This window comes from Dyadobacter sp. SG02 (assembly GCF_900109045.1).
Taxonomy (GTDB): Bacteria; Bacteroidota; Bacteroidia; order Cytophagales; family Spirosomataceae; genus Dyadobacter.
On record NZ_FNYL01000011.1, the window covers coordinates 57,542 to 115,212 of the forward strand.

Below are 57,671 nucleotides of genomic sequence, written 5' to 3' on the forward strand. Positions count from 1 at the left end.
TGACGCAAAAAAAGACATCACCTACGACGCCATCGTGATCGGCTCCGGAGTTTCCGGCGGCTGGGCGGCGAAAGAACTAACCGAAAAAGGCCTGAAAGTGCTCATGCTCGAAAAGGGCAAGAACCTGGAACACGTCACAGGCTACGAAAATGCATTGAAAGCTCCCTGGGAGACGCAATACAATGGTCGGCTGACGGTCAAACAAAAAGAAACGCACCCGTTCCTCTCGCGCGACTATCCGTACAACGAAATGACGGAGAAGTACTGGATGAACGACATGGACCAGCCCTACGAAGAAAAAAAGCGCTTCGACTGGTTCCGGCCGAATATCGTCGGCGGGAAATCCATTATGTGGGGACGGCAATCGTACCGTTTGAGCGACATCGATTTCGAAGCCAACCTGAAAGACGGTATCGCAGTCGACTGGCCGATCCGCTATAAGGACATTGCACCGTGGTATTCTTATGTTGAAAAACACGTGGGTATTTCGGGCGAGAAACTGGGCCTGCCCCAACTACCCGACAGTGACTTCATCGCCCCGATGGAAATGTACCACGTCGAAAAAGAGGTGCGTAAGCGTTTGGAAAAAGAATTCCCCGGCCGTGTGATGACGATCGGACGTGTTGCCAACCTTTCTCAACCGACCAAAATCCAGCTCGACGGCGGTCGCGGCCCTTGCCAGTACCGCAACCGCTGCTCCTATGGTTGTCCGTATGGTGCTTATTTCAGCACCCAGTCGTCGACATTGCCGCCGGCGATGAAAACCGGCCGCCTCACCCTCCGCCCCGATTCGGTGGTGCGCGAGATTATTTATGACGGCAAAAAACAAGGCGGGCGCGCTACGGGCGTACGCGTGATCGATTCGGTTACTTTGCAGGAGCGCGAATTCCACGCCAATATCATCTTCGTATGTGCGAGCGCACTGGCATCCACCGCATTGCTCCTCAACTCCACCTCCGACCGATTCCCGAACGGAATGGGTAACGACTCCGGAGAACTTGGCCACAACCTGATGGACCACCACTTCCGCACCGGTGCGAGCGGTACCTGGGAAGGCGACCTCGATAAATATTACTTCGGCCGTCGCGCCAATGGCATATATGTGCCGCGCTACCGCAACATCGGCTCCGACAAGCGCGATTATCTGCGCGGATTCGGTTACCAGGGCGGCGGCGGTCGTCAGGGATGGCAGCGCAACGTGGCCGAACTCGCATTCGGTGCCGACTTCAAGGAAGAACTCACGACGCCCGGCAACTGGACAATGGGCTTCGGCGGTTTTGGCGAGACATTGCCTTACCACGAAAACTACATGTACCTGAACAAGGATAAGAAGGACAAATTCGGTATCCCGGCGGTAGTTTTCGACGCGGACCTTCGCGACAATGAGAAGAAAATGCGTAAGGATATGATGAACGACGCCGCCGAAATGCTCGAAAAGTCGGGGGTGAAGAATGTCCGCACTTACGATAACGGCTCCTATCTGGGGATGGCTATCCACGAAATGGGTACCGCCCGCATGGGCCGCGACCCCAAAACGTCGGTGTTGAATGGTAACAACCAGTTGCATTCTGTGAAAAACGTGTTCGTCACTGATGGGGCGGCCATGACTTCCGCGTCGTGCGTGAACCCATCGCTTACCTACATGGCGCTTACGGCCCGGGCGGTGGATTTCGCGGTGAAAGAATCCAAAAAGAAAAATATCTGACAGGATGTTCAGAGGCCAGGTCGCAAAACCTGGCCTCTTTTTTTATGCAAACTTTCAGATAGCATGCACAACAAGATGCTATTTTTTGCAACATTTTGCAATTTTCTGCAAAATTATATTTCTTTGTAGAAAATCTACACCGTTGTTAATGGAAGAGAAACTGAGAATCAGCGCAGCCAGAAGGGCCACTTTATTAATATTTTTAGTCTGTGGCATCGGCTTGTCGAGCTGGGCGCCGATGGTACCATTCGCGAAGATCAAACTGGGCCTGAACGACGCCGACCTCGGTGTGGTACTGCTCGCTTTGGGCGCCGGTGCCATACTCACAATGCCCGTCACCGGCTTGCTGATCAATAAATACGGCAGCCGCACGGTAGCCATCGTGTCCGCGCTGGTCATTGCGTCTCTCCTTCCGCTATTGCTTCTGGCAAGCTCACCTTATCAACTCGCGGCGGCGTTGTTTGTATTTGGTGCGGGAATAGGCTCTATCGACGTCTCCATGAACGCCCAGGCCGTGGTGGTGCAAGAGCGGTTCGGGAGCCACATTATGTCGTCGTTTCACGGAATGTTCAGTCTCGGCGGGTTGATGGGCTCGATAGGATTAGGTTTTCTGATCAAAGCCGGGCTTTCACCTACTTACGCCGCGGTTGCAATCTCCGCATTGCTCGTTTTCATCACCGTAACGCAGTCGCGGCACCTGCTGCCACACTCGGAAGAGGCGAAAATGGATGGTACCAGCTTCGTTTTGCCCAAAGGACCAGTGGTACTGCTCGGTATCATGTGCTTCATACTTTTCCTTGCCGAAGGTTCCCTACTCGATTGGAGCGCCGTTTTCCTGCAATTTTCCCGCGGTTTCGATCCTTCATTCTCCGGCCTCGGCTACGCGGCTTTTTCGGTGGCGATGGCTATTATGCGCCTCACAGGTGACGGCATTATCCACCGCCTGGGACCAGCGAAAGTGGTATTTTACGGCACCTTGCTCGCGGGAGCCGGTTTCATTGTGGCGGTAACTATCCCTTCTGCCATTGCCGCGCTGGCCGGCTTTGTGCTGGTGGGACTGGGCGCTGCCAACGTGGTACCGATATTCTTCACAGCCGCCGGGCGCATTCCGAACATTCCGCCGTCCATCGCATTGTCGGCGGTGACGATTCTCGGGTATTCCGGCCAACTTGCCGGGCCTGCGCTGATCGGCGTGCTTGCTGAAATTACGTCGCTGTCGTGGGCGCTTGGACTGGTAGGTTTGCTCCTGTTTTTCGTCGCATTCGGCTACAAGCACCGCGATTAGAATGCCTCTCCGGTAAACAAATAAAAGCCGGGGCCGTCTTTGGTAAAACCGACGTCCAGCCGCAGGTAAATATCCTTTTTGGGAAACAATAAATACCGCAGCCCGACACCACCGGAAAGCCTCGCACGCGCTGGCGTAAGCGAACCGATCTTAGGCCCTACCACCGCCGCACCCGCAAACGCAACCCCGCCAAACCGCTTGCTGAACCCGAATGGCAACCATCGATGCTCCACCTGCGTGGCCAGCATGTTCTTGTCGCGGTAGCGGCCGTAGTAATAGCCCCGCATGATCATTTCCCCGCCCATCAGCGCCATCTGGTTGAACGGGACATTGCCTGTGAAAAAGTTGCCGTAAACCTGCCAGGCCAGCACATTGCGTCGGGTCAGCGGGTGCGAGCTGCGGATATCCAGGTTAAATCCCTGAAAATTATGGTGGCTCCCCACCGATTGGTTGTATTTCAAAAACGACAGTTCCCCAAAAAAGCCTTTGCGCACATTGAGCACATTATGCCGGTTGTCGTAGACCAATGCTGCGCCTAACCCGATATTGCGCGTACCGTCGCTGCCCAGCGGCTCGTCGTACTGGTGATCTTCGGGCTGCTTGAACTCCGCATTGTAAAGTTGCTGGTAATCGATTTCAGGTCCCAGGAAGAGGTTACGCCTGATTTTTCGCAAAACCCGCTGGCGGAAAAGCAGGTAATTGGCATCGATCAATGCAGGTTCTTTGTCCGGCGTGGTATGGCCTATGCCGTAATACAATAGTGGAAAGCGTTGAAAACGCGTCCGGCCCAAGAAGAACCATTTGTCCTTATCTCCATAAATCGCGTTGTCGAGCCAGATACCGTACTGGCCTTCGAGAGTGATGAATGTAAATGCCGCTACTTCGCTCAGGCGGTTCAGCGTGTCGCCCTTGGCCTGAAAAAGGAGCAGCGAAGATAACCCGACTTCCACACTCGTTTCGGGCGCGTAACCCAATGTAGGGTACACCCGGAAGCTCGACTTCCCCTCTCCCGTCGTGTCGGAGATGGTCTTTTGTATGAATCGTTTGAACCACCGCTCCTGTGCGGATACGCGTGTGGCATGCGCGATCAGGAAAAGGGTTATCAGGAAAAGATATTTTACGTTCAATGCGCTACTGAGTTAGATGAGAGTATGCTTTCAATTCATGAATATAAAAATCAATCCGCGTCCGTCAAGTAGATGCCATGCCGCCGGGCTCTTTTCCACCAAACCATTCATTCTGGCATGAAAACCCGCATTTTACTCCTCTGTTTTCTTTTCAACGCGAGCTGTTTACTCGCGCAAAACAAGGCCGATCTATGGTGGAAAAGGAACAACCTGAGGGTAATCCAGATGAACCTGCCCGCCTACGAGGCCGCGACGATCAATGCGGATTCCATTGTTACCGATCTCGTCGAATGCTCCGCTAACACGCTGCTGATCAATGCGGGAGGCATTATGGCTTTTTATCCGACCACACTCGATTTTCACTACCGCAACCCCTATCTGAAAGACAACAATGTCCTTGCCGACGTCGTCCGTAAATGCCACGAAAAGGGCATTAAGGTAATCGTCCGCTTCGATTTCAGCCGCGTTCATGAAAGTATCTTCAAGGCCCATCCCGACTGGTGCTACATTTCCCCCAAGGGTGAACGCATGATCAATACCGATATGTACGTGGTGTCGATCAACGCGCCTTATGTGCAGGAAAAAGCATTCAAAATCATCGAAGAGGTGATCAATACTTTCCCGATCGACGGCATTTTCCTGAATATGCCCGGTTACCAGGTCAATAACCCCTACGAAAGCAAATACCACGGGATCGATCAGAACGAGTACGACAGAAAGCGTTTTGCGGAGTTCAGTAGCGGTAAGGTGCTGCCGATCGAGGAAAACAAATCAGATCCGCTCTTTCAGCAATATCTGGAATTTAAAAAAGCAACGGTCGAAGATTGGTCTGAACGGCTGCACAAGCTGGTCAAATCCAAAAATGAGCAGATCGCGATCTGTACTTATTCCGACAAGTTTGTGGACATCATCCGCCACGAATCGCAAAGCATGACCACCCTGCCCTACTGGCCCTACACGGCGTCGGACAACGTCGGTAATGCGGTCAATTCGTTCCCGGATCACATTATCAGCAATGCGAGCATTCAACAGATTTCGTTTCAGTCACGGTACAATGCCGTGGAGCCGGAAGAAACACGCATCAGGCTGTACGAGAATATCGCCAACGGTTCGGGGCTGGATATGAGCATGATGGGCGACATGCGCGGGTATGAGGACGAGCGTAGCTATCCTGTTTTCAGGAAGGTTTATGGTTTTCACAAAAAGAATGAAGCCTATTTCGGCAAATACAAATCGGTGGCTAAAATTGCGGTCGTCGCGCCCGGCGCCTGGCCGAACGGCGAGCCAATGCAGGAATACCGAGGCATTCAGCTGATGCTCCGCGAGGCGCATATCCCGTTCGACATTGTGGAAGACGGCCAGATCGCCAACCTGGAACAAAAAATGAAAGGGTACAAGCTGATCATCCTTCCCGAAATCACCTACCTGAAACCGGAAGCCATTCGCATATTGAAAGAAGCCAGCCGGCAAGGCACGAACCTGATCGCTACCAATCGTACATTGTTCGACAGTCCTGAAACATTGCAGGGGCTTTTTGGTGCCAAAATCGAGAAAAAGGACAACGACGGCGCCGGTAACTACCTGGTACCCGACGATCGGAGCATTTTCAAGAGCTTCAAAGGGCAGAGCATGCTCTTCTGGAAGTTCAACCTCGGGCTCTACGATCTTTCAGGTACCGATCAAAAACTGCTGCCCATCTTAGCGAAAGGTCGCCCCGGCCCGCCGGAGATCATCGGCGGCCACGATCGCACGGGTTATTATGCATTGGGTATCAAAAACCATCCGAACAGTAAAGCGGCGATTTTCCCGGTCAACCTGGGCCGGATCTATTACATGCACGGGTACCAGGAACACAAAAACCTCTTGCTGGATATGGTCCGCCACATGCTACCTGAAATCGCACAAAATTTCGAGACAAATGCGCCTGCCAGAGTCGAAACGGTATGGAAGGAATTTACCAAAAATACCCCGGAAAATCGCGCCAAAAACACGCCTGACGGCCATATTCTGCATTTGATCAACCTGACCGGTTTCAGTGGAAATACCTATTTCGAACCATTACCTGTCCACAACTTGCAATTCAAAATCAGGTTGGCGAAAAAACCGCAAAAAGTATTTACATTGACGGATCACAAGCCTTTGAACTTCACCTGGAAAGAGGGTACGATCACAGTCCCGCTCGCCCACCTCGCGGAATTTGAAAGCATTGTGATGGAATACTAAACTAAATCAAACGCTACCCCTTATGAAACCCAGACTCTTGCTGCGCCTCGCTGCGTTGTGTATCCTTATTCACTTAATCGGGCATTTCTTCGGCCATTTCTCGTGGAAAGAAACCCCCGATCCCGTCAAACAGGAGGTAATCCGCCAGATGACGGGCCCGAAGTTCGAATTTATGGGTGTCATGCGGAGCATGGGTGATTACTTTGAAGGTTACGGGCTTATTCTCTTCGTCGTATATGGCATGTCGATAGCGCTGATCATGTCCGCCGCCCGGTACTGCGACAGCGACCATGACATCGCTCGGAAAGTGCTCACACCCATCGGGATCGGCTACGTGGCCATGGGAGCCATTGAATTTGTATATTTCTTCCCGTTTGCCGGCTCGATAAGCCTCGTCGCCGGCCTGCTGGTAGTTCTCGCCATTTTCCTGAACGGCTAGGCATTTACAATTTGGGAGCGTCCGGCTTGCTGGGCGCTTCCGCCGGATTGGCACCGCGGGTTTTCAGTTTGCGACTGTAAGTTTTGTTTTGGGTTTTGATAAAAAGTGTATCTAAATCCTTCCCGCCAAAAGCCAACGCCGAAACACGTCCACTTGAAACCGGCAATATCGCATTCACGCGGCCGGTCTGATCAAGTATTTGTACCCCCATGTGTGTAGCCACGTAAATGCGGCCCTCGCGGTCGCACACGATGGACAATGCTCCTGCATTCTCCTCGGTGTCCGGCGAATGTAGCCAGCCGAATTTTTGCTTGTAAACCAGTTTCCCGCCCGGCTGAATTTGATAGGAATAGAGCCAATGCGAGGTGGGCTCCACAGTGTATGCCAATGTCTGGTCCGGTGATACTGCTATCGCCGCACCTGCCGCACTTTTGCCGACGGCAGCCAGTATCCCTGCTGGTTTGATATTAAACTGAAATGCATTTGTTTCCTTCCATTCCTCGCCCGGAATCAGCAATGCCGACAGAAATGCATTCTGCGATTGCCCTTTCTTCACCGGCTCCGGCCAGCCTTTCCACAAATAGCGCATAGCCTCCGGGAACAGCGCGGTGCCCTGCTTGCCATTGTGGCCGCCTTCCCCCCATTTGTGCATTACTTCATAACCCGCAAATGTGAGCGCACGCAGCATGGTTTGATTGGCCATCCACCAGTCACCCGCATAGATGTTCAGGTCGTTGGCGCCGTCCTGCATGTAAATGCGAATGGGCTTGGGCTCCACCTTTCGTAGTAATGTGGGGTAACGGTCCGCGCCGCGCAGGCCCACGTAGGTACCTATCGCGCTAAAAACGCGTGAAAAAGCATCAGGCCGCTCCCAGGCGGCGGTGAATGCGCACACCGCTCCGCTGCTCGAACCGCCTATGGCCCGGTCGTTGCCGTTTTTGGAAAGGCGAATCGCCCGGCCGTCGCTGGTTTTCTTTTTTTCTACCTCGGGCAGGATTTCTTCGAGGATAAACCGCGCGTAGGCATCGCCGAGGCCGTCGTATTCGAAACTGCGGTTGAACCGGTCGTTAGCCGCATTGGGGTCGGCCGCTTTCACACGCCCGTGCATGACGAAAACGCCGATCGTGACCGGCATTTCCTTTTGGTGAATGAGGTTGTCGAACACCGTCGGGGCCTTCCATTGAATACCGTCCTGGTTCACATACACACACGCGGGCGCCTCGGGCTTATACTGCGCGGGCACATACACCCAGTACTCGCGCCACGTGCCCGGGAAAATTTTGGATTGATCGAAAACAAATTTCAAAACCTCGCCCTTCGGCACGCCCGGATGTTCCTCCGACGCCGGATCGACAGCATAGTTTTCTTCCGGGGTTTGCGCATGAGTATTAATGGTTGTAAAAAAGCAGAACAGGAACAAAAGACGCTTCATGCAGGTGTGTATTTATATTAAAACAATAGATTACAAATAGCTGAGCCACCACGTCCGCTTCCGGGCCCGGTACTCGCCGTACCACTTGCAGGGCCAGTAAAGTGCCACCACGATCAGTATCCAGATCAGGTAGGTTTGTCCAAGCGGATACCCGAATTCGTTGGGCCGGAATTTAAAGAAAAGGCTGTCGTCGGTAGCCTGCTGCCAGGTGTAGCCGGAGAGGAACACGATCACCATGGTCATGATGTGGATGACGTAAAAATGCACGAGGAAAAAGAAAAACGGTACCCTGCCGTAAACGGTACAAATGCGGCTGAATGCATTGTCCGTTCGTTCGGTCAATGCCAGCAGAATGAGTATCGGCCCCTGGGTCATGAAGGTGAAGAACAGCGAAGGGGGATATTTGGTCACATTGAAAAAGGACATGAAAGTTTTGATACCCGTATCCTGCGTCGACCAGGGTGCAGGGTCGCCATAGCCATTGATGAGCCTCAAAACCACAAACAGCACAGTAAGCGCAGCACCGACCAGCAATAGCAACCGCTTACGACGGGCGGGATCCGCATTGCGGTTATAGAGCATGCCCAACCCGTAACCTGACATCATAATGCCCGCCCAGGGGAATATTACATAAAGAAAGACGATCGCTCCACCATCGGGCCGGGGCAGGAATGTGCCCCTACCGGTCCAGAATATGCGCAGCAGGATATCGGCAAGGGAATTTTCCTGTAACTGTACATAATCCAGCAGATTATGCCCGAGTACCAATGCCAAACCGAGTATCAGCACGGTTTTCGGAGAAGCAAACCGCACCGCGACACCCAGCACGATCATCGCCCCGCCCAACGCCCAGAAGACGGCGAAAAACAGTGTTTTGTAATAAATATCAAATGTGAATGCGAACGTCATAAACACCATTTCCACCAAAATAAGCCAGAAACCGCGCTTGATCAGAAACGAAGATTTCTCTGCCGCGGTTTTGTTCACGCCCGATAAATAGGCGGACAAACCGGATAGCATCATGAAACTCGGCGCGCAGTAATGCGTGATCCATCGTGTGAAAAACAATGCAGGCGTGGTGGTAGCAAGGTCGGTAGGATCCCCGGTAGCGCCGGCGATGTGAAAGAAGTCGCGGACATGGTCGAGTGCCATGATAATGATGATCAGTCCGCGTACGGTGTCGATCGACCGGATGCGGCTGTTGAGGGTGCTGGTGGTAGTGGTATACATGACTAATATGAGTTGAAAACAACTGACCTAAGAAGCCACATAAATTACTGATTTACTGCCTATATCCCTTCAACAAACGGCAACAAAAATCCCGTTATTTCCCAACAAAATGCTGAGCAATAACGGGATTTGAAAAGTTGAAACGCGATTATAGCAATGCCGCCCCGAAAACACCCGCGCTGTCGCCCAGTTTGGGCTTCACGATAGGCGTCGTGACAATTCCTTTATTGAAAATATACTTACGGATACGCTCGTAGCCTGCGGTGTAGAGCAAATCGATATTACCCACGCCGCCGCCGATCACGATCAGGTTCGGGTCAATGACATTAATGAGTGTCGAAATCGCCCGTCCGTAATATTCAAGCAGGCGTTCGATAGTTGCTTTCGCGTGTTCGTCGTTTCCGGCGTGGTATCTTTCCAGCACGGTTTTCATCGATACTTTCTCCCCGCTCAGCTTTTCATAATGGCGCTCCAATGCCGGACCGGCGATCACCTGCTCCACACAGCCTGCCTTGCCACAGTAGCACGGGTCGCCGCCTTCTTCTAGGATATTGTGGCCCCATTCGCCGCCGATACCGTGGTGCCCGCCGATGATCTTGTTGTTCACAACCAGCCCGCCGCCTACGCCGGTGCCCATTATCACACCGAAAACGACTTCCGCTCCGTGGTAATCCTTACCCGCGCCCATCAATGCCTCGGCCAATGCAAAACAGTTCGCATCATTCGCCAACTCGCAAGGCACGCCCAGTATTTTTTCCAGATCGGTCTTCAACGGCATTCCGTTGAGGCAGGTCGTATTGGAATTTTTCATTAACTGCGAATCCGGTTCCAATACGCCGGGCGTCGCGAAACCGATCTTCCGCGGCCGCTCGCCTACCTGATCCGCTACCATGTCGATCAGCTTTTTGATCTGCGACAGGATATGATCATAACCATTCACGGATTCCGTCGGCACGCGCATCCGTACCACCACTTCCAGATTCCTTTCGGGATCCAGCACTGCACATTCTATTTTAGTACCTCCTAAGTCGATTCCCCAGAGTTTCATTCTATTATTGCTAAACTAAAGATTGGATCAATAAAAAAAGAAAACGGCAGCCGAAAGCCGACTGCCGAAGTTTTTAAAGCACTTTATAATATTTGTAACCAAACAGGAAGATCACCGCATAACAGATGATGGGAAGGTAGTAGGCATGCGCCACGTTTGTTTCCGCCACCGCGCCCATGGCGAACGGGAAGAACGCGCCGCCCACGACACCCATTGAAATAAATGATGATGCCTGCTGCGTATGTGCGCCCAGGTTTTTCAATCCGAGACTAAAAATGGTTGGGAACATGATGCTGAAAAAGAAGTTCAGCATCAGCAATGCGATAAATGATGGCCAGCCAAGGCTTTGCGCGATAATCAGGCACATTACAATATTACATGCAGCAAAAATCGCTAGCAAAGAATGTGGTGCAATAAAACGCATGAGGAATGTACCCACGAAACGGCCTGTAAGCATCAATACGAAGAAAATGATCATGTAGTTTCCAGCCACAGCGTCGGAGAAACCCATTTTCTCGTGACCGTAGTTAATAAAAAACGCCCACGTACCGGCTTGTGCAGCTACGTTGAAAAATTGCGCCAAAACTGCCCATTTGAAATGTCTGTGCTGGAAAAGGCCTCTCTCCGGATGCGTGTCCACATTGGCAACAGCAGGATCTACGGCTCCGTGGGGATCGATAAGTGCCGGTACTTTAACAAATGAAAACAATACTGCGATCGTAGCAATCACACTTCCTATGACGATGTACAATGTTTTTACCGAAGTAAGGTCCGTACTGCCTTCCACATTATTTCTCAACAAAAAATAAGAACCAACGGCCGGTCCGATAATTGTACCCAATGCATTAAATGCCTGGGCAAAATTGATACGCATGTCACTCGTACGCTGATCTCCCAGCGACGCGACAAACGGGTGGGCAACCGTTTCCAAGGTGGAAAGACCGCAGCCCAGAATGAACAACGCTCCTCCAAAGAATGGAAATGAAGCCGCAGCAGCAGCCGGAACAAACAAAAACGAACCGACAGCAAAGAGCGTCAGTCCGAAAAGAACGCCATTTTTATAGCCAAAACGCTTCATGAATAACCCCGCCGGAATCCCCATCACACCATAAGCCCCGAAGATCGCGAATTGCACAAATGCGGATTGTGTTTTGGTCAGACTTAAAACGTGTTGAAAGTGTTTGTTGAGCACGTCCCCCATTGTGATGGCAATCCCCCAGAACATAAAAAGGGATGTAACGAAGACCAGGGTAACAAGGTATTTTTTGTCGGTGAACTTGGGCGGGGAGGCGTGAACGGAGCCGGCAGACGAATGGTTGCTCATTTAGCTGAATAGTAAAATTAAATATTAGGTTCGGTCTATTTTTGCAAATGTAAATCAGAGAAATTTAAAAACTCTATCCAGTCGAACATTTTAACGTCGTGCCCGCCCGGCCGAATATGAAAGCCGATTTGGCCTGATAAGGGCTGATTCAGTGCCGGAAACGGGCTGTCGGGCAAGCCGTTCGTCCCTAAAAACCGGTACACCGCATCCGCGGCCCGCGCGGTGGCGAACTCGCCCTGGGGATCGGAATTTTTGTCGTCCTCCGCCGTTGCCAGGTACACAGGTCTCGGAGCAATGAGCGAAAGGACGAAATGCTGATCGAACGGCAGCTCGGTATCTTTGCCTTTGTATTTCGCGAAACTTCGCGCAAACCAATGCGGAAAGGCCGTACAAAGCCGGTTGATATCCTCGCCCACGGCGCGCCGGAACTGCTTTCCGCCCCCCGCGCCCGACTCATTGCTCAGTACAGCCGCGAACCGGCGATCCGTTGCGCCGGCCCAGAGCGCAGCCTTGCCCAGCCGGGAAAAACCGAACACCGCCACGCGTTTCGAATCTATATCCTTATCGGTTTCCAGGTAATCCATCCCACGGCTCAATGCCCAGGCCCAGGCGGCAACAGTACCGAAATTATCTTCGCGTTGCTGCAATTCGGGATACAATGGGTGCACGCCGGTTTGAAATGCCTGCGCTTTCCGGTCCGAAGCAACTTCCTCGCGGTAGAGCGTGACGAGCGCGTACCCGCGTGCGAGAATGCTGTCCACAGCCCATTGCGAGGCATTTACACCCCGGCAGGCATCGGTAGCTTTTCCATCCACCGCGCAAGGGAACATCCGGCTGTTTTCGACCCACGCGGTGGTCAGTTTAATACCCGGATCGGCGTGAATGGCCTGGTTACCGATGAAATTCAATCCGATAATGGCCGGTACAGGCTGCCTGCGCTGATTTGGAATATAAATCAGCAAATCAAACTGTGCTTCCTTGCTTTTTTCGGTGATATGGACGGTCACTTGCTTGCGCGTTGCTTTACCGCCCAGCGCATGCTTGTCCAGGTCAAAAACTTCGAAACGCATGTTTTTGGGGCGTTCCGGCATTGTACCGTACATTTCGCGCGTCATGGTTTCGAGGATTTCCTTCCGCCTCCGTTCCCAATCCTTCACGGACTTTACCTTTTTACCACTGTTAAAAGTAAATGGATCGGCCAATGCCTGATTACCCTCCTGGGCGTGTAATATTTTGGGTAAAACAGTCAGGCACAATGCCAGTAATAGAACGGAAACCCTCATTGTAAGCAGGTTATATTTATTTTTTCTTGAAATAGGTATTCATAAAAAGAAGCTGGTGCTGCACTGCATTCTCCCAGTAAGGCCAGTTATGTGCTCCCGGGCGCGAAATGTAGTCGTGCGGGATTTTGCGGTATTCGAGCTCCTTATGCAGGTTTTCATTTACGCCGTAGAAGAAGTCTTCGGTACCGCAATCAATAATGAGTGAGAGGGAGTTGGGGGTTAACAAATGGAGCATATTGATGACCGTGTTCTTCTCCCATCTCTCCGGCTGCTCTGCATAAGTGCCCAGGCGCTTGGCCATGTCCCAGTTATTGGGGAACGGGCGGATATCCACGCCTCCGCTCATACTCCCCGCCGTACCATACACATCCTGGTGTTTCAATGCGAGGTACAATGCGCCGTGGCCGCCCATGCTCAACCCGGTAATGCCGCGTCCTTTGCGGTCTTTGATGCTTTTATAGTTTTTATCGACATAAGCGACCAGTTCTTTGGAAACATAGGTCTCGAACTGCGACTGCGGGTCCACAGGGCTATCCCAGTACCAGCTGCTGAAACCGCCGTCGGGGCAGACGATGATCATATTGTACTGGTCGGCGGCTTGCTGAATGGCCGGTGCTTTGGTAACCCAGTTGGCATGGTTGCCGCTGTAACCGTGCAGCAGGTACACCACCGGGAATTCCTTGCCTGTATTATAGCCCGCAGGCCGCACTACGACTACTTTCAGGTTCTTTTTCATCACCGCGCTATTGACTTCCACAGTATCGACCTGCGCCGCTTGTACCTGGCAAAATATGAACAGAGTAAATGCAAGAAATGACAGAAATGCTTTTTTCATTGGAAAATGTTGAAAGGGAATTAAGAGAATGACGAAAACGAAGTGACTGTTACCGTCAGTTTTTGAGAAAATTTTCTACAACTGCACGGCGTAAAAGCCTTGAACCCCGCAAATATTGTAGAAACCGGGGAAATATCCCGTTTTAGCGCGCCAGAAAGTAGCTGGCACTTAAATTGATATAATCCTGATATCTCTAAAATAACTCTAACTCAAAATTTTACAACAATGGGAAATCTCCTGTATACAATAGCCGTGATCCTGGTGATCCTGTGGCTGATCGGCTATTTCGGCTTTGCGAGTTTTGGATTAGGAAATATCATTCATATCCTGCTGGTGATTGCCGTCGTTGCGATCATTCTGAGATTGATACGTGGCGACAGGGTAGTATAGCAAAACCTCCATACGGCATTCAGGCCCGGATCGTTTGTCAGCATTCGATCCGGGCCTTTTGTATGCTCCGGCTGGCATAATTGTTTTTTAATAATGCGCATTATTGAACCCCAAAATGCGAACCAATGGAAACTACAATCGAATATAATTACCCGTCGCTTGTGAATGCGGCATTCCCCAACCGCTCGGATGCGCAGAAGGCGTACGACGAGCTGATGTACCGCGGCTACAAACCGGACGAGATCAATGTGATCACTTCGGATGAAACGCACCGCGTACATCATGAGGAGATCGGAAACGACACACCGGCGCACACCACCATGGAAAACGCGGGTATCGGCTCGGCCATCGGAGGCACTGCGGGCGCGATCGCCGGGGCGCTCATCGCCATCGGTAGCACGGTGGTCATTCCCGGACTTGGTATTGCGGTAGCGGGCCCATTACTTGCAGCGCTCACGGGCGCAGGCGCAGGCGGGCTCACGGGCGGCATTGTGGGCGCATTACATGGCCGAGGCGTGCCCAAAGAGCATGCAGAAACGTTCGAATCGAGCATTCGTGCCGGCGAGACGATTATTTCCTTCACACCAAAAACCATCGAAGACCGGATGGAAATCATCGAAGCCTGGAACCATCACAATGCGAGGCAGCTACACGGGAACGAAACATACAATGCATGAAAGCAAAGAACCCGCCATCGAGCGGTTCATGTATTTTATAATAAATCTTTAATCCTTATCCAGACATTCTCGGCGAGGATTTTGTGCCCCTCGGCCGTGGGGTGGATGCCGTCGGCCTGGTTCAGTTTTGATTCGCCCCCTACCCCTTCGAGCAGGAATGGAATAAGTGTTACGTCATTCTTTTTGGCCAGATCGGCATAAACTTCCTTGAATTCCCCGGCATATTTCTGTCCCATATTTGGCGGAATCTGCATCCCGGCGAGCACGCGTTTGGCATCTGGGTATTTGGCTTTTACCTTATCGAGAATCTCTTGCAGGTTTTTCCGGGTTTCGGAAACCGGAATACCCCGCAGGCCATCGTTGCCGCCGAGTTCAAGCACGAAAACGTCGAGCGGTTGTTTGAGCAGCCAGTCGATACGACTATTCCCACCCGAGGTAGTTTCACCGCTTACGCCTGCGTTTACGACTTTGTAATTCAGCCCCAGCGAATCGATCCGCTTCTGGATGAGCCCCGCGAAACCCTGCGACGGGTCGTCGAGGCCATACCCGGCGGTAAGGCTGTTACCGAAAAATACGATAATCTTTTTTTTCGCGGCAGGCGCCTTGACAGCTGTTTGAGTTGTATCCGCTTTCTGCCCGGAAGACTCTTTCGACCCTCCGCCGCAGGAAAACAGCGCAGCAGCCATCAGGGATAATGCCAGAATTGTCTTGAAACGACGCATATCAATCAAAAAGGAATAGATTTTATAGTTTAAAAAGCCATACCCGGCCATTCATTCTCATTTAAAAACCGTTTAAACTATATTTATGAGAACCAATAACCGAAAAGAGCCAATTTAGGTTTTTTCGCGCCTATGGCTACGCGCCGGGCACCACGCAAACATAAAAGAAAAACGATTGATGAATACCATACTCGACCTGCACGACGTCAGTAAAATATATAAAAGCGGCGACCGCACCCTCAAAGTCCTCGACAATATCAGTTTTTCCATCGAAACAGGCTCTACCGTCTCGATCGTAGGCCCTTCAGGCAGCGGCAAAACAACCCTTCTCGGTCTGTGCGCCGGGCTCGATCGCTCGACGGCCGGTACCGTAGAACTGCACGGAACGCGGCTGAACGGCCTGAACGAGGACCAGCTCGCCGCCGTTCGTAACCAATATGTAGGGTTTATTTTCCAAAACTTCCAGCTTCTGCCCACGCTTACCGCATTGGAAAACGTAATGGTACCCATGGAACTGCGTGGTGAAAAGAACATTAAGGCGCGCGCGCTCGACCTGCTCGATAAAGTGGGCCTTGCCGAACGCGGCCACCACTACCCTACCCAGCTCAGCGGGGGGGAGCAGCAGCGCGTATCACTCGCACGCGCATTCTCCAACCAGCCGCAGATCCTTTTTGCCGACGAACCCACCGGCAACCTCGACGCCGAAACGAGCGAGAAAGTGGTAAAACTGCTATTCGAACTCAACCGCGAGGCTGGTACTACGCTGGTGGTCGTAACCCACGACCTCGAACTCGCTGCCAAAACCCAGCGCATTATCCGCATCAAAGGCGGCAAAATTGTGGAGGCCAGCTAACCGTGAATTTCCGATGAACCCCAATACATTCAACCTTTCGTGGTTACTGCTCATGGCCTGGCGCGACAGCCGGAGAAACCGCGCCCGGCTCGCATTGTTCATTTCGTCCATTATCCTCGGTATCGCCGCCCTTGTTGCCATTTACTCGCTCGGCGACAACCTGCGCGACAATATCGACAGCCAGGCAGCCACGCTCATCGGCGCCGACCTTTCCATTTACAGTGGAAAAAAAATCGAGGGAAAAGCGATGGCATTTGTGGATTCCCTGGGCAAAGTACGCTCGGAGGAACGTGCATTCGCTTCGATGGTCTATTTCAAGAAAGGCGGTGGCAGCCGGCTAACACAGGTGAAGGCGCTTTCCGGCGATTTCCCTTATTATGGCAAGCTGGAAACGATTCCGGTCTCTGCTGAAAAGGCATTCCGCAATCGGCAGGAAGCATTGGTTGACCAAACCCTGATGCTCCAATACAAGGCGCAGGTTGGCGATTCGATCCGGATCGGCGAAGTGACTTTTGCCATTGCCGGCATTCTCGAAAAAGCGCCGGGTGCAACGGGCGTTACCGCCTCCGTGGCGCCGGTGGTTTACATTCCTATGCGTTTTCTGGACCAGACCGGCCTCATGCAGAAAGGCAGCCGCGTCGGTTACAGGTATTATTTCAAATATCCCGCGAAAACGGATGTCGAAAAGATGGTCAACACGCTGGAACCGAAATTCGAGAAATACGACCTCGACTACAATACCGTCCAGAGCCAGAAAGAAGACACCGGTCGCTCGTTCCGCGACCTTACGCGGTTCCTTTCGCTGGTGGGCTTCGTGGCGCTCCTGCTCGGGTGCATAGGCGTCGCGAGCGCCATACACATATATGTGCGCGAGAAGCTGAACTCCATCGCCATACTTCGCTGCCTGGGGGTAAAAGCATCGCAGGCGTTCCTGATCTACCTGATCCAGATTGCGGGCATCGGTCTGATCGGCACCGTGCTCGGTACCATTCTTGGAACGGTGATCCAGCAGTTTTTACCGGTGGTGCTGAAAGACCTGCTTCCTTTTGACCTCACCACCGACATTTCGTGGTCCGCAATAGGGCAAGGACTGGCCATCGGTGTGCTCATTTCCATACTTTTCGCATTGCCGCCCCTGGTATCCATCCGCAAAGTGTCGCCACTGAATGTGCTTCGTTCGGCTTCGGACGCTTCCCATCCCGAACGCGACGCTGTGAGCTGGGCATTGTACGGGCTCATAGTCCTGTTCATTTTCGGTTTCTCGTTCCTGCAAATGCAAACCTGGGTGCAGGCACTAATATTCACCGGGAGCATTCTGGCCTCATTTCTGATCCTTTTCGGCATTGCGAGTTTGCTGATGTGGCTCGTTCGCCGCTTTTTTCCTACCTCATGGAGCTATCTCTGGCGCCAGGGCCTGGCGAATCTGTACCGCCCAAACAACCAGACGAGCATTCTCATCGTTTCGGTCGGCCTGGGTACCTCGCTGATATGCACGCTCTTTTTTATCCAGACCATCCTGCTCACCCGCGTGAAGCTATCGAGTAGCGGTAACCAGCCTAATATGGTGCTTTTCGACATCCAGAGCCACCAGAAAGAAGGCGTACTTGCGATCGCGAAGGCACAGCATGTGCCGATTAACCAGAGCGTACCCATTGTGAACATGCGTTTGGAGGAAGTGAATGGCAAAACCGCCGCCGATTTCGAGGGTGACACCACGGCAGAGCAGTCGCGCCGCATTTTCGGCCGCGAGTACCGCGTCACGTTCCGTGATTCGACCACTTCTTCCGAGAAGATTGTGAAGGGAAAATGGCGGGGCAAGTATGACGGTGCTTCCGGCCTCATTCCTATTTCCGTAGAAGACGGGTTCGCAGAAAGAAGCCGTTTGAAAATCGGCGACACGCTGGTTTTCAATGTGCAGGGCACCATCATGTCCACCACCGTTTCCAGCCTCCGTGAGGTCAATTGGAGCGAAGTCCGTACCAACTTCTTGGTCGTATTCCCTACCGGTGTGCTCGAAGAAGCGCCACAGTTCCACGCCATGCTCACCCACGTACCCAACCCGGCCGTTTCCGCCCGCTTCCAACAGGCGCTGGTCAGGCAATACCCCAATGTCTCCATCATCGACCTGGCCCTCGTGCTCCGGGTACTCGACGATATTTTCAACAAGATCGGCTTCGTGATCCGCTTTATGGCCGGTTTCAGCATCCTTACCGGACTCATTGTCCTCATCGCGTCGGTGATGATCAGTAAATACCAGCGCATTCAGGAGAGCGTCCTTTTGCGCACGTTAGGCGCGAGCCGCAAACAGATATTTGTCATTACCTCGCTCGAATACTTCTTCCTGGGTGCGCTCGCCGCATTCACCGGCATCCTCATCGCCGTCATCGGAAGCTTCTGCCTCGCCAAATTCAATTTCGAATCCGAATTCAATCCCGAGCTCGGGCCTGTCGTATTGATATTCTTTTTCGTCTCTTTGCTCACCGTAATCATCGGTTTGCTCAACAGCCGAGGCATCTTGTCCCGCCCGCCGTTGGAGGTGTTGCGACAGGATGTTTAAAGGTTTATTTTTGGTATATTTATACTAAAAACTAAATCGCACACACTTGGAATTTGACATTCAGGGCAACTTGAAGCCCTATGATATTATTTACACCGACTGGGCTACATTCAAAGCCGAGTTTGTGGATGCCTTTCCCCGTTCCAGCACGAGGCAGGTGATTTTCGAGAATTTCTCTGTTTACATGGAAAAGCTGGTTGCCATCATCGGCACGGATTTTCATCAATGGATAGACGGGAGTTTTGTTACGAAGAAACTTGATCCGGGTGACATTGATGTTGTGACCTTTGTCGATGCCAGCATTTATGAACGCAATGAATTTGAAATCGATATTTTACGCGATGACTACCGGGATCACGACACAAGAGTTGATGAGTACTTTGTAAAACGATATCCTGAGACACATGGGAAGTACGATTTCTACCATATGGACATGCTGCAATGGTATAACCAGTTTACGACATCGCGTGCCCTTAAATCGAAAGGTTTTATACAACTAAATTTTTAGACCATGGATATGAAGAAATTGGAAGACTTGCATGAATGGTCAGAGAAGGTTGCGAGGCTTATTGAACTGGTTGCATTTACTAACAAAACCTTGCAATTGCATCGGGAGCTAGGTGATACTCCGTCGATTATCAGGCAGTATGAGCGCTTACTCGCACAACACCAGCAAGAACTGGACGACCTTCTTAAGACGTATGGCCTGGCTATCAAACTGCTGCCATTGGAAACCGCGGCCTAGCCGCCTGAAAATGAGCCGTCGCTGCCTTCATTAGCACCGCGTTACTTAGCCATTATCCCTAGTCCAGTTCCTCCATTCCTCCGTCCTCCCGCTACTCCGCTTTCCGGCCCGTGGCCTATCTGCTCGTCCCGATCTAACAATTACTTAAAACCAATTCCTTCATTTATTCTTCCAGGCAACCCCTTTTCGGCCTGAAATGCTGCTTTAATGCAACTTTTCATTTCTCAATTAGACTTTGGGGTGATTTAAAATCACTATTCCTACACCGCAAAAAACAATATTAATTTCATCCTATTTAATCTTTATATTTTTTCAAACGTTTGCACAGAATTTCAAACGTTTGCATTACCTATAAAGTTATTGCTATTAATTATCTTAAAAATACAATTTGTAATCTTGTAACTCACTAAGACCCAAATTTTCCTCTATGACTAAAAATTGCTTTCGCCTCAACATTCTATTCACTGTAAAATCCAATTAATCCACGACTATGAGAAAAACTTCGACTCTATCAGTCAGGACCGGGATAATCCGAAACTGCCTTATGCAGGTGACGGCCGTTTGCGGCCTCCATGCTATTGCAGCAGCTGAAATACCGGTTCCCGAAGGCCAGCCCAAAAAGCATGTTGAAACCAACATGAACATATTGCAGGAGATTACCCTTACCGGAAAAGTGACCACCGAAGGGTCGTCCGAGGGGTTACCCGGCGTTACGGTAGTAATTTCCGATGCCAACGGCAACAACAAACAAGGTGCAACTACCAATGAATCAGGCTCTTTTAGTTTCGCGAATCTGCAAACGGGCCAGCGATACAATTTCGAATTCAGCTATATCGGTTTTGAAAAGCAGTCGCTCAAAGATTTTCTGCTGACCGAAAGCAATGCGAATTCCATCGAGATCAAGCTCAAAGAATCGGCTTCCAACCTCAGCGAAGTGGTGGTGGTAGGTTACGGAAGCACTACGAAAAAGGACATTACCGGTTCTGTGAAGTCGTTGAAAAGCGCGGAGTTCAACCAGGGGATCATCAACTCGCCCGAGCAATTGCTGCAAGGAAGGGTATCGGGCGTAAATATCACGTCGGCAACGGGTGAGCCGGGCGGCAAGACCAACATTACCGTGCGCGGACCGGGCGGTGTGCGTACTGGAAGTACGCCGTTGTTCGTAGTCGACGGTATGGCGCTCGACAACAGTGGTACCGGCGGCGATGCCAACCCGCTCAACTTCCTGAACCCGCAGGATATTGAGTCGATAGATGTATTGAAAGACGCTTCGGCCACAGCCATTTACGGTGCGCGTGGTGCGAACGGGGTGATCCTCATTACGACCAAGAAAGGTAAGTCCGGCCAGGCTAGTGTCACCTACTCGGGAAGCCTTGGCATTTCCAATGTGGCACGCCCGCTGGATGTGCTCTCGGGACCCGATTTTTTGGCGGAAGCCGCTAAACTCGGCGCTACGGTAACCGACGGGAAAGCTAACACGGATTGGCAAAAAGAAATTTTCCGGACAGCTACTACCCACAACCACAATATATCGGTTGGCGGTGGCAGCGAGAAAATGACTTACTACGCGTCATTCGGAGCCCAAAAACAACAAGGTATCCTGAAAAACAGTCAGCAGAACCGTTACACGGGTCGTGTGAACCTCTCCCAAAAATTGTTTGAGGACCGGGTGACACTGGATTTCAACCTTAATGCTACAAATACCCAAAACCAGCGTCCCAATATCCAGGGTACGATTGGTAGTGCCCTGACCATCAATCCGACTTACGCTCCTTACGACGCAAACGGACAAGTGGCTCAATACCAGGACCTCACCAACCCGCTGTTCACTTTGCAGCAGTACAAGGAGGTCCTGACGACCAATCGTGTGCTGGCGAGCATTTCGCCTTCCGTGAAGATTATCGACGGGCTGGTGTATAAACTGAACTTTGGCATCGATAACTCCACCGCGACACAGGATAAGCAATTGCTGCCAAGCACGATCCCGGCGGAAATCGGACGTCTGGAAAACTACGGCCTGCGCAACACCAACAGGTTGCTCGAAAACTACCTGACCTACACGTTGAATACGAAAATGCACAGCCTGACGGCCTTGCTCGGTCATTCATACCAGCGTATTTTTATCCAGAGCCGCAATTTCAGCATCAACAAGTTCCCGATTTCCGATATCGAGCCGATCTACAATCCAGGTCTCGGGCAGGATCTTTCGTTGGCGCTGAACCAGCCAGGCGGTTTCGCGACGATCAATGAGCTGCAATCGTTCTTCGGCCGTGCGAGCTATGGTTTCAAAGACAAGTATTTGCTCACCGCAACATTGCGTATCGACGGTTCCTCGAAATTCGGTTCTAACAACAAATACGGATCATTCCCTTCATTCTCTGCAGGTTGGAGGATTTCGGAAGAAGCTTTCATGAAATCGTCGCCTTTCTCGGAACTGAAACTCCGTGCGGGCTGGGGATCGACGGGTAATCAGGAGATTCCTTCCAAAATCACCCAGGCGCGGTTTACATCGGTCGTTTCGGGAACAACAAGCTATCCACTGGATGGCGGCACCACTTATCCGGGTGGTACTACCTACGCGCGTCTGGCCAACCCCAACATTCAGTGGGAAGTGTCCAAACAGACCGACTTAGGTCTTGATTTCGGTTTGTTCAAAGGTGCATTAAGCGGGGAAATCGACTATTTCAGAAAAGTATCCGAAAAGATGCTTTTGGAAGTAATCCCTGCCGACCCCGTTCAGCCAGCGGGTACTTTCTGGACCAACGTACCTGATATGCAGATCATTAACCAGGGTATGGAATTCGACCTGAACTACCGCAATTCATTGGAAAACGGCCTCAGATACTCGATAGGTGGAAATATCACTTTCATCAAAAACCGCGTAGAGAACTCGCCTTACACCGTAATCCCGTCAGGTTCGGCGCAGGGTTCCGGTTTGACTTCCGCTACGATCAACGGTTATATCAATGGTGAAGCGATCGGCTCATTCTATCTGAAAGAATTCCTTGGTTTCGACGAGAACGGGATCAGCAAATTCCGCGACGTGGACGGTAACGGCATTGTGAACGACGCAGACCGGATCGTGGCGGGTACCGCATTGCCTACACGCATGTATAACTTCAACGGAAATATCAGTTTCAAAGGCTTCGATCTGAGCGCGAATTTCAACGGGGTAGCGGGAAACAAAGTGTATGACAACACCGCGAACTCGAACTTCTACAAACTGAAATTGTCGAAAGGTGTGAACGTAACCCGGGAGGCACTCGACTCGCCCCAGGAATCGGTGAACAACTCGGCAGGTGTTTCCACAAGATACCTCAAAAGCGGTGCTTACCTGAGACTGAACAACCTGGCATTGGGCTATAACCTCAATACCACCAAACTCGGCATCAACAGATGGGTACCAACGGCCCGCATTTCGGTTACAGGCCAGAACCTCGCATTGTGGACCAAATACAATGGCTACGACCCGGAAGTGAACAACGACCGTTCAATCGGCGGCATTACCTCTTACGGTATCGACTACCTGAGCTATCCGAAATCGAAAACCATCATTTTCTCGATCAATCTTGGCTTTTAATTATTGACCCATGAAGAAGAAACTATCAACCATATTTGCGGTAACCGGCCTGCTGATGCTCAGCAACGCTTGTACCGACCTGAAAGAACAAGTGCTGGACGAAACGCTCAGTGTGAAACTTTCGGAAGAAGAAACCGTGAACGGGCTGCTTGCACCTACCTATGCATTGCTGCCCAACCTTTTCCAGCATACCACCTATTTCGCATTGCAGGAAATCTCGACCGACGAGGCCATTCTCCCCTACCGCGGTGGCACAGACTGGGGCGACAACGGTATTTATCTTGCATTGCACGGGCATAATACCACCAGCACCGATCCGAACGTGAACAACACCTGGAACCAGCTGGTACAATCCATTTCAAGATGTATCACTGCTATCGAAGGCCTTAAAACGGCAACATCGCCTAATGTGGCGCTTTATACGGCCGAAGCCCGCGGGATGCGTGCCTATTACAATATGGTGATGCTGGATTTGTTCGGTATTGTGTTTGTGAAGGACGATCCCGGCACGACCTCTACGATTATCCGCGGCGATGAGGCGGTGAAATACATCGAAAGCGAATTCCTCGCCGTAGAGCCCCTGTTGAAGCCCAAATCGGCAGTAGGCCCGGGGCGTCTGAACCAGGCCGCGGTGTGGAGCTTGCTGGCCCGTCTGAATCTGAATGCTGCCGTATACCGCAACATTTACGGCACCACATTCGATTTCAAAGCCGAGGATATGGACAAAGTGATTCAGTATACCGATAAGGTGATCAACTCGGGACAGGCGAAACTCTCGGCCGATTATTTCGCGATTTTTGGCAATGACAACCATACCAACGACGAAATCATTTTCGCGGTTGACCAGCGCGCCGAACTGAACGGACACAACCGGATGGCCTATTTCTCGATCTCGGGTGACCAGTTCCCACTGGCCGAATTCCCCGCAGCGAACGGTACCGATGGCCCGGGTATCACCTCCGATTTCTACCAGACCTGGGTACAGGCCTACGGCGCGGTCGACCCATCGCGTGACCCGCGTTTTTACCAGCAGAATATGTCGGTTTACACCAATGCGGCCGACACCTGTATCACCGACGCCGACTACAAGATCAACCGCGGTATCCTGAGAGGCCAGCAATACGGTGCATTGCGCGTGAACGGCGCTTTCGTCCGCTGCCCCGATGGTAAGCTGAAAGTGGGAAAACTGACTTATGTGACACGTAACCGCGCCGATCTGCCCGTAAGTTTCTCCGAAATGATCGACTTTACGACCGCCGGCAGCAACTACAACACCGGCTACCGTGTGGAGAAATACGAGTTCAGCAACAAGTCGAACACCGGCCGTAACCGTGGCGAGGCCGATATCGTGATCACCCGCCTGGCGGACGTCTACCTGATGCGCGCCGAAGCGAAACTCCGTAAAAGCAACGATGCAGCCGGAGCCCTGGCCGACGTGAACCTCGTACGTGCGTCACGCACGAAGACGCTCGCGCCACCCGCGCTCACGAGCATGACCCTGGACCTCCTCTTCCGCGAACGCGGCTTCGAATTCTACTGGGAAATGCTCCGCCGCACTGACATGATCCGTTTCGGCAAATACGAAGGCAAATGGACCGAAAAAACCAATGCCGACGTGAAGAAACGCATCTTCCCCATCCCGCAGACAGCCATCGACGGTGCGTCGAACCTGCCGGGCTATTTGAAACAGAATGATGGGTATTGATAGTTAAGTAATAAGGAAAAGCCGGTCGGAGACGTTGCTCCGACCGGCTTTTTGTTTGGTTTAAACCAGAATTACTATTCCAAAGGCTCTGCTACTTCCGCGCCTTCGCTCAACTCTTCCACCACCGGTTTTTCTCTATAAGTATTCACAAATGTGCGCTTCACGCGTTCGGAACTACTCATGTATGGAATCCAGATCGCGGCGTAGATGATGTTTCTGGAAGCTAATATGTAATTAAATGTCCCATTGTCTGTCAATGCGAAAGTGAGGACCTGGTCAATGAAAATACCTATTGCGGCGATGGTGAGAAACCGGATGTAAAATTTAGGAAATGAGTCGCGCTTTTTAAAAAACAGGACTGCCAGAAAAATAGCAAATCCGAGCATTACTACATTGTAATATACCTCTGCCATCATCAAGCCCCTGAACGACCACGAATGAAATGTCCCCTTCAATTCGTATGCATTCCACAGCGTATTGGTCAGGTAGCCATTGCGCACAAGTTCAATCAGCATCCAAAACATTGCAAACGGCTGCACGGCGATGGAAAATCCGATAAACACCAGCCAACTTCCGATATGAATCGCTGGTTCATGGGAAGACCCGGCGCCAGGCGAATAAGGGTATAGTTTCTTGAAGAAGGTAAATGAAAATACAAATGCTGCCAATACAATACCAAGCATCGCTCCGTTGATATCCGAAGGCTTCATATCCCCTGCCTTCGGCTCGGTAAGCTGGTATTCCAGACTTCCCGCGAGTTTATCCATATCCGCCTTGAACTGTTTTGTCTGCGCTATCTGGAGATGGTCTTTCAGGTTTCTATAATGATAGCTCAACCGCCAGATGTATTCTTTGGGTAAATACTCCGATTCGAATTCGATCATGTAGCCTTCCCGCTTGATCTCCCATTTCTCTTGCGTAATATTAAATGGACCCGGCAAATGCACATTAATCGTGTATTTGCGGTCGAACGGGAATTTCAAATAGAGCGGATCTTTCCGCGGGCGCCCGGGCAGGAATGTGAGCTCGCCATAGAGCGTCTTTCCGAAAATGTCGAAGAAATACTTGTTGGTAGCACTATCGAGCTGCCACGGCTTTTTGATCGTATAGCGCTCCATCAGCGAAAAGTTATTGCCTTCCCGGTGATCATAGTATTCAAGCGTATCGGCAAAATCTACCTCGGTATGTTTGAAAACATCTTTGTAGAAATTGAGGTAATCTTCTTCCATTTGGGAAATATCGCTTTCCTGGAATTGTGTACGGAAATCGTTGGCCTCGGCATCATGGTAAACCGTCTTGACTTCCAGCCGCCCCTGGGCCAGCGAGTCACCGGTGGCAGGAAGGTAGATGTCTTCCACGATGTCGACGGTGCCCGAATTATACCGGCTAATCTCCACCAGGCCCGACTGAACGCCGGAAAGAACCAGCCCTTTTCCATAAGGAGGGCAAAGCATACGCGACGCTATTCCCCCCTGCAATGAAATAGTGGCGTCGACAAACGCGTACTCATCTTCATTACCCAGCCGTTGCTCGACCATCCGCACGCGTGCGATCACATGATTGAAATTCGAAGGGGAAGGCAGGTAATCGCTCAGGTGCGAGCGCTTGTAGGTATCCACGAGTACCGGGTCGCATTCAATGCCATTCGAACGCAAAATGGCGCAGAGCAGAAATGCCTTGTCTTTACAATCGCCATACCGCTGCGCGAACACTTCTTCCGGTCGGTGCGGCTTATGCGAGTTCTCGCCGGTTTCCACCCCAAGGTAACGGATCTCGTCCTGGACAAAGCGGATCGCCTTTCCGATGAATTCCAACCTGGTTTTACTTTCCGCCTTCCATTCATCCACTTTTTTCTTCAATGCACCCGTCGGCGCAGGTACCTGGTAAAAATGCAGGCCCCAGTCGATTACCTCCTTCCAGCTTTTGAATTCCGTTACCTGCACGAACGGTTCTTTGGAATACCAGCCGGGCACGTCCTCGTCGTAGGAGTCGTTCTTTATATTATTGGCGGTCCATTCATAAACCGTATTTCCTCCGGCACTTCTTGTTGTTCTCGCCGGCGGCTTGTTGAAATCCTTGAAAGACAACGCGCGTCCCGCCGGCGCCAGAATGGCCGTGTGAATGTGGGAGATGTAATCATAGGCATCGAAATACAGGTTGGTCGAATACTTGTTCATAAACACCGGGTTCCAGCCCGTGCGTGAATACGATACATCGATGCGATCGCCTTTCCGGATATCCTTCAATGCGAGCGTAGCGGAATATTCGCCATTGTAAATAAACCGCTGACGCTCCGATTCGACGGGCAGCATCTTGAAATCGCGCAGGTTGAGTTGCGAGAAGCGCTGTCCGCCCCGCCACACGGTCAATTCATGAAATTCGATCCGCTCGTAGGCCGGATTAAGCCTGATCGAAATCTCGGAGCCGTTCTGAATGCCGCTTTCGGAAACAATTTGCCTTACAAAACGGTGGTAGGAACTTTGGGCCGCCAGGTTGATCTGCCTGTCGAGAAACGAAATGTAATACCCCCCTGAAAAATCCTTCGCCGAAGGTACTTTTCCGCCCGGCGTAACCGGAATAACCCACGACGGAACAGGCTTGATACCAATGGAAGGAGCTGCCCGGAGTTCGCCAACGCACATAGCAAGCACACACAATACGGACAGGAGAAGTCGGATTGAAGGTAATGTAAAAGTCAAGTTAATAAATCAGATAGAAGAGTTACAGATTGCCTAAGCTATTAATATTTCTCCAAAGTATCTGACAGTTACGAGCTATTTATTTACACAAAATAAAACCCTAAATCCGCAGCGACGACTCCCGGATCACCAGCTCGGATGGCAGTACAATGCTCTCCGGAGCGAAATCCCCCGAGCCGTTCAACTGGTTGAGAAACAGACGCGAGGCTTCCATACCGATCTTCCGGCCCGGTCGATGCACGGTAGTGAGCGACGGGAATGTGTAGGCGGAGATCGGTGAATTGTCAAAACCGACGAGCCCGATGTCCTGGGGAATCCGGAGGCCTTTGTCCTTGGCCACGCGCATGGCGCCGATGGCTACCTGGTCGTTCACCCCGAAGATCGCGTCGGGCGGGGACGCCAGTTCGAGCAGGCGTTTAGTAGGTAGAATGGCGCTCTCTACATTGAAGTTGGTATTGAGAATCAAGTCCTCGCGGATGGGCATATTGTGTTTTTTCAAACAATTGATATAACCCTTGAAACGCTGTTCGGAGACGGTGAGGCCGTTGGGGCCTTTCAGATGCGCTATTTGCTTATAACCGATTGAAATTAAATGCTCTACCGCAGCGAATGCGCCATGGTAGTCGTCCACCGTGGCGCGGCTTGTTTCGAAATCCTCATATTCGCGGTCAATGAAAATAAGGGGGGTTTTGCGCTGGATGACATTTTCAAGATGCTCGTAGTAACCGGCGTCGTAAGTCTCCTGTGAAACGGAGAGGAATATACCCTCCGTACGGTTAGAGAGCAGTTTGGAAAGCGACTCTTTTTCCAGCAGGTAGCTTTCGTTGGTCACGCAGATATTGAGCGTGTAACCCATGGGCTGCAACACGGTATGCAGGCCTTCGATCACCGCGGTCTCGTAGTAATTGCTGATGGTCGGCACTACCACACCCAGCGAAGCAGTCTTTTTGTTGAGCAGGCTCAGCGACACTTCATTACGCTGGTAACCCACCTCTTTGGCATATTCCTGGATGTTCTTCCGGGTGTCTTCGTTGATCGCCGGATGGTCGTTCAACGCACGCGAAACAGTGGATGGAGAGCAGCGAAAACGGCGTGCAATGTCTTTAATCGTAACAGGACGTGAGGAATTCATGTGTTGGAATATAGCAATTAAATCTTTGAAATTTTTTCAAACGTTTGCATTCAATATTAACATATTTACATTTTGTGTTTAATTTATACAACACTATCATTGTGCAAATGTAATGGATTTACCACAATGAGTAACCTGCTGATCAAGCCCCGAACACACGATAAGACCTATCATTCCCTCACCGCCGAACAGGCTGGCTGGACGTACCTGAACTTCGAAGCTAAAATACTGGAAGCAGGCGAACAAATCGTGGGAGATACGGGCGAATATGAATATTGCTTCGCATTGCTGGGCGGGAATTTCAAGGTGGAAGCCGCCGGACAGGTCTGGGAAACGGGTAATGGCCGCAAGGACGTGTTCAGCGGGATCGGCCATGCGATGTACCTTTCGCGCCGTACACCGTTCGTGCTCACCGCGCAGTCGCCTGGTACCGACATTGCGATTTGCAAAGTGCTTTCCGACGAAGACCACCCTCCCCGCATGAAACGCCCGGAGGAAGCCGCTATCGAATACCGCGGGGGCGACAATGCCTACCGCCAGATCAACAGCCTGCTCGAACCGGGCTTCGGCTGCCACAAAATCGTTTGTGTGGAAGTGTACACCCCTTCCGGCAATTGGAGCTCCTTCCCCGCGCACAAGCACGACGAGCGCAAAGTAGCCGGGGACGGAACTTTGCTCGAAGCGAACCTCGAAGAAATCTATTTTTATAAAATCGACAAACCGCAGGGCTACGCCATCCAGCAGGTTTATACCGAAGACCGTTCGCTCGACGAGATTGTTCGTGTGAAAAACAATGAGGCCGTACTCGTTCCCAAAGGCTACCACCCGGTAGTGGCCGGCCATGGCTACAATGTGTATTATCTCAATTTCCTGGCGGGAAGCGACCAGTCGCTCGCCAACACGTCCGACCCAGACCACGACTGGATCTATGGGACCTGGAAAGGCTCCGATCCGAGACTACCGATCGTCACCGCCGAAATGAACGGATAGGCGTTTCAAATAACCACTAACATGCGCAAATACGATCTTCTTACCCTTGGCCGCTCGTCCATTGACCTCTACTCGGCCAACGTGGGCAGCCCTTTTGAAAAAATCGAGGCATTCAATGCATTTGTGGGCGGGTGCCCGCTCAATATCGCCACGGGAAGCCGTCGGCTGGGCCTGGAAACGGCCATTCTCACCGGTATCGGAAACGATCAGGTCGGGAATTTTATCAAACATTTCCTGGATAACGAGGGCATTGTTACCGAGTGGGTGCCGGTGATCGAAGGTACCCGCAGTTCGGCGGTCGTGCTGGGCATTGAGCCGCCCGACCGCTTCCCGCTGGTATATTACCGCGAAAACTGCGCGGATATCAACCTGAATATCGATCACGTATCGGCCATACCGTTCCAGGATTTCAAAGCGGCCGCATTCTCGGGCACCGCATTCAGCAAGGACCCAAGCCGTACCGCGATGTTCTACGCATTGGAACTGGCGAAGAAAAACGGCGTTACCAGGCTTCTGGACATCGATTTCCGCGCCGACCAGTGGTTCGACCCGCGTGCATTCGGGGTTACTATTCGTGCTGCTTTGAGCAGCTTCAATATTGTGGTAGGAACGGAGGAAGAGATCCTCGCCACATTTCTGACCGATAAAGAGCAGCTTTTGATTAAGCATCAGCAAATATCGGCTCCCGAAATCCGCGGGGATATCGAGAACGCGATCAATGAAATCCTGAAATCCGGCGTGGAAACGCTGGTGGTAAAGCGTGGCAAAGACGGCGCTTCGATTTTCCAGCCCGGAAAGGAAGAGGTGAAAGTCCCCGGTTTCCCGGTGGAGGTACTGAATGTCCTCGGGGCAGGCGACGCTTTCTGCGCCGGCTTCTCGTTCGGGCTGCTACGCGGCTGGGATTTGTACAAAAGCGTGCGAATGGGCAATGCGTGCGGGGCGATCATCGTCACGCGCGAAGGCTGCGCCAATTTTATGCCGGCCTATGATGAAGTAATGGAGTTTGTGAAAGGATACGGAGGTTTATAAGTTTTAAAATACAAATGGAAAAATTACAGAATTACATCAACGGCCGCTGGGTCGACAGCCATTCAAGCCATTATGTGGATGTGCTGAACCCTGCGACGCAGGAAGTATTGGCGCAGGTCCCTTACGGAACGGCACAGGACGTTGCCGACGCCGCCGCGGCTGCCCAGGAAGGTTTTCAGGAATGGAGAAATACGCCGGTTTCGAAGCGTGTACAATATTTGTTTAAACTAAAAACAATACTCGAAGACAACGCCGACGACATCGCCAGGACTATCACCCTAGAATCGGGCAAGACGTTCATCGAGGCAAAGGCCGAAATGGTGCGCGCGATCGAGAACGTGGAGAATGCCTGCGGTATGCCGACGCTCATCCAGGGCGAGTTTTCGGAAGATATTGCCAAAGGAATCGACGAGTACATGATCCGCCAGCCGCTGGGCCCGTGCGCGTGCATTGCGCCATTCAACTTCCCGGGCATGATCACATTCTGGTTCCTACCCTACGCCCTCGCTTGCGGAAACAGCTACATTATCAAACCTTCGGAAAAAGTGCCGCTGACGATGACGAAGATCGTCGCATTAATGGAAAAACTGGATCTCCCGAAAGGCGTGCTGAACCTCGTACAAGGTGCGCGCGAAACGGTGGACGCCATTCTGGAACACCCGGTCATTAAAGGAATCAGCTTTGTAGGCTCTTCCAATGTAGCCCGCTATGTGTATTCCAAAGGTTCCGCCAACGGCAAGCGCGTGCAGGCACAGGGCGGCGCCAAAAATCCGGTGATCGTGCTGCCGGATGCAGACATCGATATGACTTCTCAAATCGTGATCGACAGCGTTTACGGCTGCGCGGGCCAGCGATGCCTGGCTGCTTCGACCATCATTACCGTAGGCGAACACAAGGACATTACCGAAAGCCTGGTGGAATCGGCCAGGACTCGTAAGACCGGCTTTGGTCTGGATTCGGATGTATTAATGGGTCCGGTAATCACCGCCGAAAGCAAAACCCGCGTGCACAGCCTGATCGATAAAGGTTTGCACGAAGGCGGCCGCTTGCTGGTGGACGGACGTAATGCAAAAATCAATGGCTACGAAAATGGCAACTTCATTGCCCCAACCATCATTGAAGATATTCCCCTGGACGGCGAACTGGCATCAACCGAGATTTTCGGGCCGGTACTGAGCCTGGTACATATTAATACGATCGATGAAGCAATCCGCTTTATCAACTCCGGGAAATATGGCAACATGGCCTGCATTTTTACCAGCAGCGGTTTGAATGCCCGTCGTTTCCGCCATGAGGCCGAGGCCGGGAATATCGGTATCAATATCGGCGTGGCCGCTCCTGTGGCCCAGTTCCCGTTCTCAGGCTGGAAAGATAGCTTTTACGGCGATCTGCATGGGCAGGGCAAGCATGCGGTCGAGTTCTTCACACAGACAAAAGTTGTGATCGAGCGCTGGCTGAAAGAATGGAACAGAAAGTTTTAGAGATTGTTGATCTCCATTCATCTCCGATCTATTCATTTTTAATCATTCAATTCAGATCATTTTATTTTATTCTAATCTATTCCCGTCGACTTAAGTCGACGGCAAGGGATAATCAAGAATTTAAGAAATAAACATTTTTAAAAATCTCTTACCCGCCGACTTGAGTCGACGGCAAGGATAATCGAGAATTTAACATAAACACTTAAAAATCTCTTACCGTCGACTTTAGTCGGCGGATGCAACTCGCTCGCAACTTCTGAAGATGACAAAAAAACTCAAAACCGGTGTGATCGGACTGGGCCGGATTGGCCAGATCCACCTTGCCAACCTGGTGCACCATATGCCGGATGCGGAAGTCGTTATCGCTTCCGACCTCTCGCCCGCTGCACATGCATTTGCACGCGACCTGGGTGTACCCGAGGTTGTTACCGATGCTTACGATGTGATCAACCACCCGGATGTGGAGGCGGTGATCATTTGCTCGCCTACGCCATTTCACGTGCCTTACACCGTGGCTGCGGCAGAAAAAGGAAAGCACATTTTCTGTGAAAAACCGCTCGACGTAACGCTGGAAGCCATTCAGGCTGCTGAAAAGGCTGTTGCCGAGAACAATGTGAAGCTAATGCTCGGCTTCAACCGCCGGTTCGATGCTAATTTTATGAATGTAAGACACCTCGTCGTGAACGAGAAAATCGGCGAGCCGCACATTCTCCGCATTACCAGCCGCGACCCGGCACCTCCGCCGGTGGAGTACCTGAAAGTTTCGGGCGGAATTTTCCTCGATATGTCCATCCACGACTTCGATATGGCCCGCTACATTGTGGGAAGCGAGGTCAAGGAAGTATTCGTAAAAGGCGACGCACTTATTCATCCCGAGATTAAAGAATTCGGCGATATAGACACCGCTGTAATCGTATTAACATTCGAAAATGGCGCAATAGGCGTCATCGACAATAGCCGTAAGGCTGTGTACGGCTACGACCAGCGCCTGGAAATCTTCGGTTCCAAAGGAATGGCAAAGGCGGAAAACAATACCACCGATACGCTCATTCATTTCGACAGCAATGGCGGCCACAGCTCGTTACCGCTCCATTTCTTCCTCGAAAGATATGAAACGGCGTACCGGGTCTGCCTTAAAACATTCATCGATTGCGTGTTGAAAGACACCCCTTCGCCGGTCGATGCACACGACGGCCTGATGGCGACCGCGATCGGTATCGCCGCCATGAAGTCGCTGACCGAAGGCAGGAGCGTAAAACTGGATGAGGTGCTGCAATATGCCACCGCGCAGGTTTAAGCTGGAACTGTTCAAAAATTCATAAGTTTGGACACTTTAAAACAGGTCAAATCCCGATTTAATTAACTAACCCTTTCACAAGCATGTCCAATACCGGTCTGCAATCGCTGGATTACATAGTATTTTTCATCTATCTGATAGGCGTTTCCGCTTACGGTTACTGGATTTATAAAAAGAAAAGCTCGAAAGAGGTTAGTTCGACCGACTATTTCCTCGCCGAGGGCTCGCTGACGTTCTGGGCGATTGGTGCTTCCATCATCGCTTCGAACATTTCGGCCGAGCACTTTATCGGGATGTCGGGGTCGGGATTTGCCATTGGTCTGGCCATTTCTTCTTACGAATGGATGGCCGCAGCCTCACTGATCGTCGTCGCATTGTTTATTCTGCCGGTGTATCTCAAAAACAAAATATACACCATGCCGCAATTCCTGCGGGAAAGGTATAATCCTACGGTGGCGACGATCATGGCGGTTTTCTGGCTCTTATTGTACGTATTTGTAAACCTTACGTCCATCCTCTACCTCGGCGCCCTCGCGCTCGAAGTGACCGCTGGAATTGACTTTCAGTACGCGATCGTCGGCCTGGGGCTATTCGCAGTCGTGATCACGATCGGCGGGATGAAGGTAATCGGCTATACCGACGTAGTGCAGGTAATTGTGCTCGTTTTGGGCGGTCTCGCAACTACATATCTTGCATTGGACCTGGTATCACAGCATTTCAACAGACCAGGAATCTTCAATGCGCTGGGTTTGCTCCGCGAGCAGGCCGATTCGCATTTCCATATGATCCTGCCGAAAGATCATGCTTTCTACAAAGATCTTCCCGGTCTGTCGGTAATTCTCGGCGCGATGTGGATCAACAACCTCGCCTATTTCGGCTGCAACCAGTACATTATCCAACGTAGCCTCGGCGCCAACTTACCCACCGCGCGGAAAGGGATTCTTTTCGCAGCGCTGCTCAAACTGCTTATTCCGATCATCGTCGTTATCCCGGGCATTGCCGCATTTGTATTATACCAAAACGGTATGTTCCAGCAGGAAATGCTCGCCGGCAACGTAGTAAAACCCGACCATGCCTACCCTGTTTTACTTAATCTTCTGCCTGCGGGTTTAAAAGGAATGGCATTTGCCGCGCTCACCGCCGCCATCGTGGCGTCGCTGGCCGGTAAAGCCAACAGTATCTCAACGATATTTACATTAGACATTTACAAACAGTACATCGCCCCGCACGCCACCGAGCGCCAGCTTGTGCGCATTGGCCGCTACACGATCTACGTCGCGATGGGTATCGGTGTCCTCATTGCCCCGCAACTGAGGGTGCTCGATCAGGCCTACCAGTTCATTCAGGAATACAGCAGCTTCATTACCCCGGGCGTGTTTGCCATATTCATTTTGGGAATGTTCTGGAAACGGACTACTTCCGCCGCTGCTTTGTCAGCCGCATTGCTGACAATCCCGTTGTCGACCGCAGGCAAGTTTATGTATCCCGAAATCCCGTTCCTTGACCGTATGGGCTACATTTTCCTGATCCTCTGCGCCGTGATCGCCGCCATTTCCCTCGCCGATCCGAAAAGCAAAGACAATCCGAAAAGCCTGAAAATCGACGCTTCGATGTTCCAGCCCGGCAGAAGTTTCGTGATTGGTTCGGTGCTGATATGCGGTGTACTGGCAGCTTTATACACGATATTCTGGTAACCAATCCAATGCTACTAACAACCCGCCAACTCTTTGAAAAATGCTATGGCCGCTACGCCATACCGGCTGTGAATGTGTTTTTCATGGAAGAAATCCACGGCCTTTTCGCTGCGGCACAAGAGGCAAATGCACCTTTTATCGTGCAGACAACTCCCTTCGCGCGGGATTACGCGCATGCGGACATGCTCCTGTCCATGATAGGCGCGGCCGCGCGCATTTACCCGCGCGTCACGTACGCGATCCATATGGACCACGGTTATGAAGAACATATTTTCGACGCGATCAGCAAAGGCGGCTATACTTCCGTGATGATCGACGCTTCACACGACAGTTTTGAGAAAAATGTGGCCCGTACCAAAGCCGTAGTAACCGCGGCGCATGCCAAAGGCATCAGCGTGGAAGCCGAGCTGGGCGTGCTGGCCGGCGTCGAAGACGACCTGACCGTGGATGCAGCGCATTCATTTTATACCAATCCGCAGCAGGTCGAGGACTTTGTGAATGCCACTGACTGCGATAGTCTCGCCATTGCGGTGGGTACCAGTCACGGCGCCTACAAATTTTCAGGCGGACAAGGGTTGCAATTCCACATTCTGAAAGAAATCCAAAAGCGCTTGCCGGGCTTCCCGCTCGTATTGCACGGCGGCTCTAATGTCGTTCCGGAAGTGATCGAACGCGTTAATGCAGCCGGTGGACAGTTGAAAACCGATGCAAAAGGCGTGCAGGAAGAAGAAGTAAGGAAGGCTATTCCGCTGGGAATCTGCAAGATCAACATTGCTACCGACACCCGTTTGCTCTGGACGATGGTGAACCGCGAGTTTTTCCGCGACCGCCCCGAAGAATTTGCCCCCACTACCCCGGGGAAGATTTTTATGGAGGAATACAAAAAGTTTATGCTCAAAAAGTTCGACCTGTTCGGCTGCACGGACAAGGCGGGCGATTTCAGCAGCATTATCAGCTGACTCTGTTTCGAACAGTAAATATTCAAAGACATGACCAAACGACTCACGGTGGCTCAGGCTACCATCATGTTTCTAAAAAACCAGTACATCGAACGCGACGGCATCGAGGAACCTTATTTTGGTGGCTGTTTCGGCATTTTCGGGCATGGCAATGTGGCCGGGCTCGGTCAGGCGTTGCAAGAAAACCCCGATTTCCGCTACTACCAATGCCGCAACGAGCAATCGATGGTGCATACCGCGGTAGCCTACGCGAAAGTTAAAAACCGCCTGGGCGCATTCGTTTGCACCACATCGATCGGGCCCGGTGCGACCAATATGCTCACCGGAGCCGCATTGGCGACCATTAACCGGTTACCTGTACTGCTGCTGCCGGGCGATATCTTCGCTACCCGCGAACCTAACCCCGTTTTGCAGCAGCTCGAAAGCGCCGCTTCGCAGGATATTTCGGTGAATGATTGTTTCAAACCTGTTTCCAAATATTGGGACCGCATTAACCGCCCCGAACAACTTATTTACTCCCTCCCGGAAGTGATGCGGGTGCTGACCTCACAAGCGGAAATGGGCGCGGTGACACTCTCGATGCCGCAGGATGTGCAGACGCACGCTTACGATTTTCCAGAATCATTATTCCAAAAACGCGTGTGGCATGTCGGAAGGCCGCGGCCCGACCTGGTAACCTTGCAGAAAGCCGCCGAATGGATCAAATCGGCAAGTAAACCGGTGATTGTAGCAGGTGGTGGCGCCATTTACAGCGGCGCAAGCGAAACGCTTCATGCATTTGCTTCTAAAACCGGTATTCCGGTTGGCGAAACTTTTGCAGGAAAAGGTGCGGTACGCTTCGACACGCCTTACAGCATCGGCGGCCTGGGGGCTACCGGTACCAAATATGCGATCGATGTAGCTAATCAGGCTGACCTTGTCATCGGTATCGGCACGCGTTACAGTGATTTTACGACGGCTTCGAAATCGATTTTCAAAAATCCGGATGTCCGTTTTATCAATATCAATATCAGTGAGTTTGATGCTTTCAAACATGCCGCATTGCCCGTGATCGGGGACGCGAAAGCGGTACTGGAAGAGTTGGCCGGGCTTTTGGGTAACCACGAGGTCGCGGCGGATTATCGCCGGCATATTGCCGACATCAATAAGGCCTGGAACGACGAGGTAACCCAAATTTATGCCGAGGGTAACAGTACCGTTCCGCCGATCGACCAGGCAGTTGTTATCGGGACGCTGAACAGCTTCATGGACGACCGTGACGTGATGATCAATGCATCCGGCAGTGCACCGGGCGACCTGCACAAGCTATGGCGCGCCACCGACCCGAAAAACTTCCACCTCGAATACGGCTTTTCCTGCATGGGCTACGAGATCGCGGCCGGTCTTGGCGCCAAAATGGCCGATCCTACCCGCGAAGTGTATGTGCTCTGTGGCGACGGAGGTTATTTGATGAACAATCACGAGATCGTAACGGCCATTCAGGAAGGCGTGCGGTTTACGATCCTGCTTTTGAACAACAACGGCTACGCAAGCATCGGCGGGCTATCGGAAAGCATTGGTAGCGAGCGCTTTGGCACGATGTACAAATTCCGCGAAAACGAAACCGGCCAGCTGTCCGGTGGCTTCCTGCCCGTGGACCTGGCGAAGAATGCGGAAAGCCTCGGCGCGAACGTCATCCGCGCTACCGACCGTCAATCGCTGGAAAGTGCATTGGCACAATCCAAAACCGCCGACCGCACCACCGTCATTTACATCGAAACCAGCCTCTACCGCACCGTGAAGGGCTACCACGCATGGTGGGAAGTACCAGTAGCAGAAGTTTCGACATCGGAACAGGTGCAAAAGGCATTTGAAACTTACCGCGAGAACAAGAAAACGCAACGGATATTTTTATAATGAACTTCGAAAACATCAAACTCGGGGTTGCTCCTATTAACTGGACCAACGATGATATGCCGGAGCTCGGCGGCGAGAATACATTCGAGCAATGCGTGAGCGAAATGGCACTGGCCGGATTTACGGGCTGCGAAGTGGGCAACAAGTTTCCCCGCGATACCAACGTGCTGAAAAAAGCATTGGAACTCCGCGGCTTGCAGATTTGCAACCAATGGAACAGCTATGAACTGACGACCAAATCCTTCGCCGAAAACCGCGAAAATTTTGTCAGACTGCTCGATTTCCTCGAAATCATGGGTGCAAAAGTGATCGGTGGAGGTGAAACAGGCAACAGCTGCCAGGGTCAAATGAACGTGCCGGTATTTGAAGGCAAGGGGATGCTGAAAACCCGCGAAGAATGGGACAGTTTCACCTACGGCCTGGACGAACTGGGCAAGATCGCGCGCGACCGGGGTATGAAGCTTGCGTTTCACCACCACATGGGTACCTGCATTCAAACGATGGAAGAAACCGACCGGTTGCTCAACGAAACCAACCCCGACTATGTATTCCTGAACTACGATTGCGGGCATTTCCATTTCGCAGGTGAAGATCCGGTGGCGGCATTGAACAAATACATCGGCCGCACCGCGCATATACACCTGAAAGACGTACGCCCCCAAGTGCTCCAACGCGTACACGACGAGCACCTGAGCTTCCTGACGGCCGTCAAAAACGGCGTATTCACCGTTCCGGGCGATGCAGAAGGCTGCATTGATTTCCCATCCCTTTTCGCGATCATCAAAGAAAGTAACTACGCCGGCTGGATCGTCCTTGAAGCCGAACAAGACCCCGCCAAAGCAAACCCGCTGGAATACGCGATTATCGCGCGGAATTTTTTCAGGGGATTGACAGGGATTTAAGCACTCATTCCTTCATAAATCGCCATTGGTCCGGCAGGTAGTTTTGGTTTTTTCAAAACCCGCCGGATCGATGGCGAAAGTTTTGTTAGCTCAAAATAGGTGTTATTTGACGCATCAGGCTCGATGTGCTTCGATGACAGTAGCCTGTTCGCTGCTTCGAGTAACGCTACCGCTTGATCCCTCGTGACAGACGGGAAGTCATCCAGAAAATCGTCGAGCGAAACACCGGCTTCGAGGTGGTCAAAAAGCGTATCGATAGGCACCCTGGTTCCACTGAAAACAGGCTGCCCGCTCAATATTTCCGGGTCGATCGTAACTATCTCTTGAATTCCCATACTTTTCTTACGCTTCATCTTTGAAAAGGTAACAACTTTGTAGTACAAATTAATAAATTTTCGGGCGAAGCATTGCTCCAACCGCCACATTTCCCCTTCCCGCGACGTAACAGCAATATATTACCGATTAACCCCGATTGCTTTACGGCCTATGATATCAGTTTACGCATTACTTTAAACTGAACACTATGTTAAATATCAAACGATTACATCTTCTCTATGTCCTGATTTTTGCGCTGGCGGTGGTGGGTTGTAAGGACAAGGATGTCGACCCGGCCGTCGCAACCATCGATTCTACTACCACGGCGGATTATCCCGATATCAATAGCTGGATCTACGATGTGATGGACGATGCGTATTTCTGGTACAAAAATTTGCCGGCGAAAAGCAGCCTCGACGCCACCATCGATCCTCATGATTATTTTGAAAAACTGGTCTATCAGCGCACAACCGTCGACCGCTTTTCCATGGTTACGGAAGACTTCGACGCATTGCAGAACGAGTTCAACGGTATCAGCAAAATTTTCGGGATCAGCTATTCGCTGTCCTACATTGATAATGGCAAGTCGAACCTCGCGGCATTCCTTAACTACGTGGTGAAGGGCAGCCCGGCGGAAACGGCGGGTTTGAAACGCGGCGATATTCTGATGAAGGTCAATGGCACGCAACTGACTTCCAGCAATTATACGTCACTGCTCAGCGCCAACGAAACGGCCACATTCACGCTGGGAGAAATTTCCGGCTCAGCCATCGTGGCGAGCAGCAAGACGGTAACCATGACCAAAGCGCAGGTTAGCGAAGATCCTGTGCTTTTCTCCACAATGATTTCAAAACCCGAGTATAATAAAACAATCGGCTACCTGGTTTACACGCAATTTGTCCCCGGCACCGACACCGACGACTCTAAATACGACAACGAGTTGCGTCAGGTTTTTGCGGATTTTAAAAGCAAGGGGGTAAATGAGCTGGTACTCGATCTCCGGTTCAATCCGGGAGGGTATATCAGCTCGGCGGAAACGCTTGCGTCACTGATCGGGACTGGCGTGTCGAGTTCCAAAATCTTTTACAAAGAGCAGTGGAACAATAAATACACCGCTTACTGGCAAAAAATGAAGGGGCCGGATGCATTGAACTACCCTTTCCAGAATGAAGCAAATAATATAGGCAGCGCATTGAGCCGTGTGTTCGTTCTGACATCCAACGGCACGGCGTCGGCCAGCGAACTGGTTATCAATGGGTTGAAACCCTACATGAGTGTCATCAAAATCGGTGAACATACAGCAGGCAAGAACCTCTTCGGCCAACTGGTCGACGACGACCGGGGGCGCTGGAAATGGGGTATGTACATCATGCTGGGGCAGACGGCCAATGCGAACGGCGAGTCGGACTACGGTACCATCGATGGTATGACGCCCGATTACGAAGTCGAGGATTCGACGGTGCCCTACCTGCCTTTTGGTGATGAAAATGAAACGCTGCTCCGCAAAGCACTCGACATTATGGGTATCCCTGCTCCGGACGGGCAACGACTCGCCGCGACCCGGAGCGTCGACAGCTTCCGCAAAATGCTCCATGACGACCTCCAAACGAAGGAGAACCGCATGATCCGCCGCGGAAATATCAGGGCTATCCCTCAGTAAACTCTCACATACATATTGTTCACTCGACCGGGCCTGCACTTGCGGGCCCGGTCCGTTTTCAGTCCGTTCCATCAAAAAAGGAGGCGACCGGCATCCTTTTTGTTGTATTTACCTTACTTTTGAATCCCGATTTTTACTCACGTCCGGTATGAAGGCAACGATATGAAGTGGAATGCTTTACATATTCTTCTGTTAATTCTCTTTTACGTGCCGTTTGCCCAGGCGCAAAACAAGCATACTTATCGTTTCAACAACAATTTGCAAGTGGCGCAGCCCGAATGCGGGCCCGATCTGCAACTCGCGGCGTCGCTGGGTTCCTGCGCCGCGGGAACTTTGCCGGGAATATTCGCACGGGACATGCTTCCGTGCGGCGTTCAGAGAGCTGTTTATCATAACAATCTCAACTGGGGTTTTATGTATCCCAATACCGACGGCTTTGTGGGGGAAACTTACACCATCCAGCTTTACCTGAAAGTGACCAGCTGGGGACCTACCTGGACCCGCATTATCGATTTTTCGAACGGTGCGCTCGACAATGGTATCTATTTCAAAAATACACCGAATTCCACTGAACGCTGCCTCGATTTTTACCCTAACGGCATCCAGGGAAACTGCCCGTTTTTTGATAATTCAACCTACTACCTCCTTACATTCACGCGCGACGGCGCTACGGGCAAGGTGAGCGTGTACGTTGATAATCAACTTTTTACCGTATATAACGATACCGGGAAAAACTACGTCGGAAAAGCGGGCACGCCGATCTACATTTTCCGCGATGACCAGGTCAAAACCTGTGAATCGGGCGAAGCGAACTTCGCCTATCTCGTATTCCATAACAAGTATTTCTCCCAAACCGACGTCAACAAATCATTCTCGGAGATTTGTTTTGAAGCTAATATCAACCCCTACGCTGACTTTTCTATCTCGCCAAATCCTACCTGCGAGTTCCCCAAAAACATTGAAGTAAAATACACCGGCTCCATTCCCGCACCGGGAACGGGCTACGATTTCAAATGGGAATGGGACGGCGCTACGGTGGTATCGGGCTCGGGCATGGGGCCCTATGTTTTGAGCTGGAATTCGCCCGGAACCAAGAATGTGACGCTCACCGTCACCAGTCAGGGATGTGCCAATAAACTGGAAAACCGCAAACAGGCCATCATCAGCAACCTGGAACTCACAACGGATGTGATCGCGGGGAATTGCGACACCGGTACGGAAGGCTCAATTGCGCTCACCCCCAAAGATGGCCTCGCACCTTATCAATATTCGATGGATTCTGTCAGCTACCAGGCTTCGAATGTATTCAAAAAGCCGGCGGGTAATTATCGGGTGTTTGTCAAAGATGCGAACAACTGTGTGGTGGGCAAAAATGTAACACTGCAATTCACTAGTGATATCAACGTCCGCATTATGCCGGATACCACCGTTTGCGAGGGGCAGTCGGTGCAACTGATGACGGAAAGCAATGCGCAGTCTTTCAAATGGTCGCCCGAGGCCAGCCTCGATAATGCGGCCAGTCGCGAGCCTGTTGCAACGCCACCGGCAACCACTTCCTACATTGTAACGGCTACCAAAGGCTTTTGCACGCAAACCGACACTATCCGTGTCGGCGTAGCGCCGAAGATCGAAGTAAACGTTACACCCGACGCTCTGGTCGAATACAATGTTCCTTTTCAGCTTTATGCGACGTCGCCGCAGATCACTAACTACGCCCGAACGAGATTCCTCTGGACACCGGCTACGGGCTTAAACGACGTCAATATTCAAAGTCCCATTGCCATTTTGCAGGAAGACCAGTCCTACACCGTGGATGTAACGTCCGAGCTGGGCTGTACCGGTACAGGGACGGTAAACCTTTCCATTAAACGCCAGGAAAATATCGTCATTCCGACTGCATTTTCGCCCAACGGCGATGGCCGTAACGAGGTATTGCTACCGGTTATCAACGGCATCGAATCGATCCGCTATTTCCGCATTTACAATCGTTGGGGACAAATCGTATTCTTCACCGACCAGCTCAATACCGGCTGGGACGGCTCTTTCAAAGGCGCAGCGGCCATTTCAGGTACTTACGTGTGGGAAATCGAAGGCGTTTCGACTAAGGGAAAGGTCATCAGCAAGCGGGGAGCTGTGATGTTGTTGCAATAAGCGACCGCCGACCGCCGATACTGTTCAAGCATTGCGAATCGGCGGTCGGTCGTCGGCGGTTATCTTTACCTGCTTATCCAGCTAAACTCATACGCCAGATCCGGAATGCGGGTACGGTCGGCGATTCTTCTGAGGCGTGCGGGCAGGGCCATGAGGTAATCTCTTGCTTTTTCGGCCTTTTCGTTGATATCGCGCACGGAACCGATGTTCCATTCTGTGAGCAAATCTTCGAGAATGTCGATATAATCCAGGGTCGTGTACACGCCCAGGCGTTGCGCGGCGTCAGAGAAGTGGGAGAACGTTTCACCCATTTTCATCCCCGTTTCACGCATAAAGTGTGCGGGCATCACGATCTTTTTCCTCATCATATCTTCCAAAGCCAGCATCAGCTCCGAAGGATCCACTTCCAGAATGCGGGTTACGAACGTCTTGTAGGCTTTCGCATGACGCATTTCGTCGGAAGCGATCACACCGCATATTTTCGACAAATGCGGGTTACCGAATTTCTTCGCGAGGGTAGCCGTGCGACGGTGCGAGACGTTGGTGGCAAGCTCCTGAAACGACGTGTAAATAAAGTTTCGGTAAGGGTCACGATCGGTACCGATATCGAAACCGTCGGCGATGAGGTATTGCGTAGACACCTCCATCGCACGCATATTCACGCGGCCCGAGAGGTAAAGGTACTTGTTGAGCAGGTCGCCGTGGCGGTTTTCCTCGGCCGTCCAGGCACGCACCCACTTCACCCAGCCGGATTCCGGCTCGTCGACCTGGTTGATACCGATCACGTCCACCAGCCACGATTCGTAGGTAGGCAATGCTTCTTCGGTAATCGTATCGCCTATTAGCACAGCAATGTAGTCGTAAGGCAGATCGCGGCAGCTTTCCTGCAAAAGCTTCACTTCATGCAAAAAATTCTCTCTTGTTGCATCAGGCAGGAAGTCAGCGGGTTGCCAGTTTTCCTCGATCGGTTTAAGGTACTCGCCAATGAGCCCATCGAGGTCTTTGCCTATATGTTTCATTACTTCAAGCCTTTCGGCTGAAAGCGTAATATCCATTTGTATTTTGATTTAAACACTATTGACTATTTTACAAATAACGTGAATAATACGTAAGTTTTGAATGACTATTGTCATTTCACGTTTTAGAATTTGGAGTAACCAAAACAGATTTAGACTATTTTTGCAGAAAAAATAAGAATGAGAAAAATCCTCGATTACGTTCTGAGTACCCTCTACCTGATCCATTTCGGCCTAACACTCTTAGTTTTCCATGTCATACAGGTCATCGCATTCAACGTCTTCGGCAAAAAGGCGCACAAAGTGTCGGTCGACTGGCTTAATTTTTCCCTCACATTCGGGCTCTATCTGACCGGTGCTAATATCAAGCTCAAAAACCTTGCCCAGCTGCCCGACAACCGGCCACTCATATTCGTAGCCAACCACCAGAGCAGCTACGACATTTCCCCCGTTTATTGGTACATGCGGAAATACAGCCCGCGTTTTGTTTCCAAAATAGAACTCGCCAAGGGCGTTCCCAGCATTTCGTACAACCTCCGCAAAAGCGGCGCGGCGCTTATCAACCGCAAGGACAGCAAGCAGGCAATTACGGAGATAGCGCGACTGGGCAAACTAATCCAGGACGAAAAGGCATCCGCGATTATTTTCCCCGAAGGTACCCGCACTGCGAGCGGGAGTATGAAACAATTTCAGTCGGGCGGGGTAGCCACTTTACTGAAACGCGCCCCCGATGCGCTCATCGTTCCGGTGGCGATCGATGGCACGGGCGCAATGAACCCCAAGGGTATTTTCCCCCTGAAATCATTCTGTACGCTGAATTTCACTGTACTCCCGGGCATTGAACCGGCCGGAAGAAAGGTGGAAGAAGTACTGGCGGAAGCGCAGGAAGAAATCAGGAAGCTGATCGAGCCGGCAAGCGCTGCCGTCGGGTCCTGATCCCGTGATAGTGCGTTTTGGAGCTGATATCCAAGCCGTTAAGTTGTCTTAACAATCGTTAACAATCCCCATTTAAACCTCTGCCGCGCGAGGCCCTCTAACCCACAAACATTAAAACTTTTGGGTTATGAAAAAGATACTTTTTGCCGCAGTGGTTCTTGCATTAGGATTCACCAATGCTTCCGCCCAATATGGTCCGCGTTACGACTACCGCAACGGCGCCAACCATGAGAGAATGTCGGACATTAACCGACTCCAAAGAGAAGCACGACAAAATATAGCCAACGGTGTGCAGTGGGGCACGCTCACTTCCCGTGAGGCGAACATGCTCATGAACCGCTACGAAAACATCCAGGACAAGGAGCGGCAATTCGCCCGCCATGGCCGTTTATCAAACCGCGAGGAAAGAATTCTCCGCAACGACTTGCACGAACTCATGTCGGATACGCGCCGCCTCAGCCGCGACCGCGACCGCTGGTCACGCGATGGTCGTCAGAGAGGCAGATACTAAGATTTTAAAGGTTATAGTTGAAGGTTTAGGGTAATGCAAAAAGCACCGGGACGTTGGCCCGGTGCTTTTTTATTCGTTTTTGAAATACCTTACCAGTTTCACATGCGATTTTTCGAACCCCTCGCGCTGGTAGAACCTGTGCGCCTGCTCGCGCGTAGCCCGCGAAGTCACTTCCATCTGGATCGCCCCCTCCCCTTTCGCGAATGCGGTCACATGCTTCATCAACGCATTCCCTACCTTTTGCGACCGGTATTCCGGCTCCACATACATTTCCTGGATCTCCGAAACCAATGCGGCGTGATGTAACAACGGCTGAATATGGCAACTCACCATTCCGACGGGCTGGCCATCCTGTTCGGCGAGAAAATAGGTGATATTCGGGCTGGTGACGTTACGCTCGAAGGCTGCGTTGAAGCCCGGCCGGTCGAGGACCATATTTTCGAGGCTGCATATCATTTGGTAAATAGTCTCGCGGTCGGTAGCCTCTGCGCGACGGATGGTAACGGGTGCCTGCACGTGGGTAATGGGTTGGGTGAGCGGCACAAATTACGCCGGGCGGCGCTTAAAGGCAAGGATATGGGCTATTTCTCGGGCCAGATAACCGGCCCGCGCGTATCTTCTCCGCGGACGGTGCGGGTAAATTCCTTCATTTCTTCCTGTGAGAGTTTGGAAAGGTCGAAGCGCGTACCGTCGCAACGATATACCACACAGACATAGCAGGACATATAAGTCATTGTATAATCGAAAACGACCTCATCTTTGATCTTCCCGACGGTAACCATCAGCATTTCCTCCTGCTTTTGCGTTTTTAGAGAGTCGATTTTCGCTCTAAGCCAGGGCAGATTCCGAACGGGGTCTTTTACACCACAAACATTCAAAGTCGAGGAAACGGTTTTGTCTTTACAAGAAAATATAAGTGCCAGCGAACATAAAAGCAGAAGTTTTCTCATAGGGTTGGGAATGATAAAAGTGAATTGAAAATGAGACACGTTATTTCCAAAAACAGTTGTAACCTTATATATCCGGTTAAATACCCTGCCCGATATTTTTATTATTTTAACAAACGGTTACAAAATTTAAATTACATTTGAAAAACCTCATCAACCCGACAAATAATGAAGCAAGTTGTACTCGCAATTGCGCTGCTCATTTCTTTTCAAAGCCGCGGTCAAATTACATTCATCAACGATAATACTTCCTGGGAATCTCTTTCAAAAACAGCCCGAAAAGAACGAAAGCTCATCTTTATACAACTCGAAGGTCATGAATGCGAACATTGCAACGAAGTGGCTACCAAAGGTTTCAGCAGTCCGGAGTTGAAAGATATTTACCAGAAGAATTTCATCGCCATCCGCAGCAATGTGGATACAGACAACGGCCGGAAACTGGCTGAAAAATTCCAGGTTAAGCATGCGTTGGTGTCACTCTATGTTGATACGGAAGGTAATATCCTCAACCGTTTTAACGGATCTACGAGCAATTCAAAGATATATCTGGAAAATGCACAAGTGGCGCTCGACCGAAAAGGAGGCAAACAACTGAGTGATTTTGAAAAAGAATATCAAAACGGTGAAAGGTCGGCCGGCTTTTTAAAGGCATATATTCAAAAACGCCGTGAGATTAATATGCCGACCAACGATTTGCTGGATGAATATGTAGGCAAGTTACCGGTCGATTCCATTACCAGCTTTCAGGTGGTAAAATTCATTTATCAGCAAGGGCCCGCCATGGATAGTCGCGCCTATAAGGTGGTTCAGGCACTTGTTCCTTATCAAATGATCGATAGTTTGTATAAATCGGTCCCATCGCACGAAGCTTCCGCATTTAACAGCGGCATTATCGGGAGTACCATGCGAAAAGCGATCGAGCAAAAGAACCCCAACCTTGCATATCAAAGCGCTTCTTTTTTACAGAATGCCTACAACAAGGACTTCGGTAAAGGTAGACTGGCTTTTGAACGGAATATGGCGCAGTATTTTTTCGCCGTGAAAGATACGGCCTCGTATTTCCAAACCATCCGCACCCTGATCCAGCAACACCATCTGATACTGACAGTGGATTCGCTGAAAAGAATGGACACCGAAATGTTGAAAAAAAACCTGGCAAACCAGACACCGCTTGGGCCAGCCGGTGAAAAGCAGGCAGTACGCTTTGCGCCGCCGTCGCAGCATTTCCACATGGAGCTGAATGAACATGCCTGGCATTTTTACCAGATGAACAGCAATCCGCGAGACCTTGAACTTGCATTAATGTGGTCGAAACGATCGATGGAATGGCACGAAGAATTACGCCGGGATAAAAATCACCTACCGCTGGGTAACCCGGCATACATTGACACTTACGCGCACTTACTTTACAAACTGGGCCGGAAGGACGAGGCCATTGAATGGCAAACCAAAGCCGTAGAGGCCCAAAAGGTCACCGGCATGTCGTGGGTTTCTATGGAAAAGGACCTCAATGAAATGAAGACCGGGACACTGAAATGGTAGTAGAAGGGCAGCTGAAACTGCCCTTCTACTTTTATACAAACGCACTTTCCCCAGTGATGGCCCTGCCGACGATCAGGGAGTTGATTTCCTTTGTGCCTTCGTAAGAATAAATGGCTTCGGCATCCGCCACAAAGCGGGCGATGTCGTATTCGAGCAATATGCCGTTGCCGCCGAAAAGCTCACGTGCATGGTCTACGATCGAGCGCATGCGCAGGGTGCAGAACACTTTTGCGAGCGACGCATGCTCGTCCGCGAGGTCGCCCGCGTCCTGCAATTGGGATAACCTGTAAACCATCGTCTGCATCGCGGTAAGGTCGCCCAGCATGGTTACCAATAGGTCCTGTACCAATTGAAACCCGGCTATCGGCCGCCCGAACTGCCTTCTTTCCATTGTGTATTTCAGCGCCAGCTCGTACGCGCCCCGACCGCACCCGACCGCCTGCCACGCCACACCCGCGCGCGTCATGCGCAGGACATTAGCAGTGTCCTTGAATGAGTTCGCATTTTGAAGCCGGTCGGCCTCCGGTACGCGGCAGTCTGTTAATGTGATCAAAGCATTCTGAACAGTACGCAGCGCCATTTTATCCTCCATTTTCTCGGCTTTGAAACCGGGGTTTTCCTTCCGCACGATAAACCCTTTCACCTGATTGTCGTCCAGATCACGCGCCCAGATAATCGTAATATCCGAGAAAGTTGCATTGCCGATCCATTTCTTCTGCCCGTTGATCACCCATTCGTCACCTTCCCGCTTGCAGGTAGTGGTGAGTCCACCCGCGGCACCGGAGCCCACTTCCGGTTCCGTGAGGCCAAATGCACCGATCAGCTCCATACGTTGCATTACAGGCAGCCACTGCTGCTTCTGCTCTTCCGAGCCGCACAGGTAAATCGAACCCATCGCAAGGCCGCTGTGGACGCCGAAGAATGTGGAAACAGATGAATCGATACGCGCCATTTCCATGGCGATGAACCCTTCCAGCAACGCCGATCGTCCGGCACAGCCATATCCCTGGTAGGTAAGGCCACAAATATCCAGCTTGGCCATGAGCGGGATAATATGTTTGGGAAACTGTGCATTGTTCCAATAGTAATTAGCAATCGGCTTGATTTCCGTTTCCATGAACTCGCGCACTTTGAGCTGTATTTCCCGGTCTTCGGGCGTGAGTGTTGATGCCAGCTCATAGAAATCGCCATTCACAACCGGCGGCGCTTTCTTTTTGCCTGAACCAGCCTGCATGAATTTCAGCATTTTACCGAGGTCTTCCTCACTCATTTTAGAGACGATCCCCATCAACTTGTTAAGGTCTACTTTTTGGGAAAGCCTGGCGACGGCTTCGATATCGATGGTTTTGAGCAGATTGCGTAGCTGGGAAATGGATTTGAAAAGGTTCATAACGTTTGTTGGGTTGTGATTTGATAAAGAGTCGGCGCCGGAGGCTCTCTACTGCACACCATTAAAAATGTAGCGCGCCAGGAATGAAATTTGCAGGTATCGCCCTAAACCTGAAAAACCATGAAAGCGAAAACCAACAATGTGGAAGGCGGCTCACCGAGCCAGGGTGGCCCGAAGAGCAAGTCGAAACAACGCGACGATAGCCATAAACCTTCCGGGCTTCTCAAAGAGGAAGCCATCCAAAAGTCCGAAAAGGGGAATATGACCAAAAAGAAAGGCTATAACGAAACGCCGGAAACAGTTCCGGTGAAAGGTGAAAAGGAATGAAACAGGGCTATTTCATCGTCGCTTCGAGCGCGGCCGCGAGGTATACCATCGGCGCATTCCAGTTGATGGCGATCTCGTTGGAAGCGTATGAACAGTCTTGGTCGGCGAATGATTCGTCGGCAAATTTGTTCGGGTAGCCAGTGCATTTGTCCTGTTGCCCCGGGTTAGGCCCACCTGAAAGCAAACCCGGCACCGGGTCCACGATCCCGTCGGCAATGGACGGCCGGTGGTGTGGGTGCATAACCCTTTTTGAGCCAAAGCCTGTCAGGAAACAATAGCCTGTCGCATTGCGACCGAGCAGGTAATCGAGGTTACCCAGGGCCGCCTGAAGATATTTCTGGTCCTTTGACAAGCTGTGGGCGTACATTAATGCAATACCCTGGTTCGCAGCCACCGAACTGCTTCCCCAGGCATAATCCTGCGCCGTCTTGCCCATTACGGTGTGGTATGGTTGCTTTTCCAGGTCCGAGAGGAGTTGATCGCAATAAGTCAGAACGTTTTTCCGCAATGCCGCCGATTGCTCCGCAGGCAACTTTAATTTTTCGGCGAAACGCAACAGTGTGTAGTATCCCAATGTTTTCACCTGGCTCCAAGTCGGCAGCGCCATAGGTTGCTGTAATTCGAGGTCGATTTCTTTGATATACTCTGGTTTGCCCGTCGTGGCATACATTTCACTAGCCGCCCATATCCACTCGTCCTTCACAGAACGATCTCCATAGGCGCCGGTAACGACATCGGGATCGAACTGTTTGTTCATCGCATCCTGGTTATACATGACCGCAGGATGCTTCCGAGCCCATTCCCAGCCTTTCACCGCAGCTGTCGTGCAGGAATCGGCCAGACCGGGAAATTTATTGTCAAAATTTTTGAACACCCTCGACGCCTGCGCCATTACCGCTACGAAGTCGAGCGTCGCTGCGGCGCCTTTCTGTACCACATACCGGGGATTTTTAGCGGCATCCGGCATAACCATCCCGTCGAAACGCGGGTTGGTCAGTTTATGGTACACACCTCCATCGGCCAGGTCCTGCATGGTTAACATCCATCGCAGGTTCCAGGCAACCTCATCGAGCAAGTCGGGAACGCCGTTATTACTTTCGGGGATATTGAGGTTAAAATCTTCAAAATACAGCGGGTAATCTTCGTACAACGAGAGCAAGGTCCCCATGGTAATGCCCGAATTGACGATGTATTTATTATAATCCCCTGCATCATACCAACCTCGTGCAGAGGAAATTACGGCATTTTCGGGTCGCCCCTCGGAGATTGCAGATGCATGGATGAGGACTTTATCGTCGGGATGCCCGGCTGGCCGGGCCCATTTTCCTGCAAACTTTTCAGGAAGTTCGACGGAGGCGCGCTGGTAATAAAAGCCCTTCAATGCAGCCTCGGCCACATCCCGGTGAACGCGGCTAGCAATGCGGAATGTCGCCGATTTTCCAAGTCCTGCTATTTCAATAATATAAGAACCCGGCTTACGTAGCCCGCTAAAATCAGCTATACGCGTATGCCTGCCGGAATGCTGACTGGTGCGCACACCTCCGAGCTTACCTTTCAAAATCGTTTTCCCCGATTTGGAATCCTTAATTTCAAAGGCATCACCTTCCTCGGCAGCGATAACGGCCATCTTTGGCGCTGTCGGGTAAAACCCGATCTGATTCAAACGGATGGCGTCCGAATGCTGCTGCGCAAGCGCAGGCGAGAGAAACAAACCAAAAACAGCCAGCGACGCGACCAAATGCGGGAATACCTTCATTGATTTTTCTGAAATGGATTTTACTTCAAAATCACAAAGCAACCCGATGGCCAACTTTACCTCAATCCTGCAATTCTTTTACGGGATGTTCGATATTGGTACCGGTGATTACCAGTCGGTGGTACTCGCCCCATTTCCGAAGCTCTTCGATCAGCGGTTCGAGTGTATGGGCGTGTGCAGTGCGCTCGTATTCGATCACGGGCGGGAACGAATCGTACACCTTTCGTTCAACCAGCAAGTTCATTTCCAGCTCTTTCAGCTCCTTCGACAGCATTCTCGGCGTGATGTTCGGAATAGCATTCTGTAATTCCATGAACCGCCTGTTACCCAGTGCCATCGCAATAAGAATAGAAATCTTCCATTTTCCGCTGATCACATCCAGCGCGTCTCGGACCGGCAGGATCATTTCGCGGCATTCGGGATGGTTTTCTTTAAAATTCTCTTTCATAGCATTCTCCTTCAAAGCATTTTTAATCGACCTTTTTCGGCCCCACCGAGTCATAAACCACTACTTTTTCCCATAGGTGCGAATATTGCTCGATAAATTCGAGATGGATCGGGTGCGTCTGATAGATTTCCTCCTCGATGATATTCTTGAAAAAGCACATCCATGATACCGTGTAATCTTTGACGATGACGGAGCGATTGGTTACCGCCGGCTTGCCGATGTGTACAAACTGGATCGACGGCACCTTGGCCAGCTTATGCAATCCTTCCAACAGCTGTGTCTCGTGCTGCGCGTTGTTAGGTTCTTTGAGGTAAAAGAAAACGTGATGAATAAACAGCTCTTTGGTCCTTTCCGGCTCGGCGGTGATTGAGGAAACAGAGGCTAGCGAAGCCAATCCCGCATTTTGCAGGAACTTTCTTCTTGATTGATCTTCCATGAATTGAGAGCAAAACGGACAGCGGAGAGGTTCCGCGTTTTGGCTTCAAGGATAACGCTTATTTGCCCATTATCAAAATAGCAACCCTGTAACGACCTTCTTTTGAAACTAATTCAATAAAAACTTAAATTATTTTGACAAAAAAGTCAAGGTAAACCTCGCCGATAGAAGTCTTTCTACTATAAATTTTCCATTTACCCCTACTATGAAAATTACTAAACGAGACCTTACCGTCGCCTCTTTCTCTGTTTGCTGCACACTGACGTGCATTATCGCCCGGCCACAGCGCAGCATCCTCGAATCATCCATTTTCGATTGGAACACCATTGCCGTCAAAAATACGACCATTGGTTCAGTGAGAACGTTCTTTCGTTCCCAAACCGCCACAACCGACGAACTCGAATGCCACGTTACGACCTTGAATCCCGGTGAAGCATCGCACCCACCCCACAAACACCCGGAAGAAGAAGTGATTATTATTAAAGAAGGCACCGTAGAGGCGCTTGTCAATGGAGAAAAGAAGAAAGTTGGCCCCGGTTCAGTTATTTTCCAGGCATCCAATCAAATGCACGCGATCCGCAATGCAGGAAAAACACCGGCGACCTACCATGTGATCAGCTGGCATTCACCGGGGACGATGGAGAAGTGAAGTTATTTCTTTTTAAAAAGGTTTTCTGGGACTGGGTTAAGTTCCAGAAAACGCCTTGCTTCCTCGGCTTTCTTTTCGAAGAATTCGTAATAATTAGGTGGCAACTCGTCGTGGACGTAGTCTCGCTTCACCTTTTTTTCTTTTATAGCTGGCATAGTGTTAAATATTGAACAGTATATCTAAGTTAGTGATTGAAGGGTCAAAAAGCAAAAACGCTTTGTAGGATTTCCCCGGCTCAACTTCCTGCCACTTTGGGTTACGGTCATACCTGGCAGATTCTTTATAATCAGCTAATATATCCTCGCTAATCGATCCAAATATCTGGTACTGTTCAAGCGTTGGTAAAATCCGGTTAATCCCCATTTGATACAGCCGGGTTCGCGAGGGCGTGCTTCCGGTTGCGTATATCACAGCGCCGGGGTGATCTTCCATAAATTCAAGGGCAATTGCGGCGACAGTTGCCAGTATTTTTTCACTATCACCATTCCTGACCTCAATCAAATCATTCAATCGCCCCGACGCAGATTCTACAACACCGAAACCGAGGTTAAATATATTACGCCCCAAATAACTAAACCGGACATGCATTTTGAAAGCTCCCTTTGGTCCATTGCTGTAAAATCGAAAGCCAAACTCACTAAGTTGATCAATCTTATATCGTTCCAAATCCATACCGACAGATTGTTTAGGTAACAAAAAAAATAGCCAGCGAAAGTCGCTGGCTACTCTTTCAATCTGCTAGTATACAAACTATTCCGTCTTCGCGTACGCGGCTGCGAGGTCGTTGAGCGTAGCATCTTTCAAATGCTCGGAAGCAATTACCAGGCGGTAACGGAAGGTGGTGGACTCACCTTTTTTTAGCTTAAAATTGAGTGTTTCCTTGCCGTCGCTGAGCGCTTTCATACCCAATGGGTTTACAGCAAACAATCCGTATCCCCTGGCATGCCAGTAAGCAGGATAACCCACGTTTTTAGGATGGTCGATCATCGCGATACTGATGTTTTCGTCCTTGATCTTTCCGGTAAGGTTACACCAGATCGCGCGTTTGCCCCATACCGTTTCACCTTCGATGCCATTGCTATTGCGGTAGTTGCCGGTAATGCCTTCATTGTTCAATGCGGGCACCTTGGTGGCTATACCACTTGCGTCGGTGAAAATTTCAGGCTTGTTCGAAGGTAGTTCCAGCTCCCGCGCCACGCGGATGGCATACATGCCGTCTTTTACATCGGGCATATTCACTTCCGGCAGAACGGCTGTCAATGTCGTGCTGCGGTCGATAATGCGGGAGTCGCCTTTGCCACTAAAAGTGTATTTGGTTACTTCTTTCAGGGTCAGTGTGCCGTCTTTGTCCACCCAGTCGGCGGTCACCGTAAGTTCGCCTTTGTCTTTACCGCTTTTCACAGAGGTAATGCCGGTATGGATAATTGTTCCGTAGGCACGCTTTTCGTGGTTCACGGCATCGGAGTTATTCCAATAGTCATTACCGTTGACGTCCTCGTAGTTGAGCCAGATACCCACGTGATGCGGGTGGTCTACGCGCTCACCTGCGCGAGGGTCCAGCGGCCAGCCACGGGTAATCACGGTGCCTTTGGCGGTCATTACCGGGTACAGCACGGCTTTTTTCAGCGTTTTCTCACCGGGATAATAATAGGCCGTAAAGGGCTTCCCGTCGATTTTCACCTCCACTTTCTTGTCCTTGTCGTTGCGGACGAGATCCACCTTCTGCGCAAAAGCACTTCCGGCAAAGGCCACGGCAGTCAGTGCCAAAGCAGTATGTTTTAAATTCACTGTTCGATCTTTTAAAATGGTTAGCTAAGCACGATTTCTTTTTGCTTCGGATCCCAATTCACACGCTTTCCAGTATGCAATGCCTGGGTAGCCATGATGTTCGCCACCGAATGATTGAAACCTACACGGGCAGGTGCATTCGTTTCCTTACGGCTGCGGATACATTCCATCCAGTTGCGCATATGCAGCGAAGTCATCGGATCGGCACCGGTGTTGGCATCGGTCGCAATTTTATCGCCGGTTTTCAAAGACATTTCAGGAAGCAAATTTGCCTGTAAGCCCATTCCTTTGGCATCCTTTTCCTTCAATCCGCCTTCGGAAGTGATCTTGTTCGTGTCGAGGTTGATCATACCGCCATTCGAATAGTAATATTCCTTCACGCCACCTGCCTCGTTGTTGAAGCGGGAAGAATAAATTACCTGGAAACCTTTGCTCTTGTCGTCTACCGGACCGTATTCGAATGCGGCGCTGAAAGTATCGACATTGGTACGGCCATCTTTCCAGGTGTAAATACCCCCGTTGGCGACCACGTTACGCGGCGCATCGAGACCCGAGAACCAGTGTACGGTATCGATCTGGTGGGCCATCCATTGTCCCGGAATACCCGATGAATAAGGGTAAAACAAACGGAATTCGAGATAGTAGCGTGGGTTCCATGCCACTTTCGGACGGTTCAGCAGGAAGCGGTCCCAGTCGGTATCCTCCTTGCGGATTTGGGAAACGAGTTCCTTGCGTCTCCAACGGCCGGGCTGGTTCACATTCCATGTCATTTCAACTGTGGTAATGTCCCCGAATTTGCCCGATTTGATATATTCATAAGCAGCCCAATAGTTAGGGGCACTTCGGCGCTGCGAGCCTACCTGTACGATCTGCTTCGATGCTTCCACCGCTTTCAATGCCACTTTTGCATCCTCAATGGTTTCGGCGAAAGGTTTTTCAACATACACATCACGGCCCGACTTCACGGCTTCCGCACAATGCAATGCATGCTGAAAATCGGCGGTACTGATGATCACCGCGTCTACATCCTTGCGTCCGAGCAATTCCTCGTTATTGCGCGCCTTTACAAATTCGCTGGCTGCGTAGGGTTTGCCTTTCATGAATGCCTCCGCTTCGTCACGGCGACGGTTCCACAGATCGGAAACACCCATAAACTCAAAGTTCAGTTCCTTGGCGTGATCCGAGAAAGAAGGTGCCAGCGAGCTGCGAAAACGGTCCGAAAAACCGATGATACCTACCCTGACGCGATCATTGGCGCCTACGATACGACGGTAGCTGGCCGCGCTGAAAGCATTGGCGCCTACTGCGACACCCGCAGTAGCCAATGTTGCATTTTTAAGAAAATCCCTTCTACTGGTCATGATATTGGATTGGAATAAAAGTTGATTTTTGGATTGCTCTGGGTCTGATTTGCGGGCAATCGATTCTAAATGTCGGACGCCCGTTTATCTACTGTAATTTTTTACCTTTTTTCCGCCGATTCGGGCTATTTGATCTCCTTCACTTTCAAACTGCGGAAAAACACATTGTCGCCGTGGTCCTGCAACAGCAAGTTGCCCTCCTGCGACAGGCCAAAACCTTCGAACTTAGCGAATTTAGAACCCGCCACAAATTCCTTGAATTGCGGGGAGCCGCGCACATATTCCACGACTTTATAGCCATTCAGGAAATGCTGCACGGTGCCGTCTTTCTGCACAACAATGCGGCCCTGGTTCCATTCACCGATCTTTTTCACCGCATTCTTCGGACGATCGGCCGGGATCACGTCATAAAACGAAGCGATGGTACGATTCCCGTTCTTGCCTAGTTTAGCATCCGGGTGACGCTCGTCGTCGAGCACCTGGTACTCGCAGCCGATGCCCGATTTACCATTAGAATTGAATTTCTGATCTACAAAATATTTGACGCCGCTGTTCGCGCCTTCTGTCAGTTTAAATTCAAATTCGTATTCAAATGCGGGGCCGTAAAGCTTGCGGGTAACAATATCGTTACCGGTTTCAGAGCCGTCGGATTTGGAAATGTTGATCACACCGTCCTGGTAACTCCAACGCTTGGCAGGGAACTCCGTGCCGCCGTAAGAACGCCACTGGCTTACCGATTTGCCATCATATAGCAGCGAATAACCCTGCGCTTTCTCGGCAGCGTCGAGATTGTTCGGGATCAGGTTCACAATGCGAACGTTGGTGGCAGGGCTCGGTTTCAGGTTCGTGGTTTTAATGCGGACATTCTTCCAGCTCACCTGCGTACCTTCCATTTCCTTGCTGCCGATCGCGTGCACTTGCAGGCATATGAAGCCTGCGGGTGTCATATCGTCCACCACATGCGCCACGGCCACGCCGTTCAGGAACGTGCGGATCGAGTTACCGATCGCTTCGATGCGGTACTTGTTCCACGCGTCCCGTTTGAATGCTTTTTTACCTTCCGGGTTCAAATCGAGCGGGTAAAGCCAGCCGCGGCGCGCCTCGTCGTAAATGCCCGCCGAATAAGCGCGGTCGCTCGGATCGATCTCCACCTGGTAGCCGTGCACGCGGCCATTCATATAATCGGGTTTCGACAAGCT

50 protein-coding genes (2 of these 50 running past the window's edge) are annotated in these 57,671 nt (G+C 51.1%); 27 read left to right on the forward strand and 23 right to left on the reverse strand.

The window, feature by feature from the left end; genetic code table 11:
• Together BMW93_RS23865 and BMW93_RS23870 are read left to right on the forward strand one after the other, a co-directional pair.
• Positions 1-1,705 carry the 3' portion of a GMC oxidoreductase gene (locus BMW93_RS23865; RefSeq protein ID WP_090382281.1) on the forward strand. It extends 17 nt beyond the left edge of the window, so the window shows 1,705 of its 1,722 coding nt (coding positions 18-1,722); the start codon falls outside the window, past its left edge; it ends in the stop codon at positions 1,703-1,705.
• A gap of 148 nt (positions 1,706-1,853) precedes the next feature.
• A complete protein-coding gene (locus tag BMW93_RS23870) occupies positions 1,854-2,990 on the forward strand; it encodes an MFS transporter (RefSeq protein WP_090382283.1) in 1,137 nt (378 codons plus the stop codon).
• On the opposite strand, the gene BMW93_RS23875 is transcribed toward BMW93_RS23870, so the two are convergent.
• Complete coding sequence (locus BMW93_RS23875) at positions 2,987-4,117, reverse strand: BamA/TamA family outer membrane protein (protein ID WP_090382285.1); 1,131 nt, start codon at positions 4,115-4,117, stop codon at positions 2,987-2,989. The two genes, BMW93_RS23870 and BMW93_RS23875, sit on opposite strands and share 4 nt — an antisense overlap.
• Before the next feature lie 117 nt (positions 4,118-4,234).
• On the opposite strand from BMW93_RS23875, the gene BMW93_RS23880 reads away from it, so the two are divergent.
• Positions 4,235-6,340 carry an alpha-amylase family protein gene (locus tag BMW93_RS23880; RefSeq protein WP_090382287.1) on the forward strand — a complete coding sequence of 702 codons (2,106 nt, stop codon included), beginning with the start codon at positions 4,235-4,237 and terminating at the stop codon, positions 6,338-6,340.
• A gap of 22 nt (positions 6,341-6,362) precedes the next feature.
• The gene (locus BMW93_RS23885) at positions 6,363-6,779 is read left to right on the forward strand and encodes an LIC_13387 family protein (protein WP_090382290.1); all 417 of its coding nucleotides are present in this window, start codon (positions 6,363-6,365) and stop codon (positions 6,777-6,779) included.
• Between the two features lie 4 nt (positions 6,780-6,783).
• Here the strand turns inward: BMW93_RS23885 and BMW93_RS23890 are convergent, their stop codons facing one another.
• From BMW93_RS23890 to BMW93_RS23915, 6 genes are all read right to left on the reverse strand, one after another.
• Positions 6,784-8,211 carry an alpha/beta hydrolase-fold protein gene (locus BMW93_RS23890; RefSeq protein WP_090382292.1) on the reverse strand — a complete coding sequence of 476 codons (1,428 nt, stop codon included), beginning with the start codon at positions 8,209-8,211 and terminating at the stop codon, positions 6,784-6,786.
• Positions 8,212-8,241: 30 nt separating this feature from the next.
• Positions 8,242-9,441 (reverse strand): DUF1624 domain-containing protein, encoded by a 1,200-nt coding sequence (locus BMW93_RS23895; RefSeq protein WP_090382294.1) that lies wholly within the window; start codon positions 9,439-9,441, stop codon positions 8,242-8,244.
• A 148-nt stretch (positions 9,442-9,589) separates the two neighbouring features.
• Positions 9,590-10,489 (reverse strand): ROK family protein, encoded by a 900-nt coding sequence (locus BMW93_RS23900; RefSeq protein WP_090148799.1) that lies wholly within the window; start codon positions 10,487-10,489, stop codon positions 9,590-9,592.
• Between the two features lie 73 nt (positions 10,490-10,562).
• Complete coding sequence (gene fucP / locus BMW93_RS23905; RefSeq protein ID WP_090382297.1) at positions 10,563-11,813, reverse strand: L-fucose:H+ symporter permease; 1,251 nt, start codon at positions 11,811-11,813, stop codon at positions 10,563-10,565.
• Positions 11,814-11,848: 35 nt separating this feature from the next.
• Positions 11,849-13,096 carry an acetylxylan esterase gene (locus BMW93_RS23910; RefSeq protein WP_090382299.1) on the reverse strand — a complete coding sequence of 416 codons (1,248 nt, stop codon included), beginning with the start codon at positions 13,094-13,096 and terminating at the stop codon, positions 11,849-11,851.
• Positions 13,097-13,112: 16 nt separating this feature from the next.
• Positions 13,113-13,931 carry an alpha/beta hydrolase family protein gene (locus BMW93_RS23915; RefSeq protein WP_090382301.1) on the reverse strand — a complete coding sequence of 273 codons (819 nt, stop codon included), beginning with the start codon at positions 13,929-13,931 and terminating at the stop codon, positions 13,113-13,115.
• Positions 13,932-14,156: 225 nt separating this feature from the next.
• Between BMW93_RS23915 and BMW93_RS35260 the strand changes: the two genes are divergently transcribed.
• A complete protein-coding gene (locus BMW93_RS35260; RefSeq protein ID WP_082489155.1) occupies positions 14,157-14,321 on the forward strand; it encodes a lmo0937 family membrane protein in 165 nt (54 codons plus the stop codon).
• A gap of 125 nt (positions 14,322-14,446) precedes the next feature.
• Positions 14,447-14,998, forward strand: a complete 552-nt coding sequence (locus BMW93_RS23920; protein ID WP_090382304.1) for a hypothetical protein — start codon at positions 14,447-14,449, stop codon at positions 14,996-14,998.
• Between the two features lie 35 nt (positions 14,999-15,033).
• Here BMW93_RS23920 and BMW93_RS23925 read toward each other — a convergent pair whose 3' ends face one another.
• Complete coding sequence (locus BMW93_RS23925; RefSeq protein WP_229240748.1) at positions 15,034-15,720, reverse strand: arylesterase; 687 nt, start codon at positions 15,718-15,720, stop codon at positions 15,034-15,036.
• A gap of 178 nt (positions 15,721-15,898) precedes the next feature.
• Between BMW93_RS23925 and BMW93_RS23930 the strand changes: the two genes are divergently transcribed.
• From BMW93_RS23930 to BMW93_RS23955, 6 genes are all read left to right on the forward strand, one after another.
• Positions 15,899-16,573, forward strand: a complete 675-nt coding sequence (locus tag BMW93_RS23930) for an ABC transporter ATP-binding protein (RefSeq protein WP_090382309.1) — start codon at positions 15,899-15,901, stop codon at positions 16,571-16,573.
• 13 nt (positions 16,574-16,586) lie between these two features.
• Positions 16,587-19,130 carry an ABC transporter permease gene (locus BMW93_RS23935; protein ID WP_090382311.1) on the forward strand — a complete coding sequence of 848 codons (2,544 nt, stop codon included), beginning with the start codon at positions 16,587-16,589 and terminating at the stop codon, positions 19,128-19,130.
• Between the two features lie 46 nt (positions 19,131-19,176).
• Positions 19,177-19,638: a DUF6932 family protein gene (locus tag BMW93_RS23940; protein WP_090382313.1), complete on the forward strand. Its 462-nt coding sequence runs from the start codon at positions 19,177-19,179 to the stop codon at positions 19,636-19,638.
• A gap of 3 nt (positions 19,639-19,641) precedes the next feature.
• Positions 19,642-19,875: a hypothetical protein gene (locus BMW93_RS23945; protein ID WP_090382316.1), complete on the forward strand. Its 234-nt coding sequence runs from the start codon at positions 19,642-19,644 to the stop codon at positions 19,873-19,875.
• A 544-nt stretch (positions 19,876-20,419) separates the two neighbouring features.
• On the forward strand, positions 20,420-23,455 hold the full coding sequence (locus BMW93_RS23950; protein WP_090382318.1) for a SusC/RagA family TonB-linked outer membrane protein: 3,036 nt from the start codon (positions 20,420-20,422) through the stop codon (positions 23,453-23,455).
• A 10-nt stretch (positions 23,456-23,465) separates the two neighbouring features.
• On the forward strand, positions 23,466-25,160 hold the full coding sequence (locus BMW93_RS23955; protein ID WP_090382320.1) for a RagB/SusD family nutrient uptake outer membrane protein: 1,695 nt from the start codon (positions 23,466-23,468) through the stop codon (positions 25,158-25,160).
• 74 nt (positions 25,161-25,234) lie between these two features.
• On the opposite strand, the gene BMW93_RS23960 is transcribed toward BMW93_RS23955, so the two are convergent.
• Together BMW93_RS23960 and BMW93_RS23965 are read right to left on the reverse strand one after the other, a co-directional pair.
• Positions 25,235-27,802 carry a DUF3857 domain-containing protein gene (locus BMW93_RS23960; RefSeq protein ID WP_090382323.1) on the reverse strand — a complete coding sequence of 856 codons (2,568 nt, stop codon included), beginning with the start codon at positions 27,800-27,802 and terminating at the stop codon, positions 25,235-25,237.
• Between the two features lie 157 nt (positions 27,803-27,959).
• Positions 27,960-28,991 carry a LacI family DNA-binding transcriptional regulator gene (locus BMW93_RS23965; RefSeq protein ID WP_090382325.1) on the reverse strand — a complete coding sequence of 344 codons (1,032 nt, stop codon included), beginning with the start codon at positions 28,989-28,991 and terminating at the stop codon, positions 27,960-27,962.
• Positions 28,992-29,117: 126 nt separating this feature from the next.
• Between BMW93_RS23965 and iolB the strand changes: the two genes are divergently transcribed.
• The 8 genes from iolB (at position 29,118) to iolE (ending at position 39,239) form a co-directional block, all read left to right on the forward strand.
• Entirely contained in the window at positions 29,118-29,981 is an 864-nt protein-coding gene (gene iolB / locus BMW93_RS23970) for a 5-deoxy-glucuronate isomerase (protein WP_090382327.1), read from the forward strand.
• A gap of 21 nt (positions 29,982-30,002) precedes the next feature.
• The gene (gene iolC / locus BMW93_RS23975; protein ID WP_090382330.1) at positions 30,003-31,010 is read left to right on the forward strand and encodes a 5-dehydro-2-deoxygluconokinase; all 1,008 of its coding nucleotides are present in this window, start codon (positions 30,003-30,005) and stop codon (positions 31,008-31,010) included.
• A gap of 14 nt (positions 31,011-31,024) precedes the next feature.
• Positions 31,025-32,491 carry a CoA-acylating methylmalonate-semialdehyde dehydrogenase gene (locus tag BMW93_RS23980; protein ID WP_090382334.1) on the forward strand — a complete coding sequence of 489 codons (1,467 nt, stop codon included), beginning with the start codon at positions 31,025-31,027 and terminating at the stop codon, positions 32,489-32,491.
• Positions 32,492-32,753: 262 nt separating this feature from the next.
• Positions 32,754-33,788, forward strand: coding sequence for an inositol 2-dehydrogenase (iolG, locus tag BMW93_RS23985; RefSeq protein WP_090382336.1), 1,035 nt, complete (start codon positions 32,754-32,756; stop codon positions 33,786-33,788).
• 83 nt (positions 33,789-33,871) lie between these two features.
• Positions 33,872-35,482, forward strand: a complete 1,611-nt coding sequence (locus tag BMW93_RS23990) for a sodium:solute symporter family transporter (protein WP_090382338.1) — start codon at positions 33,872-33,874, stop codon at positions 35,480-35,482.
• Positions 35,483-35,490: 8 nt separating this feature from the next.
• A complete protein-coding gene (locus BMW93_RS23995) occupies positions 35,491-36,441 on the forward strand; it encodes a class II fructose-bisphosphate aldolase (RefSeq protein WP_090382341.1) in 951 nt (316 codons plus the stop codon).
• A gap of 30 nt (positions 36,442-36,471) precedes the next feature.
• A complete protein-coding gene (iolD, locus tag BMW93_RS24000) occupies positions 36,472-38,337 on the forward strand; it encodes a 3D-(3,5/4)-trihydroxycyclohexane-1,2-dione acylhydrolase (decyclizing) (protein WP_090382343.1) in 1,866 nt (621 codons plus the stop codon).
• Positions 38,337-39,239 (forward strand): myo-inosose-2 dehydratase, encoded by a 903-nt coding sequence (iolE, locus tag BMW93_RS24005; protein WP_090382346.1) that lies wholly within the window; start codon positions 38,337-38,339, stop codon positions 39,237-39,239. Before iolD ends, iolE begins: the two co-directional genes overlap by 1 nt.
• On the opposite strand, the gene BMW93_RS35920 is transcribed toward iolE, so the two are convergent.
• Positions 39,236-39,574, reverse strand: a complete 339-nt coding sequence (locus BMW93_RS35920) for a DUF433 domain-containing protein (RefSeq protein WP_229240750.1) — start codon at positions 39,572-39,574, stop codon at positions 39,236-39,238. The genes iolE and BMW93_RS35920 overlap by 4 nt on opposite strands.
• A gap of 188 nt (positions 39,575-39,762) precedes the next feature.
• Between BMW93_RS35920 and BMW93_RS24015 the strand changes: the two genes are divergently transcribed.
• Together BMW93_RS24015 and BMW93_RS24020 are read left to right on the forward strand one after the other, a co-directional pair.
• Entirely contained in the window at positions 39,763-41,214 is a 1,452-nt protein-coding gene (locus BMW93_RS24015) for a S41 family peptidase (RefSeq protein WP_229240752.1), read from the forward strand.
• 162 nt (positions 41,215-41,376) lie between these two features.
• The gene (locus tag BMW93_RS24020) at positions 41,377-43,365 is read left to right on the forward strand and encodes a gliding motility-associated C-terminal domain-containing protein (RefSeq protein WP_090382348.1); all 1,989 of its coding nucleotides are present in this window, start codon (positions 41,377-41,379) and stop codon (positions 43,363-43,365) included.
• A gap of 65 nt (positions 43,366-43,430) precedes the next feature.
• Here the strand turns inward: BMW93_RS24020 and BMW93_RS24025 are convergent, their stop codons facing one another.
• A complete protein-coding gene (locus BMW93_RS24025) occupies positions 43,431-44,420 on the reverse strand; it encodes an acyl-ACP desaturase (protein WP_090382350.1) in 990 nt (329 codons plus the stop codon).
• Positions 44,421-44,561: 141 nt separating this feature from the next.
• On the opposite strand from BMW93_RS24025, the gene BMW93_RS24030 reads away from it, so the two are divergent.
• Both BMW93_RS24030 and BMW93_RS24035 read left to right on the forward strand, forming a co-directional pair.
• Positions 44,562-45,317 carry a 1-acyl-sn-glycerol-3-phosphate acyltransferase gene (locus tag BMW93_RS24030; RefSeq protein ID WP_090382353.1) on the forward strand — a complete coding sequence of 252 codons (756 nt, stop codon included), beginning with the start codon at positions 44,562-44,564 and terminating at the stop codon, positions 45,315-45,317.
• A gap of 127 nt (positions 45,318-45,444) precedes the next feature.
• On the forward strand, positions 45,445-45,828 hold the full coding sequence (locus tag BMW93_RS24035; protein WP_090382355.1) for a hypothetical protein: 384 nt from the start codon (positions 45,445-45,447) through the stop codon (positions 45,826-45,828).
• A 69-nt stretch (positions 45,829-45,897) separates the two neighbouring features.
• Here BMW93_RS24035 and BMW93_RS24040 read toward each other — a convergent pair whose 3' ends face one another.
• Positions 45,898-46,371 carry a GNAT family N-acetyltransferase gene (locus BMW93_RS24040; RefSeq protein WP_229240754.1) on the reverse strand — a complete coding sequence of 158 codons (474 nt, stop codon included), beginning with the start codon at positions 46,369-46,371 and terminating at the stop codon, positions 45,898-45,900.
• A 38-nt stretch (positions 46,372-46,409) separates the two neighbouring features.
• The gene (locus BMW93_RS35265; protein ID WP_143061715.1) at positions 46,410-46,778 is read right to left on the reverse strand and encodes a hypothetical protein; all 369 of its coding nucleotides are present in this window, start codon (positions 46,776-46,778) and stop codon (positions 46,410-46,412) included.
• A 165-nt stretch (positions 46,779-46,943) separates the two neighbouring features.
• On the opposite strand from BMW93_RS35265, the gene BMW93_RS24050 reads away from it, so the two are divergent.
• Positions 46,944-48,317 (forward strand): hypothetical protein, encoded by a 1,374-nt coding sequence (locus BMW93_RS24050; protein WP_090382363.1) that lies wholly within the window; start codon positions 46,944-46,946, stop codon positions 48,315-48,317.
• Between the two features lie 31 nt (positions 48,318-48,348).
• On the opposite strand, the gene BMW93_RS24055 is transcribed toward BMW93_RS24050, so the two are convergent.
• Positions 48,349-49,707 carry an acyl-CoA dehydrogenase family protein gene (locus BMW93_RS24055; RefSeq protein ID WP_090382366.1) on the reverse strand — a complete coding sequence of 453 codons (1,359 nt, stop codon included), beginning with the start codon at positions 49,705-49,707 and terminating at the stop codon, positions 48,349-48,351.
• Positions 49,708-49,827: 120 nt separating this feature from the next.
• On the opposite strand from BMW93_RS24055, the gene BMW93_RS24060 reads away from it, so the two are divergent.
• On the forward strand, positions 49,828-50,034 hold the full coding sequence (locus BMW93_RS24060) for a hypothetical protein (RefSeq protein WP_090382367.1): 207 nt from the start codon (positions 49,828-49,830) through the stop codon (positions 50,032-50,034).
• A gap of 7 nt (positions 50,035-50,041) precedes the next feature.
• On the opposite strand, the gene BMW93_RS24065 is transcribed toward BMW93_RS24060, so the two are convergent.
• The 3 genes from BMW93_RS24065 to BMW93_RS24075 all read right to left on the reverse strand — a co-directional run bounded on the left by BMW93_RS24065 (position 50,042) and on the right by BMW93_RS24075 (position 52,674).
• Positions 50,042-51,790 (reverse strand): glycoside hydrolase family 9 protein, encoded by a 1,749-nt coding sequence (locus BMW93_RS24065; protein WP_090382369.1) that lies wholly within the window; start codon positions 51,788-51,790, stop codon positions 50,042-50,044.
• A gap of 61 nt (positions 51,791-51,851) precedes the next feature.
• Entirely contained in the window at positions 51,852-52,238 is a 387-nt protein-coding gene (locus tag BMW93_RS24070; RefSeq protein WP_090382371.1) for a helix-turn-helix domain-containing protein, read from the reverse strand.
• Positions 52,239-52,260: 22 nt separating this feature from the next.
• Positions 52,261-52,674: a Dabb family protein gene (locus BMW93_RS24075; RefSeq protein ID WP_090382373.1), complete on the reverse strand. Its 414-nt coding sequence runs from the start codon at positions 52,672-52,674 to the stop codon at positions 52,261-52,263.
• Between the two features lie 205 nt (positions 52,675-52,879).
• Here BMW93_RS24075 and BMW93_RS24080 point away from each other — a divergent pair, with 205 nt between their 5' ends.
• Entirely contained in the window at positions 52,880-53,323 is a 444-nt protein-coding gene (locus BMW93_RS24080; RefSeq protein WP_090382375.1) for a cupin domain-containing protein, read from the forward strand.
• 2 nt (positions 53,324-53,325) lie between these two features.
• Here the strand turns inward: BMW93_RS24080 and BMW93_RS35555 are convergent, their stop codons facing one another.
• From BMW93_RS35555 to BMW93_RS24100, 5 genes are all read right to left on the reverse strand, one after another.
• Complete coding sequence (locus BMW93_RS35555) at positions 53,326-53,478, reverse strand: hypothetical protein (protein ID WP_177194180.1); 153 nt, start codon at positions 53,476-53,478, stop codon at positions 53,326-53,328.
• 4 nt (positions 53,479-53,482) lie between these two features.
• A complete protein-coding gene (locus tag BMW93_RS24085) occupies positions 53,483-53,995 on the reverse strand; it encodes a DUF6934 family protein (RefSeq protein WP_090382377.1) in 513 nt (170 codons plus the stop codon).
• A gap of 78 nt (positions 53,996-54,073) precedes the next feature.
• On the reverse strand, positions 54,074-55,090 hold the full coding sequence (locus tag BMW93_RS24090; RefSeq protein ID WP_090382379.1) for a PmoA family protein: 1,017 nt from the start codon (positions 55,088-55,090) through the stop codon (positions 54,074-54,076).
• A gap of 41 nt (positions 55,091-55,131) precedes the next feature.
• Positions 55,132-56,472, reverse strand: a complete 1,341-nt coding sequence (locus BMW93_RS24095) for a Gfo/Idh/MocA family oxidoreductase (protein ID WP_090382382.1) — start codon at positions 56,470-56,472, stop codon at positions 55,132-55,134.
• A 125-nt stretch (positions 56,473-56,597) separates the two neighbouring features.
• Positions 56,598-57,671, reverse strand: partial view of a DUF1080 domain-containing protein gene (locus BMW93_RS24100; RefSeq protein ID WP_090382384.1) — the 3' portion only. Its footprint extends 294 nt past the window's final position; 1,074 of the gene's 1,368 nt are visible here — the last part of the coding sequence; its start codon lies off the right edge, out of view — the gene reads right to left on this strand; the stop codon is at positions 56,598-56,600.

Excerpts from the sequence above, each read along its gene's own strand:
- BMW93_RS24020 (WP_090382348.1), top strand. The coding sequence starts at position 41,377 with ATGAAGTGGAATGCTTTACATATTCTTCTGTTAATTCTCTTTTACGTG.
- BMW93_RS35265 (WP_143061715.1), bottom strand. The coding sequence starts at position 46,778 with ATGAGAAAACTTCTGCTTTTATGTTCGCTGGCACTTATATTTTCTTGT.
- BMW93_RS24050 (WP_090382363.1), top strand. The coding sequence starts at position 46,944 with ATGAAGCAAGTTGTACTCGCAATTGCGCTGCTCATTTCTTTTCAAAGC.
- BMW93_RS24025 (WP_090382350.1), bottom strand. The coding sequence starts at position 44,420 with ATGGATATTACGCTTTCAGCCGAAAGGCTTGAAGTAATGAAACATATA.
- BMW93_RS23925 (WP_229240748.1), bottom strand. The coding sequence starts at position 15,720 with ATGCGTCGTTTCAAGACAATTCTGGCATTATCCCTGATGGCTGCTGCG.
- BMW93_RS24035 (WP_090382355.1), top strand. The coding sequence starts at position 45,445 with ATGAAAAAGATACTTTTTGCCGCAGTGGTTCTTGCATTAGGATTCACC.
- BMW93_RS23995 (WP_090382341.1), top strand. The coding sequence starts at position 35,491 with ATGCTACTAACAACCCGCCAACTCTTTGAAAAATGCTATGGCCGCTAC.
- iolC (WP_090382330.1), top strand. The coding sequence starts at position 30,003 with ATGCGCAAATACGATCTTCTTACCCTTGGCCGCTCGTCCATTGACCTC.
- BMW93_RS23945 (WP_090382316.1), top strand. The coding sequence starts at position 19,642 with ATGGATATGAAGAAATTGGAAGACTTGCATGAATGGTCAGAGAAGGTT.
- BMW93_RS35920 (WP_229240750.1), bottom strand. The coding sequence starts at position 39,574 with ATGGGAATTCAAGAGATAGTTACGATCGACCCGGAAATATTGAGCGGG.
- BMW93_RS23910 (WP_090382299.1), bottom strand. The coding sequence starts at position 13,096 with ATGAGGGTTTCCGTTCTATTACTGGCATTGTGCCTGACTGTTTTACCC.
- BMW93_RS23920 (WP_090382304.1), top strand. The coding sequence starts at position 14,447 with ATGGAAACTACAATCGAATATAATTACCCGTCGCTTGTGAATGCGGCA.
- BMW93_RS23900 (WP_090148799.1), bottom strand. The coding sequence starts at position 10,489 with ATGAAACTCTGGGGAATCGACTTAGGAGGTACTAAAATAGAATGTGCA.
- BMW93_RS24015 (WP_229240752.1), top strand. The coding sequence starts at position 39,763 with ATGTTAAATATCAAACGATTACATCTTCTCTATGTCCTGATTTTTGCG.
- BMW93_RS35555 (WP_177194180.1), bottom strand. The coding sequence starts at position 53,478 with ATGCCAGCTATAAAAGAAAAAAAGGTGAAGCGAGACTACGTCCACGAC.
- BMW93_RS24055 (WP_090382366.1), bottom strand. The coding sequence starts at position 49,707 with ATGAACCTTTTCAAATCCATTTCCCAGCTACGCAATCTGCTCAAAACC.
- BMW93_RS23965 (WP_090382325.1), bottom strand. The coding sequence starts at position 28,991 with ATGAATTCCTCACGTCCTGTTACGATTAAAGACATTGCACGCCGTTTT.
- BMW93_RS23930 (WP_090382309.1), top strand. The coding sequence starts at position 15,899 with ATGAATACCATACTCGACCTGCACGACGTCAGTAAAATATATAAAAGC.
- BMW93_RS24030 (WP_090382353.1), top strand. The coding sequence starts at position 44,562 with ATGAGAAAAATCCTCGATTACGTTCTGAGTACCCTCTACCTGATCCAT.
- BMW93_RS23880 (WP_090382287.1), top strand. The coding sequence starts at position 4,235 with ATGAAAACCCGCATTTTACTCCTCTGTTTTCTTTTCAACGCGAGCTGT.
- BMW93_RS24085 (WP_090382377.1), bottom strand. The coding sequence starts at position 53,995 with ATGGATTTGGAACGATATAAGATTGATCAACTTAGTGAGTTTGGCTTT.
- BMW93_RS23955 (WP_090382320.1), top strand. The coding sequence starts at position 23,466 with ATGAAGAAGAAACTATCAACCATATTTGCGGTAACCGGCCTGCTGATG.
- BMW93_RS24075 (WP_090382373.1), bottom strand. The coding sequence starts at position 52,674 with ATGGAAGATCAATCAAGAAGAAAGTTCCTGCAAAATGCGGGATTGGCT.
- BMW93_RS23935 (WP_090382311.1), top strand. The coding sequence starts at position 16,587 with ATGAACCCCAATACATTCAACCTTTCGTGGTTACTGCTCATGGCCTGG.
- BMW93_RS23990 (WP_090382338.1), top strand. The coding sequence starts at position 33,872 with ATGTCCAATACCGGTCTGCAATCGCTGGATTACATAGTATTTTTCATC.
- BMW93_RS23885 (WP_090382290.1), top strand. The coding sequence starts at position 6,363 with ATGAAACCCAGACTCTTGCTGCGCCTCGCTGCGTTGTGTATCCTTATT.
- BMW93_RS35260 (WP_082489155.1), top strand. The coding sequence starts at position 14,157 with ATGGGAAATCTCCTGTATACAATAGCCGTGATCCTGGTGATCCTGTGG.
- BMW93_RS24080 (WP_090382375.1), top strand. The coding sequence starts at position 52,880 with ATGAAAATTACTAAACGAGACCTTACCGTCGCCTCTTTCTCTGTTTGC.
- fucP (WP_090382297.1), bottom strand. The coding sequence starts at position 11,813 with ATGAGCAACCATTCGTCTGCCGGCTCCGTTCACGCCTCCCCGCCCAAG.
- BMW93_RS23890 (WP_090382292.1), bottom strand. The coding sequence starts at position 8,211 with ATGAAGCGTCTTTTGTTCCTGTTCTGCTTTTTTACAACCATTAATACT.
- BMW93_RS23915 (WP_090382301.1), bottom strand. The coding sequence starts at position 13,931 with ATGAAAAAAGCATTTCTGTCATTTCTTGCATTTACTCTGTTCATATTT.
- BMW93_RS24095 (WP_090382382.1), bottom strand. The coding sequence starts at position 56,472 with ATGACCAGTAGAAGGGATTTTCTTAAAAATGCAACATTGGCTACTGCG.
- BMW93_RS23870 (WP_090382283.1), top strand. The coding sequence starts at position 1,854 with ATGGAAGAGAAACTGAGAATCAGCGCAGCCAGAAGGGCCACTTTATTA.
- BMW93_RS24065 (WP_090382369.1), bottom strand. The coding sequence starts at position 51,790 with ATGAAGGTATTCCCGCATTTGGTCGCGTCGCTGGCTGTTTTTGGTTTG.
- BMW93_RS23960 (WP_090382323.1), bottom strand. The coding sequence starts at position 27,802 with ATGTGCGTTGGCGAACTCCGGGCAGCTCCTTCCATTGGTATCAAGCCT.
- iolB (WP_090382327.1), top strand. The coding sequence starts at position 29,118 with ATGAGTAACCTGCTGATCAAGCCCCGAACACACGATAAGACCTATCAT.
- BMW93_RS24060 (WP_090382367.1), top strand. The coding sequence starts at position 49,828 with ATGAAAGCGAAAACCAACAATGTGGAAGGCGGCTCACCGAGCCAGGGT.
- BMW93_RS23895 (WP_090382294.1), bottom strand. The coding sequence starts at position 9,441 with ATGTATACCACTACCACCAGCACCCTCAACAGCCGCATCCGGTCGATC.
- iolG (WP_090382336.1), top strand. The coding sequence starts at position 32,754 with ATGACAAAAAAACTCAAAACCGGTGTGATCGGACTGGGCCGGATTGGC.
- iolE (WP_090382346.1), top strand. The coding sequence starts at position 38,337 with ATGAACTTCGAAAACATCAAACTCGGGGTTGCTCCTATTAACTGGACC.
- BMW93_RS23950 (WP_090382318.1), top strand. The coding sequence starts at position 20,420 with ATGCAGGTGACGGCCGTTTGCGGCCTCCATGCTATTGCAGCAGCTGAA.
- BMW93_RS23980 (WP_090382334.1), top strand. The coding sequence starts at position 31,025 with ATGGAAAAATTACAGAATTACATCAACGGCCGCTGGGTCGACAGCCAT.
- iolD (WP_090382343.1), top strand. The coding sequence starts at position 36,472 with ATGACCAAACGACTCACGGTGGCTCAGGCTACCATCATGTTTCTAAAA.
- BMW93_RS24070 (WP_090382371.1), bottom strand. The coding sequence starts at position 52,238 with ATGAAAGAGAATTTTAAAGAAAACCATCCCGAATGCCGCGAAATGATC.